The sequence below is a fragment of the Streptomyces sp. NPDC012835 genome, assembly GCF_042900885.1.
Lineage (GTDB): Bacteria > Actinomycetota > Actinomycetes > Streptomycetales > Streptomycetaceae > Streptomyces.
Map to the genome: position 1 here is coordinate 1,063,964 of NZ_JBIBBW010000003.1, position 57,671 is coordinate 1,121,634.

Consider the following 57,671-nt stretch of genomic DNA (forward strand, 5'->3'; position numbering starts at 1 on the left):
CCAGGTTGAGCCGTGCCCGACGGAGGTCGACGGTCCATGTGGACAGGACACCCATCTGGGCCCGGGGGTCGAGGCTGCCGTCGTCCACCCAGCCGGGGAAGCCACTCATCACCGTCCGGTGCATGTCTTGGGCGTCGATGAGCGACTTGGCGGCGAACGGGTGCCGGGCATCCAGGGTCAGCAAGGTCTGGGTGGCCACGAATCTGGCCGGGCCCGGTGCGGGTGCCGGGGTCGAAAAAGAGGCAGCTGGAGTGGTGTTCACAGGATGATGTCCCATCCGGGGGCGCTCGGGGTGATCGTGATGCGGTGACGGGTTTCCCAGCGGAGGCTGTGGACGCCGCCGTCCGCGTCGAAGCGGACGGGCTGGTCCGGCAGACCGGCGCCGGTCAGTGGGCGAGGGCTCTCTATCCACGCCCAGGGACGCGTACCCGTGGCCCCCTGCGGGCTGGTCGCGTCGGGGAGCAGGGCAGACGACTCGAACGCGTCCCGCAGCGTCCCTGGCACGATGCCGAGGGCGAGGTCGCCGGTCGGCGGGCAAGCCTTGCGGCCCAGCCAGAGCAGGCGCTTCGGATGCTCCAAGGCGTAGGCGACCCGCTCCAGGAGGGCCGAGTCCTCATGTTCCAGGCCGACCAGGAACGCGGCGTCGGAGAGGTACCAGCGCTCGGTGATCAAAGCGTGGCGGCGGGCTTCCTTGGAGACGAGGGCGCCGGACGCCGGGTCGGCGGTGACGTACTTGGGGGAGCCGTACCAGGCCGCCAGGTCGACGCGGCCGAAGACGTCGGGTGGCTCAGCAACCGCTGCGGTGGCCTTCGCGGCACGCTGGTGGTCGGTCAGGAGATCACGCGGGCGTAGCGGAAAAGTGCCGCCGCCGACGGTGTGGTAGTCGCGGACACGGACTCCGGGACGGTCGGCGCGAACGCCGTAGCGGACCTCGGCGAGTTCTCCGAGCGGTTCCTCGCGATCCAGGCCGAGGGCCGCCGCGCAGAGGCCGATCACCCCCGATTTGGTGGGCCGGCTGTGGGTGTCGCGGTGGGCGAACCGGCCGGCCAGCCCCCAGGACTGGAGAGGGCCAGCCAGCCGGACGAGCAGAACATAGGGGTCGGTCACGAGGTGAGTTCCACGGCTCGCGTCACCGTGCCGAGGGATTCCGGAAGCCCCAACTCCATGAGTAGGCAGTCGATTTCGGGGTCGTAAGTGAGGAGCTTCGCCGCACGGAGATCGTCGCGACGGCCGCTGACGAAGACGTGGTGGCGCAGCAGCCTGCTCACGGCGACGGGGCCCGCCGGACCTTCGGCCACTTCGTCGACCGGCCGCTGGAACGCGGACGCGTAGTTGTACGGGCGTTCGCCCTCGAACGCGAGGACTAGTACGGGCAGGGAACCGGTGGAGGCGGTCGAGTTCTTCTTCGCTGCCGGGAATGCCTCCACGAACGAGTTCACAAACTCCTGTTCGGCCTCGGAAGCGGTCTGCTCAGCTTCCTCCTCCGTCATCCCGGCCACCCGCAAATTGATCCGGAGCTGGACGCGGTCGAGGACGGCGTGCCGGTAGAAAGTGCCGGAGATGAGGGATTGGTAGCCGGTCATGCCGGCGCCCGCGTCGTCGGCGGCGTCGAGGAAGCTGAGGGCGTTGCGTTTACGGTCGAGCTTGGCGTCGTCCGCCGCCGCGTAGAAGTCCTCGATCTGTTCGGATTCGTGCACGGTGAAGGCATGGCCGGTCTGAACCGCGCCGTCGACGTTCGGAGAGTCGGGGATCTCGGCGAGGAAACGGCCGTAGAGAGCGATGTCCACTGCGTCGCGGGGGGCCAGGGCGAGCAGAACAGCGTCGCGGGTGGCCTTCGGCAGGGGCGGCGGCGGAGCCACGGGCTCGGTCGCCACGCTCTCGGCCGGCGCTTCGGGTTCCGTGACGTCGGCCTTCTTCTTGGAAGCGGCACGGCGGGCCTTCTTCGCCGATTCGGCGCGGGCCAGCGCTTCGACGTACTCGGCGTACCACTCCTCGACCGCGGCCTCGTGGGCGGCAACGTGATCCGCGATCCGTGCCGCCGTGTCCGAAGGCGCGAAGACGAGCACCTTCGTCAGGTTGGCGACCGTCTTCTTCTGCGGGTCGCCGAACTTGAGGCCGCACCCCTCCATGACCGCACGAACGACGGCGACGGCGTGCTCGCGGTTCCATCCGTGCGCGGACTCCAGCTCACGGCCGGTCAACAGCGCCCATTCGCGGGTACGGACCCCCATGCTGCGTCCGCCGAGGGCCCCGCGGCCCGCGTTGGCGCGGTCGCGGGCGTGGACCCGCTCGGCACGCCGACGAGCCTGGCTGGTGATCATGTGCCGCTCCACGCCGCCGAAGACCAGCGTCTTCGGTTGGCCGTTCTCGTCGCGGACCGGCAGGACGGCGGCCAAGGTCTCGATGAGATGAAGGGAGAGGAACTGGCCCCTGCTGCGGGGTGGCTCGGTCACGAGGTGGAGTCCTTCCGGGTGTTCGGTTCCTTTTGGGAGTCGGCTTCGGGCCTGGGAGCCGATTCGTGTACCGCGCCCCGGGCTATCGACGCGGGCATGTGGAACTCGACCGACCAGCGGTACGTGACGCGCTCCCGGCGGTCGTTCCACTTGATCAAGTCCTCGGTCAAACCGGTCCAGGAAGGCGGCGGTTGTTCGCAGGACCGGAGGCGGACGACCGCGTGCTGGAGGTGCCGCCAGGGGATGCGGCGGCTGGCGACGACCCTGTCCAGCAGTCGCTGGGCGCCGGGATTGTCCGGCCCGCGCCCGGTCCCGTCCCCGATCCGGCGGGCCGCTGCACCCAGGCTGCCTCCGCCGTACGACGGAACGGAACGGCCCTGGTGGTAGACGGCGAAGAGGAACGCCATCCGCTCGAACAGCTCGCGATGATCGTCTCCTCCGTACCAGCCGGCCCGGATGTGGGCGCTGGTCCCGCCCCGAGCCCGGCGCAGTTCGGCCAGGGTGCCGTATTCGCGGTTGCGGACGAGAGCCGCCAGCCAGGCGGTAAGACCCGCGCTGTCGTGCGGGAACGGGGGCCGCACGTGCTCGGGCCCGGTCGGGACCGGAAGTTCAGTCACAGGCGGTCTCTCCTCGGAGTTCGGCGGGCGCCTTTCCGGCAGTGACGAGATTCTCGAAGCGCCGCACGGCGAGGGCCCGCGCGAGGTTGTTGCGGTCGCTGAGAGGCAGCCCGTCCAGGCGCCTGAGCAATTGGGCGCGAGCGGTGGCCAGGAGGAAGGCCGCGTAGGCGATGCACGGCTCGGAGACCGGGTCGTCGTCCTCCGGTCCCCGGTCGATCACCTCGTCCAGCATTTCGTGAAAGGGGTCTTCGGCGGCGGGCCAGAACATGTGGCGGGCATCGAGCCTTGCCACTTGGCTCGCCTCGTCCGCCACCCGCATGGCCGGGAATGCCGTCTCGGCCGCCACGAGGGCCGCTTCTTTGAGCGACCACGCCAGGTACTCGGCCAGCACGGACCCCCGGTAAGAGGCATGGTGGAGGTGCCTTTCCATGTGCGGGGCGTAGGGGTAGGAGCCGTGCGTCCAGATGACCGGGAGCGTCTTGTTCGCTAGCAGCCCTACGGCCCACAGCTGATACGGCGCTCCAGCGCCACCGCGTCGAGGCCGGAGGGACCGGAGCCGGGCGTACAGCCCCGTGCGGTCGTCCCGGACGGCGCTGTAGAGAGCGTGGGCCTCTTGCCAGAGCGCCCTGGTGGGCGACGGCCACAGCGGCTTGCGTACCCCGCTCATGGTGGTGCTGAAGACGGCGTCCTGGAGGTGGCTTTCCGGGTCGAGAGCGAGGACTTCACCGGCGCCGATCAGCACCCGGTCGACCATGGTCTGCCCGTGCGGTCCGGCTGCGGGACGCAGGAGGACCGAACGCCCCAGTGTGCTGTGCAGGTCCGCCGGGCCGTGCGGGGCGCGGGGTGTCACCGCGCCCTCGAAGCACCGTCGATGGAATCCGTCCGGCGTGGTCCAAGAGGTGTTGAGCGAGCCCGTCGGGCCGTTGGGTGGATAGAGGTTCAGGCGCAGGGTCTCGCCGAGCGTCCGGCCCAGGGCCACGACCCGGATACGGCCCGTGAGCCTGCCGGCGCCGAGGTTGGTCACCTTGGCGCCGAGCCGCTTCCCTGACATTCGGGCCCGCCCGTAGGGGCCGTAGGCGTGCTGGGTCAGCACGGCGCGGAAGGCTTCGGCGGCAGGGAGTGGATTGGGCCGTTCGAGGTGGTGGTGGTCGAAGTGCTGGTTGTAGTCGCCGGCGTGCTCGATGACCAACTGAGCTGTTCCGGTGCTGTTTTCGGCGAAGTCGTTGGCCAGCCTGCTGCTCTGGGCCAGGGGGGAACTGTGGTGGAACAAGTTCCAGGAGTCGTCGGGGCTGCCGTCCAGCCACTCGGCGGCGGACGAGAGATCCCGGCCGGTGTCGATCCAGTCGCGCCACTCCTCGTCGGAGGCCGGGCAAACGCCGGCGGCGAAGCAGATCGCCAGCAGGTACTCGATCACGGCCACCCCCTCGCCGGGGGACGAACAGTCGACCGCGGACAGTTCGTCGGCCTGCCGTAGGAGGGCGCAGAGGGAGTGATAAGCGGAATGGCCGTCGAGAGTGACGGTGGGAACGCAGGGAGAATACCGGGGGTCCCAGACGAAGGGACGGGGTGCTGGGCCGGAAGGGGGGAACGGGTCGTCGGGCATTCTTCTCCACCACCGTCCTTGGGCGCGTGAGCAGCGAACCCGGAGGCGGATCGGTTTCCGTCCGGGAGGTAACACCCCCACGCACGCGGGGAGAAAGGCGATTCCGGAATCGTGCCTGATCGAGTCGCCGGGACACTCCCACTTGCGCGGGACGATGGCATGCCCGGGCCTCGGCCGGGAATCGCCTGCCTACAGCTCATCCGCCTACCGGAAGCCGCATGTATGAACGCCATACACTCGGAAACTGCCGATCCATCGGTGGTCTCGGCCGCCGCCTCGCCGGCATGCCGGCGAGGCGGCGAGTGGTTCCCGTTCCGTGTCCGCGAAACGGGAACCGACCTGGCTGGGACCGGCCGTTCTTGGCGCACAGTCTGCGCCAAGAACGGCCACCTAGAAGAAGTGATTGATCACCCCTCCGACCACTGCGGCGATCAGGATGAGAACCAGATCGCCTCCCCGTCGTCGCAGCCATTCCCACACGAACCTGCCCATATCCACCTCCGCATCGACGCCTCGCGCCCTGCCCGTCAGAGCAGGGGGCGTCCACACGGCCGCAGGGGCGGGCCGTTCCAAGAACACTGACAGCCACCGGCACTCTGCCGCAGGCGTTCGGCAGAATCGGCTCCAGTCATTCCCGGATCGTGTCGGGTTGCCTCTAACCCGAAACGATCCGGCTCGGGTTGCCTCTAACCCGGACCGCGTCGCGTTGAGGGGGCTGATGCAAGGTTCCCCGCCTCGGAGTACGGGCCAATGCCGCGGCCCCGCCCGCTCCCCCTCACCGCGCTCGCCGTCGCACAAGGATGCCGAGGGTCGCGCGGGCGTCCTTGCGCCGTTCCGGGCTGGGCGCGAGGACGGAGACGAGGGCGATGAAAACCAGGCCGCACGCGTAGAGCAGGGCGGCGTAGCCGGTCAACAGGGCGCTTCTGAATAGCAGATGAGGGATCTCGGACACGTGCCATCCTTCACTGAGGGCCGGTTGTCGGCTGGTGCGGTCAGGGGCTCAGCATCGGAGAAACGGCCTCTGTGCGGCGAGCGGCGCCGGGGGCCGAAAGGCGATTTCCGCAGGTCCAGAGGCAGATACACGACGGTTCGGCCATCGGTCGGCAGAGTTGGGGGGACACGAGCGGTGACCGAGACGGAGAAACCTGCACGAGCCGAGCTGGGCAGGATGCTGACCTGCTTGCTCAAATGCTCCAGGCTTGGTCTCAGGCAGGCGTCACGGGCAACCGGAGTCCCTCTCGGCACCCTACGGACCTGGCGGGACGGGAAATCGGCACCGGACCCCGGCCGCGAGCACGACTTCTGGTTCGCCGTATGGGTGCTGCGACGGACAGCGAACGATCCGGGCCCTGCGGATACCCAGTGGGAGCAGGCCCTGCGCGCCGCTCAGCAGGAGGGCGCGGCCAACCAGGCGCACCGGCCGGATCTTGGTGTGCACCGGCCGGCTCACGACTTACCCGCCGCCCCTTCCCGGGACCGCGCCAACGAGCGTGCGGTCATGGACGCCTTCGTGCGGGACTCCGATGCCGGAGCGCCGACATATCTGTGCTGGTACGCGGATGCCCCTGTGGGGAAGACATCGCTGCTCGCGGACTACGTGCTGCGCCACCGGCCGGCAAACGTCGACATCCTGGCCTACTTCGTCGCCCCGACCCACCACACAGACACTCTGGCCGCGTTCAAGAAAGAAATGGCACAGCAAATAGGGAAATTTCTCGGTGGGCACCTGGGGGACGCTCCTCGTGAGGCTGCCGAGTGGGACCGTCTTTTCGGTCGGGCCGCCGCGAAGAGCAGGCAGAGCAAGCGGTCCCTCCTGCTCGTGGTCGACGCACTGGACGACGACAAGGCGTGGCCCGGCCGCGCCGCCGAAAGCATCGCCGGGTTGCTCCCGGCTTCCCTGCCCCGGGGCATGCGCGTCGTCGTATCGCTACGGAGCGGGTTGCGCCCTCCCGACGACCTGCCGCTCGGCCATCCGCTGCGAGAAGTCGCGTACCGGCACCTCCTCGGCCCCGTTGCGGAGGCTGTCCATATCAGGCAACCTGTCCCTGATCCAGCCGAGTTAGGGATGCCGGTGGCCGGGCTGCTGGCGGTCTCGGGCGGTGGTCTGCGTACGGCGGACCTGGCGGAGCTGGCCGTAGTGTCCGCCGACCGGCTGGACCGACTGATCCAGGGGCCGGCGGGGCGTGCCCTGGTGCTGGACGACCCGGTCGCCGGGACGTACCGGCTGGCCGATCCCCAGCTCGAACGCGCCACGCGGGAGAGTCTGGGGGACACCGGTACCGCCCAGTACCTCCGCTCACTGCTTACCTGGGCCCGGAGTTGGCGGGACGCCGGCTGGCCGGCAGCAACACCGTCGTTCCCGTTGGCGATTCCGCGGGGGCTGTTCTCGGACGACACGGCGCGCACGGAGTACGTCCTCGATCCCGCCCGGCTGCACAGGCTCTGCATGACGGCCGGGGCGGGTGCCGCCCTGGATCAACTCAGCTCGTTCGAGGATTCGTTCGGAGTCACCCTCGGCGATCCGGCGACGCTGGTGGCCCTGGCGGCGGCACGGGACCTGGTGCGCCGGGAATCCGGTGAGGTTCCCGACGGCGCGCCCGCGCTCATGGCTCGCCTGGGGGACACCGCACGGGCTCGCGGGCTGGCCCTTTCCGCCCCCACGCCCACCGCTCGCGCGGTGCATCTTGCCGAACTGGCAGTCGAGTTGGCCCATGCGAGACATCCGAGCGTGGATGCCGTGGTCCGGGAGGCGGTCGCCTGTTTGTCCTGGAACCGAGCCGATCACGACTCCCCCGCGGCCTACCCGCAGTCCAACGTCTTCACCAGACTCTTGTCCGCCGCGCGCGAGATCGGCAAAGTCACCGGTCCAGGCACCGCGCGGCCGCTACTCCTGGCCGTGGTCCGCAACCCCGGTGCGGGGACCAGTGAACTCGACGGAGCCATCAGGCTGCTGGACGAGTTCCGCGACTTCGACTTCGCGTCACTACTGGTCGAGCGTGCGGAGAGGCTGAGCGCCGGCGACACGCGCGCACGGGCGGCTTCGGTGGATCTCTGGGGCGCACTGGCACGGGCGATGCCCGTGTTCGGCCAGTTCGCGGGCGACCGGATCCAGGACATCTACGCCGGACTGGATCCGGACGACGGGCTGGGGGCGGTGGACGTACTGGCAGCGGCAGCTTCGGCGCTCGCGCTGCTTCCCGCCGCGAGGCCGAAGAAGGCAGCCGCCCCGGCACGAGAGGCCCTGGCTCGGACAGCCCGCACCGTCGAGCCTCGAGCCGGCACGGAGACCGAGTCGGTGTCGGAGGAGGACCAGGCTCACCTGCACCGTGAACTGAAGGGAGTCCTGGCCCACCTCGCGCAAGCCTTGAATGACACCAAGGCAACGAGAGCGGACCTTCGCGGCTTCGGGCGACAACTGGATTCCCTGTCGGCGTCCCTGCGTGTCAGTGCACTCGGGGATCTCACGGAACGCGCCCGGTGGATCGTCGACGAGGCCGACAAGGTCCTGGTCCAGAAGGAGCGGGAGCAGGCGGCAAAGGAGGCGGAGCGGGACAAGAAGCAGCGTGCAGCGGAGCGGCGGAAGAGGGAAAACCGGAACAACCAATACAAGAATGCTCAGGCCGAACGGAAGGCCGGAAAACGAAGCGCGCAGTTGCCGGCCTCCGAGGCATCCCCGGAGCCGCGCGTCCAGCTTCCTCCGGCCCCTAGACGCGCTCGCGCTCACCGCAGGACCTGGGATCTGCCCGCCTCCGCCGACGATCGGCAGATCGCTCCCCCGTACCTTCTCCTGCTCCAGGAGGCGGAAGACCGCCTCGGCACGGAGAGCCTCCCCGACAGCCGGAAGGAGAGCTGGGAACTACTGGACGCGGCGCTGCGGAAGGCGCCACGCTCGCAGGTTCCGGCCGCTGCCGACGGTCCCTGCGACCCAGAGCTCTGGTCCGCAGATCTCTGCCAGGCCCTCGGTACGGTTGGCAGATTCGGCGACGCCACCGCACTGGTGGCGGAGTTGACCGAGCCGGCCGAGCAGGCAGGGCACTTTGCAGCTCTCTCGCTCGGCTGCTCCCTCGGCGGGCACGACAACGCGGGGGCTGAGTACGCCAACGCGGCGAAGGAACTGCTCCCGGACGAGGCCGGTCCCTTCCTGGCCGCCCGGGTGACGCAAGCCCTCGCGTACGCCGGCGCCGAAAGCGTGACTACTGCTCTGGACACCGGTGGTACCAGCGCGCAGAGGCGACAGGCAGAGGCGGCTGCCGCCGTCGGGCTCGCCCGGCACCGGCCCGAGGAGGCGTTATGGCTCACCGAAGGTCTCGCCGCGAAACTGGCCCGTCGGATCGCGGCGCCGAACCGGACCGGCCCGTTTCGAGTCCTTCCGGAGCTGGCGACCCTGCTCCTCGCAGCACCGGGCGTACGACAGTCCGGCCCGCGCCTGCGGGATGCCTTGCACCGAGCAGTACGGGAGGTGACCGGCTCGTCCGCTCCGCAGCATGCACCGTCGATGACCATCCTCGCCCTGCTCGGACGGCTCGGCTACCTCTCCGACGAGACCGCCGAAGCCGCCGTTGATCGATGGCGCTGTTCGCTCCGGCCTGGGCCCGATTCCAAAGCGGAAGTCGCCCTGCTCGCCGCCGTGGAGGGTGACACCGGCTTGGCATGGCGTCACGCCGAATCCCTTCGCACCCCGGCGGAACGGTCGCTGGCTCTCGGTGCCGTGGCGGCGCACCTGGCGGGGGTCGAGACCGCGCCCACCACCGACACGCTTGCAGACGACCGAATGGTCAGAATCTGCCTCGCGCTCGCCCGTGCCGTTACCAGGGATGGCCCGTCGAGAAGAGGGCCGGCCCGACACACGGTGCACCGACTGCTGAGGACGGGCGCCTGGACTTACGCCTTCCCCGCACTCCCCGGCACCGCTCCAGAAGCACTGCCACACCTGGCCGCGATCGCTCTGTTCGCCCGGCGACAGCGGGCCTTCGCGCCGAACACCGGCGCGGACGGCCCGCCATGCCGACCCGGACCCCTTGACCCGGTGGGCGCCCCGACCAAGCGGGCGGTGGCTTTGTTCACGAGATTGGACAGCAGATGTCGACCACTTTGGGAGGCACGAGAGTCTGGCGCTGTTCGATTGCCAGACGGCTAGAAGAGGTCGGCCGAGGTGCCCTGCGTGAGGTTCTCGAGGATTGTGCGCAGCCACGGGCTGCGCACGGTTGGTAGCCGGACCAAGGTGTCCTGGAACGTTCCCCGGTCGGCCCGGAAAAGGTAGTTGGGACGCGGCGGGAGCGGGTCGTCGCGGAGGACGTCTTGGGGTATGCGGCCTGACGCGGGAACCGGCATGTACGGCTGGGGAGAGACCAGCCACAGCCACACCCCCAGCGGTAGGGGCACCGGGTGTGCCGACGCAGTCGGGCTGGCGGGAGTCCAGGTCCGACCTGTCTGGGGATGGACCGGTACGAGAAGGATGTCGACGTCCGCGTCCGGGGAGGGCTGTCCCGGTCCGGACAGGACGGCGCGCCGCTTCGGGGGGCCTGCCGGCAGCAGCGCGTCGAGCGCGCGTTGGAACACGTCCGCGGTCAGACCGCCCGGGACCTTCACCGTCTGCCCTTGGGAGGCAACCAACAGGTGGGCGAGCGCCTGGCCGGCTGCCGCCTCCCACTGCGGGCTCCACGACCAGTAGTGGTTCGCCCCCAACCGTCCTCCCCACGTGGCAATCGGCTCGAACGGGGGCGTCTTCCCCCCCTTCTCTGCCAGCTCCGCCCAGGAGAGGAGCGCGACGTGGATACCGTCAACGGGGACGCGGTGGACGGCGTCCGAGCTGAGCCGCACCGCCTGCCAGAGCGAGCAGTCGTCGACCCTGGTCGCCACTGGCAGGTCGCATGCCTCGCAGGCCATGTTGGGTCCGTCGGCTCCGTCGAGGCCGCAGCAGGCACCGCCGCGCTTCTCGGGGATCAGCCGGGTTCCGCGGATATCGCCGGGCGCGATGACACTCGCCCCGGGTGTGCTGTCGGACAGGGCGTGGACCGGCGCGTAGATGCCGCGTGCCTCCGCCTCGCCCGGATCGATCTCGTCCCACATCCGCCACGGCCCTCCCCAGGGGGCTGGGTCCACGGCAAACGTCCCGGACTCCATGAGCACCGGAAGCTGGGCCCCGTTCCCGTACTTCTGACGGGCGTGGACTGGCAGGGAGACCTGGGACAGCGGGGTGGTCAACTCGGCGCCGCATCCCGCACACACGAAAACGAACAAATGTCCTCCACCTGGGAAACAGCGCATCGTCGCAGTTCGGCGGCAGCCAGCCAACGTGTTTTCTCGTCCGCCGTGGGAACGGCACCTGTCACCGTCGTGGAGCATCAACGCAGCGCGGGCAAGTGCCAGCCGCCGTCTCTGACGGCGGCAAGCGACTCCCCGGTGTGCTGTGGCGCCTCCCGAAGTGGTGAACATCTGCTGCCCATTCTCGTGAACGAAGCCACTCGCGGACATCGAGAGCGCGCTGAACGACGTGGAGACCCGCGCGGCCAACGTGCGCACCGGGTACGTCTACGTGATCTCGAACGTGGGGGCCTTCGGGGACCGCATCGTGAAGATCGGCATGACCCGACGGCTCGAACCTCTGGAACGCGTCTACGAACTGAGCGGGGCCGCGGTCCCGTTCCGCTTCGACGTGCACGCCCTCATCTTCAGCAAGGACGCGGTCGGCCTGGAGACGCGCCTGCACCAGGAATTCGCGTCGCGCCGCGTCAACCGGGTCAACAGCAGGAAGGAGTTCTTCTACGTGACGCCCAGCCAGGTGCGGGACGCTCTGACCCGCTACGCGGGCGAGCACGTCGTCGAGTTCAACGAAGTGCCGCAGGCGCTGGAATGGCGAGCCAGCAGCGCCGGTCGGAATACCTGAGTCGGCCGCTGCCAGGAGGGCGGGGACGGCGTCTCGAACCGCCTGGACTCACCACGGGCAATACGTCGAAGGCCGCCGCTGCCCGCAGCGGCGGCCTTCGACGTTCCATCGGTACCGGCAGTCGAGACAGCGTGGTGACCGCGCTGACGTTCATACGAACGCTCCGGAACAACGTGAACCGGGGCGAATCCGCGCATTTTCCCTTCGGCGAAGAAGAGAGTGGAGCGCCGTCAGGTGCCCGTACCGGCACGTGTCACGGTGTCGGCCTCTCCGACGGCAGCGCAACCAGGCCGGCGGCGACCGCGACGCTGTTCGGGGACGGGAGCGACGCGTTTCGCACTGACGGCCGACGTTGCCGTTTCGAAGGCTCGGTGAGGAAGGGACCGCGGGCGAAATCCTCCCAGCTTAGGGGGCAGTCGAGAGCCCGTACGGCACCTCTGTCGCGGTCTGCACGTCGTGCCACGGCGGAAACCCGACTTCACGCCAAGTCCTCAGCCCTGCCCGATTCGCCGTCCGCGCAGGCCCGCTTCGGCCGGTGAAACGGGCTGACCTCGGCGTCGTTCGGGAGCAGGGGACCAGAGACAGGGAGACCGGACAGTCGGAGCGGCGTGACGGGTGTGGCGGGTGTTGTGGGTGTGCATCGGGCCCGGCGGGCTCAGGGCGTCCACCTGGCAGTTCGGTAAATACCGGCCGGTAGCGTCAACATGGCGTAATCGGGACTCTGTGACATGTCGCTCTGTCACCATCAACGCCAACGAAAAGACGCCAACGCAATTCAGCCGTCCGAACTGCCACGGGGGGAGTGGACATGGGGCTGCTTGGCGACGAGGTGGCGTTCGCACGCGCTCTGTCCGCTCAGGAGAACGAGAGCGTCACGGCACTCGGACATCGCAAGCACTATCCGGCCGACGCCCATTTGCTGACCGAGGGCGACCGGTCGAGTCATATCGTGATCATGTTGCGGGGCTGGGTGACGGTCTCCGTGGCGACGGACCGTGGTGCGACGCGGCTGATACTCGGCCTGCGCGGTCCCGGTGAACTGCTCGGCGAGATGGCCGCGCTGGACAGCCATCCGCGCAGCGCCACCGTACGGGCCCTCGGCCCGGTGGAGGCCCTGGTCATCCCCGGGGACGCGTTCCGCCGGTTCCTCGCCCAGCATCCCCGGGTCAGCGGTCTGGTCATACGGCAGCTCACCTTCCGGCTCCGCAGCGCCGACCAGGAGCGCTACTCGCTCGCCTCTCTCACCGTTCTCCAGCGCCTGGCCCGCCGGCTCACCGAACTGTCCCGCGCCGAACCCTCGGGCCCGTACACCCCCGCCGCCGTGAGCGCCCCGCACACGGGTACCGCCGTGCATCTTGCCCAGGACGAGCTGGCCGCCACCGTCGGAGCCACCAGGGAGGCCGTGGCCAAGGCCCTCCGGCTGCTGCGCACCCAGCGGATCGTGCGTACGGGCAACCGCGTGGTGGAGATCCTCGACCCGGAGCTGCTCGCGCTGCTCGCCGACGGCCACGACAGTCCGGACGGCCACGGCCGGCCTGACCGCCGCACCGGTCATCAGGAGACACCGGAGCAGCGGAGGTAGGAGAAACCCCCACTCCGGCATGTGTAAACGGCTACAGACACCCTCCGCCCCGCGCCCGACGCTGAGTGAGGACGGTGCGGCACAGCAACGGAACAAGCAGAAGGAGTACGGGGTGGACGACACGAGGGATGTCACCGAAGCGCACTACGAGTTGGTGATCAACGTCGACGCGCGGCGGTCCGGGGGGTACGAGGATGTCGAGCGACCGCAGCTGCGCGCCCGCATCTACCGGGTGCTGGACACGGCGTTCGCCCACGCCAAGGTCGCACGGACCGCCTACCACATGGAGGACCGCGGCGACGGGGTGCTGCTGTCGGTGCCCTCACGTGTTCCGGTGACCCGGCTGCTCGGTCTGTGGCTGGTCGAGGCGCACGAGAAGCTGCGGGACGAGAACCGCGCGCTGCGGGTGCCGCTGGGGCTGCGGATCGGCATGCACGTCGGGCCGGTGCGCCACGACGACAAGGGCATCAGCGGGCGCGCGGTCGACCTCGCCTGCCGGCTCGCCGACTCCGGACCGGCCCGGTGGCTGCTGGAGGCCGAGCGGGCCGATCTCGTCCTGGTGGTGTCGGAGTCGTTGTACGCCGACGTGGTCAGCGGCGGCGGCAAGTTCATCGAGCCCTCGCGCTACGCGTCGGCCCGGCTCCCGCTCAAGCCCGGCGAGGGTGAGGTCACCGCGTGGTTCCACCTCCCCGGGCGGCCCGCTCCGGAGATTCCGGACGGCCCGGTGGAGCAGGCCGTCCCGGCCGGACCTAGCGGTACGGCCGGGAACGGCAGCACGGCCGGGCCCGGCGGTACGGCAGCTCCGGCCGGCTTCGCGACTCCGTACCGGGAGACTTCGCAGGACCCCTATGACGGCGTGGACGACGACGTGGAAGACGACGTGGACGACGACCACGAAGGCGCGCGCTACTCCGTACGGGGCGACATGTCCCAGCACCGGGACAACGTCTACCACCAGCCCGTGCACATCGGCCGGACCATCGGCGACGCCGGCCGCCGGAAGGGCTGAGCCTCATGATCGACAACGAGCCGGCCGTCCCTGCCCCCGCCCCCGCCCCCGGTGTCGCGGACGGCCGGGCGGGCGGTGACCACGGCGAGGCGCGCCCCACCGACAGGGAGAGGGAGGCGGCCGAAGCCGCCGAGGCCGCCGAGCAGGAGCGGGCACACGCCGCCGGCCGGTTCAGGGAGCACACCCGGGACCCACTGGCCGAGGAGCAGAGCGACGACGGGACCACCGATCTCGCCGCCGCCTCACGGGCCCGCCGCTCCACCCGGAACATGTACACCACCGGCCGGGACCTCGCCACCTTCGACCGTTCGATCATCGCGAGCGCCCATATCGGCGACGTCCACTTGCGGTTGGACGGCCAGCGCCCCCGTACGGAGATGCGCACCGGTCCCGTACCCGAGGACGAGCTGCGCCGCATCCGCCGCATCCACATGGAGCCGAAGGGATACGTCCAGCTGCGCCAGGCGCTCGTGGCGCACCGGCTGCTGGTGCTGGTCGCCGCGCCCGGCACCGGGCGCACCAGCACCGCGCTCTCCCTCCTCGACGAGGTCACCCGCCGCGAGTCGCCCGGCCCCGTGGACGGCGGGGCGGAGCCGGGGTCGGGAACGGGTGCCCGGCACCGCGTGTCGCGGGTCGATCCGGTCGGCGGGGTGCGGAAGTTGCGGGCCGAGCTGACCGGGCCGGACGCGCCGGGCGGCGCCGAGGCGCGGACGCGGCGCGGCACCGGATATCTGCTGAAGCTGTCGCCCGACCAGCGCGACACGCCACCGCCCGACGCGCTGGACCTGGACGGGCTGGCCGCCGAGCTGGACGCCCGCGGGGCCTTCGCGGTGATCGTCGTGACGGCCGGTGCGGCGGCGAACGCGCTGCTCGCCGGGCGGTACGGGATGTTCTGCCCGCCCGTCCCGACGGCTGAACTGCTCGCCACCCGGCTGCGCGAGCGGCTGGAGGACCACATCGCCTCGACGCCGGGCGACGCCTCCGCGGCGGCCGACGGTTCCGGCGTCGCCGACCTGATGCGCCGCGCCGAGGAACTGGCGGCCCGCCCGGATGTCCGGGACGCCGTCGGCCTCACGGATCTGCGCCCCGTGGAGGCCGAGTTGTTCGCCTCCCTGCTGGCCGGTCGTCTGCGGGCGACCGTCACCGACGACGAACTCCTCGCCGGCTGCCGCAGCCTCGCCTCCGGGCAGGCCAGGGAGTGGTTCGCCGGAGTGGACCGCGCGCTCGCCGCGCCTTCCGCCGCCGGGCCTGACGGCGGCGACGACGACCGCGGCGGCACCACGCGCCCGCGGGCCGCCGCGCTCTTCCACCCGGTGGCGTTCCGTATCGCGCTGGCCGTACTCAGCGGGGCCACGCACAGCGCAGTCGCCGCCGCCGCACATCTGCTGACCTGGGAGCTTTCCGTACAGAGCGATCCGGACCGCACCCCGGCGCGCCCGCTGTTCTGCGACGACCCCGACTCCGACGCCCTGCTCTCACGGGCCGAGCTGGTCGAAGGACGGATCGAGGTGGCCGGCGCCGAGGTGCCCGCCCGGCTGATCCGCTACCGGGGCTCCGCCCTCCCCTCCGTCGTCCTGGCCGAGGTCTGGGATCAGCACTTTCCCGTACGGGCGCCGCTCGTGCGCTGGCTGCGTCTGCTGGCCGACGATCCCCGCCCCCAGGTGTGGATGCGCGCGGCGGTGGCGGCCGGGGAGCTGTGCGTACGGGACTTCGACCACGGATACGCGGAGCTGATCCGGCCGCTCGCCGAGGGCGCCGTCCCGCGCCGCCGGATCTCGGCCGCCACCACGCTCGACCAGGCGGCCGGCCACGCCTCGCACCGGAAGGCGGTGCGGAAGCTGATCGACGACTGGAGCCGGTACGGGACGAAGTCGCTGCGCTGGACGGCGGCGATGACGCTGGGGTACGGCAACGCCGCCGCCTCGACGGACGACACCCTGGCCGCGCTGGCCCGGATCGGGGTCCGCGACAAGGGGGATCAGCTGGCGATCGTCTCGCTCAACGTCGTACGGCTGCTGACCCTCCCCGACAGCGCGGCGGTGCTGCGGGCCATGGCCGGCTGGGCGCACCACCGGGACGAGACCCACCAGGACCTCGGTCTGGTGACCACGGTCCGGTTCGCGACGACCGTGGTGGCCGAGGTGCTGGACGACGAGCCCGGCTCCGCGCTGGGCGACCACGCGGACTGGCCGCTGCCGCTCGCCCTGGCGGTCACCCGCCCCGACCTCGTCCCCGCCATGGCCGATCTGCTCTGGACCGCGCTCAACACCGCGCGGTCGAAGGACGTGGCCATGGAGGCGCTGGCGGGGCTGCTGCGCTCCGCCGTGCGCGGGAACGGCACGGAGTGGACGCGGCCGGGACTGGCCGCGCTGCTGCCCGCGCTGATGAGCGAGGACCACGACAGGCGGCGGCTGGACTGGCTGCTGCGCCGCATGATGAACGATCCGGACAATCCGCTCCCCGACGCGCAGGCGCGCTCCCTCTGGTGGCTCGCCGCCCCGCCCCGGGACCGGACGGGCGAGGAGGACAGGCATGGCTGAGGACCGGTACCGGGCGAACGGAACGGCCGGGGAGGACAGCGCGGCGGGCGACGACGCCGCCGGCGGACCCGCGCCCGCGGGCCCCTATCTGCGGGACTACGGGCCCGCGGGCCCGGTCCGGCCGACGAGCGCCCGTACGGCCCTGGTGCTGTTCTACCGGAACGGCGGTCACAGCGTGGCCACCGTCTCCGGCGTCCAGCACTACGACAAGCGGGCCCTGGCCAGGCCGTTCACCATCTGCGAGATCGCGCTCGGCACCTTCGAGACCACGCTCCAGATGGAGCTTCCGGCGGCCGGCGGCGCCACGTTCTTCAAGGCGGAGGTGGACATCCACTGGTCCGTGACCGATCCCCATCTGGCCGCCGTCGCCGTCGTGACCGATGTCGCCAAACGGCTCACCGCGCCGACGCTGGAGCGGCTGCGCGAGGTGTCGGCGGACTTCCCGGTGAACCGGGCGGAGGAGGCCAACCGCGCCATCACCGGGCACTGCGCCGGTGGACGCTGGGACGACCTGGGCGGCGAACTCGGGCTCCGGGTCAGGCTCTACGTACGTCTCCGGGTGGACGACAGAACGATTCACCACGTGGAAGGCATCCGGGACGCGAACGCGTCGGCGGAGCTGACCCAGGTGCGTCAGAACAGGATCCTGACCATGTTGCAGGGCGGGGAGCTGTTCCAGCTCAGCTACATGATGGCGACCGACCCGGAGACCAGGAACTTCCTGGAGAAGATCCGCCAGGAGGGCCGGCAGGACGAGAAGGACCGGGTCGAACGGATCTTCGCGATGGTCGCCGGCGGCCAACTCCACTCCAACGAAGTGGAGTCGCAGGCGCTGGACCTCCTCAACCACGGTCAGCGCTCGGTCCACGGCCGTCCCGCGATCCAGGGGCCCATCGGCTCGCTGCCCGCCCGGCGCGACACCCCGCGCCTCGAACCGTCCCGCGAAGCGCCGTTCACCCCGGACTGGGTGGCGGACGAACCGCCGGCCGGGGCGGACCGGCGGACCCGCCCGGCAGACGACTCCGGCGACACCGACCACGTCGAGGACATCGGCGACACCGACCGCTTCGACGGCATCCAGGACGCGGCACCGCGACCGCCGCGCCGCCGGAGCCGGGACGACGGCTGGTCCTGGGCCGAGGAGGACCAGTGAACGACGACGCGGCCACCCGTACCTCCCCCGCCCCGATCGTGCCGGTGCCGGACGGGGGTCTGCACGGCCACGACCGGGCGGGGGAGCGCATAGCCGAACGATTACTGACCACGGTCAGGGAGGACCTCGGCCGCGCCGACACGAAGGCCGGCATCCTGCTCTCCGGGACGCTGGCGCTGCCCGCGTTCCTGATCACCCGGCACGGCGCACCCGACTGGCACGGCCCCGCCGACCTCACGCTGGCACTCGCGGTGCTGCTGTGGGCGGTCGCGGTGATCGCTCTCGTACGGGCGCTCATGCCCCGTACGGGGACGGTCCGCGACCGGGACGGGGTGACGTTCTTCGCCGATCTGGTGCCGCCCCTCGACCACGAGCGGCTGTACGCCGAGATCGCCGACGCGGCCCGGGACCCGGCCCGCTGGCTGCTCATACAGGCCGTCGACGCCAGCACCATCCTGTCCGCCAAGTACCGCGCCATCCGGTGGGGAACGGCCACGCTGGCCCCCGCGGTGGCACTGGCGCTGGTCTGGGCCATGACCGCGCGCTGACCGGGCCCGGCACACACCGCTCGTACGCGCCACTCGCACGCGTACCCATCCGCACGCACAACCCACTCGTATCGAAGCGAAGTTGAGGGGAAGACCGTGGAATCAGTCGGCAGCAGACGGAAGACGGAAGGAGGCCGGGGGCGCCGCCGCGCGCTCCGCGTGTCGCGGCTGCTGGGCGTGCTGGGCGCCGGGGCTCTGCTCCTCTCCGCGCCGGCTCCGGACGGCCATCGGACGGTGCCCGCGGCCGGTTCCCAGCCGGCCTTCCCCGCCGTCAACTACGTCGTCGCCGTGGACGAGTCCGCCAGCCTCGCGGCCGAGGACATGAAGGCCGAGAAGGCCGCCGCGGCGCGGATCGCGCTGGGCGACGTCTCCGCGACGTCCAACGTCACGGTCTTCGGGTTCGCCGCCGCCGAGTCCGACGGCCAGAGCGCGGTGGACCCGGTCTGCCCGCGCACCGCCCTGGACGCCGCCGGACGCGAGTCGATCGGCGCGTGCGTCGGCAGACTGCGCGGACGCGGAAAGAGCGAGGGCACCGGCACCGACTTCCCGGCCGCGATCCGGCAGGGGGTGCACGAACTGAGCAACGACACCGACGAGTCGGTGCCCCGCGTGCTGTTCCTCCTGACCGACGGGGTGCTGGACGTCACCGACAGCCCCAAGTACGGAGCCGCGTCGCACCGCGAGGAGGAGGGCGAGCGGCAGCTGAAGCAGGCGCTGAAGGACGCCGCCGACCAGCGGGTCCAGATCTGGCCGCTGGGCTTCGGCCCGGCCCCGGACAAGGCGCAGCTCGACCGGATGGCCGCCGGCGGTTACCAGAAGGGCTGCGTCGAGCTGCCCTCCGCCCGCCCCAAGGCCCGCAAGGTCTCCGGCGCGAAGGACGTCGGCCCGATGCTGGAGCAGGCGTTCGCCGCCGCCCACTGCCTGCGCTATCAGCGCGGCGACAGCAAGCGGCCGCCCGCCACCCTCGAAGTCGCCATCTCACCGCTGGCGACCGTGGGCAGCATCGTCGTCGACAAGGGCGACCCCAAGGTGACCATCAGCTACATCGACCCGCTCGGGCACCGGGTGCCCGCCTCGGGAACGTACGAGAAGTCGCGGTTCGAGCTGGCCGGTGCCGGTGACAACGTGGAAGCCCTGAAGATCGTCGACCCGGTGCCCGGCATCTGGAAGGTGAAGGCCGAGGCCCCCGACGGACACCGCTCGCTGCCGGTCGGGGTGAGCGTGCTGTGGCAGGGCGAGCTGCGCGGCTCGATCACCATGGACCCGCCGTCGCCGGAGCCCGGCCGCCGGACCACGGTCACCATGCGGTTGCAGACCCGCGAGGGGTACGAGATCGCCGACCCGAAGGACTACGCGGGGCTCCGGGTCAGCGGTGAGCTGACCGGGGAGGGCTTCGCGGCGGTGCCGCTGCGCCTCACCGACGACGGCGACGGCGCCGACCGTACGGCGGGCGACGGGGCGTTCACCGGTTCCGCGCGTATCCCGCGGAGCGCCGCCGGGGCGCTGAAGGTGAGCGGCACGCTGACCGCGTCGGGGCTGCGCGCCGACACCCGCAGCGAGAGCGGCCGGGTCGCGCCCGGCGTGCCGGCCGTCACCGCCGCGCTCTCCCTGCCCGAAGCGGACGTGCACCCCGGCGACCGGATCACCGGTTCCCTCGCCGTCCACAACAACACCGACACCCCGCACACCCTGCGGCTGTCCGTCACCGACCTCGCGCCCGGCCTGCTCTCCCTCACCCCGGCCGAGATCGTGGTGAAGCCGGGCGAGTCCGCGCGTCCCCGGGTCACGGTCGAGGTCGCCGAGGCGGACGCCTTCGGGGGCCGGCTCGACAACGGCGGACTGCGGCTCGGCGGGGTCGCCACCGTGGTCGACACCACGGACGGCGACCGCCCGCTGGTGCGCTCCTCGCTCCCGGTGCGGGTCACACCGGAACCCGGCCTCTGGACGCTGTACTGGTGGGCCTTCCTGCTCGCCGCCGGGCTCGCCGTGCTGGCCGGCGTGGCGGTCATGACCTGGCTGCGGCAGCGCCGTACGCGCCGGGATCCGTTCGGTCTCGTACTCCAGCTGGTCTCCGACCAGGGGGAGGTCCTGAGCCGGCACCCGGCGGGGCACGGGACGAAGCAGTGGTACGAGTTCGCCGTGGTCGAGCCGCACCGCAGCCCGCGCATCGAGCGGCGCGCCAACGGGCCGTTCGCCGTGCGGCGCAGCCCCGAGGGCGGGGCCGTTCTGCGGACCCGGGGCAGCGGGCTGACCCGGCTGCCCGCTCGCGGGCAGGTGCCCCTGATGGACTCGCTGAGCCTGTCCCTGGGCGAGGACACCAGGCCCGGCCGCAGGACGGGCGGCAAGCCGGGCGGCGGGCCGGGCGGGAAGCGGGGCTTCAGGACGCGGTCCGGGCCCGTCCCCGGCCGGACCGCCCCGGCCGGCACCGACTCCGGCTCCGACGGAACCCCCACCACCCCCACCGGCGGCCAGGGCGGCGACAGCGCCTACGACATGTACCGGTGACCGGCCGGGCGGGCCGGCGCGTCACCGGCCCGCCCCGCCCACCGCCCCCCGTACAGCGCCTCCGGGCGGACACACCGCACGGGGGCTCCCCAGACGCATCGAGGACAAGTCGGCCGCCGATACGGCCGAAGCAGGAGGAAACACACCATGAAACTCTTCCAGCCGATGCTCTTCGTCGGCCTGGGCGGCACCGGGGGTCTGGTCGGCGCGGAGCTGGAACGCCGACTGCGCGCCGAGCTGTGCGGCCCGGACGGCACCGCCCTGAGCCAGCTGAGCGGCCACGCCCCCTACCAACTGCCCGACTGCCTCCAGTTCGTGTACGCGGACTACAGCGAGACCGACCTCCAGCGGCTGCCGCTGTACAACGTGCACGCCTCGCAGCGCGCCGCGTACGCCCGTACCTCCCGCGCCACCCACAACCTGCTGCCGAACTTCGACAGTTCACCGGAAGTCACCAAGATGCTCCGGGCGAGCCTGCGCGACGAGGTGGCCGGATGGCTGCCGCCGCGCGTCGACGAGCCGGAGGTCACCCCGCTGCGCGACGGCGCCGGCCAACTGCCCACCGTCGGGCGCGCCGCCCTGTTCGCCACCCTGCGGCACGGCCTCGGGCCGGTCCTGGAACCCCTGCTCCAGGCCATCGACGCGATGGCCAAGGCGGGCGGCGAGCTGAGCCAGTTGGGCGGCGGAAAGGTCAACGGCTGCGACGTGTTCGTCGCCTTCTCGGTGGCGGGCGGCACCGGCGCCGGGATCTTCCTGGACTATCTGCACCTGATCAACGAAGCCTTCCGCATTCGCCGCTTCAAGGGCGTGAAGATCTATCCGCTCGTCGTGATGCCGTCCTCGTTCTCCTCCGCCACCGGCGGCGGTCAGGAGGCGGACCTCAACGCGGCCCGCGCCCTCGTCGATCTCTTCCGGCTGGTGGACGGGCAGAACGCGCCGACCGAGGGCGCCGACCTGGACTCCGACGACCAGCACGGCATCCGCTACCCGGGCGGCACCCCGCCGATCCGGCTGGGCACCGGCATCCTGCCCACCGCCTTCCTGTTCAGCCCGACCGCCGGCATCCGCCAGGACGACCTGCGCCGCTCCATCGTCTCCCTGGTGCTGTCACTGATCGGCACCGAGCTGGGCGACGGACGGGGCCCGGGCGGCACCCGGGGCCGCACGATGGCGTCCGACGACTTCCAGACCTTCGCGGCGAGCTTCATCAACCGGGGCGTCCACCGCAGCGCCCCCTCCCCCACCGGCATCGGCCGCCAGGGCGTCTCCACCAGTCTTGTCGCCTCCATGACCGCCCCGATGGAACAGCTCGCCGACCTGGTGGCCGGCCGGCTGCTGCGCGAGGCGGTCTCCGCTCTGGTGGAGCGGCCCCGTACCCCGGCGCGCGGGGCGGTGCCGCTGATCCGGCAGCTCTTCGCCGACTCCCACCTCGAAGACCTCTGGGAACGCGAGCAGTTGCCCGTACCGGAGCCCGAGCCGCTGCCGCGCGGCGGCCGGGCGATCGAGCTGGCACTCGGCGAGCGCGTCGGTGACATGCAGCGGCAGCTGTCCGCGCTCCAGGCCGTCGCCGAGCAGAAGACCGCCTCGATGGCCGAGCGGTTCTCCCCGCGCCCCGCCGTCGAAAAGCTCCTCCAGAGCGTCGACCCCTTCCTCGCCGAACGCGTCGTCAGGGGCATCCCGCACAGCGACGACTCGATCGTCCGGGACGGCTTCCTCGGCATGCTCAACAGCCGGGCCCGTACCCCGCAGCGCCCGCCGGGGGTGAACGGACAGCCGCCCAAGGTCCCGAGGATCAAGGGCCGGCTGGCCGGCATGTCTCCGGCCCGGTGGGGCGACGACGACGTCCAGGCGGCCCTCCAGGAGCAGGACGCCTGGTACCAGTGGCGCAGCCGGGCCGTGTGGCACGACGCCTGGCGGGAGCAGCAGCGGCGCTGGCAGCCGCAGGCCGACGCCGCCGGGGCCGACCTCGCCCGCCTGCTGAGCGCCTTCCACAAGCACTCGGAGACGGAGAAGAAGGTGTCCGCGCAGAAGGGCCTCGAACTCTACGAGGACCGCACCGGCATCTCGTATCTGCTGCCGCCCCAGCGCACCCTGAACTACTTCTACGAGGACCTGGTCGCCCGGCTGATCCGCCGCGAGAACCTCGCCGAGAGCGACGACGAGGCCGCCCTGCTGCTCAAGCTGGTCGACGGGGACACCTGGCGCACGGTCCACGGGCTCAGCCGCCGCAACCCGGACAGCGCGGTCTCGACCGTCAAGGCCCAGCTGGAGACCCGCGTCACCCGGCTGTTCACCGAGCGCGGTGAGCAGTTGGAGGAGCGTCCGCTGCTGCCGTCCATGGGCACGCTGCTGGCCGCCGCCGCCGGCGACGCGGAAGCCACCGACCAGGTCAGCAGGGACGCACTCGACCTGTTCAGCCGCAAACTGGCCGGGCTGCTGCCGGTCGGCTTCACCCCGGAGGGCACCGGGCTGCTGCGCATCCTCGTCACCTACCCGCGCGTCCAGGGCGTCGACGAGGTGGAGGAGTTCCTCGGCAAGACGCTGGGGCTCCCCTCCGACGGCAAGAACTCCGTGGAGTACCGGTCGGTGGAGAGCGACTCGATCACCGTGGTCCTCTTCCGCAGCGAGATGAGCCTGACCCAGGTGCCCGAAGCCCGCAAGGTGCTGCGCCAGTGGGCCAGGGCGAAGGACTCCGAGCAGGCCCAGGACGTCCTGCGGTGGCGGCAGCGGCTGGGGTACAAGGACGACTGGATGGTCAGCTCCGAGGACGACCGCCGCGCCATCCTGCACCGGCTGCTGTGCTGCCTGTGGAACGGCCAGGTGGAGGTGGCCGACGGCGACCCCGCGTCACCGGCGCGGGTGCGGCTGCGGCTCTTCCCCGAGGAGGGCAGCCATGTGCCCGGGGTCCGGCTGAGGTTGGGCGACTCGCGGGACGCGGCGCCGGGCGGCGGACTGTCGAGCTGGGCCGAGCTGCTGCGCGCGTACGAGCGCTGGACCGTTCTCGACGACGAACGGACCGTCGAGGACTACTGCCGCGGGCTGATGGCCGCCCAGCCGCTCGACCTCGCCAGGGACGGCAGGAAACCGCATCCGCTCTTCGTCGAGCTGGTCGAGAGGATCGCGCCGCGCCAGCTGGAGCTGCTCGCGGCCCGCCGGCAGAGCGGCGGTGAGCGCGCCGAGGGATGGGTGCGGCCGCGGTGGGAGTTCTGGGCGGTGACCCTGCCCGCCGCGCTCGACACCGAGTTCGGCGACAAGGGGGCGATCCAGCCGACCCTGCGCACCCTGCTGGAGCACGTGCGCGGCGGAACGCCGAAGCCCCGGCCGCGCAAGGAGCTGCCCGAGCCCCGGCGTTCCGCGGCCGATGACGACGACTGGGGTACGGCGCCCCTGGTGCCGGCGGCCACCGGGGACGGGGACGGCTACGGGGGCGACGGCGACCGGGCCGGTGGCACGGACCGGGCCGCCGGGGAGCGGTACGGCGGGGAGGCGCGGTACGGCGGAGACCGCGACGCCGAGGACCGGTACGGCGGGGAAGCGCGGTACGACGGAGACCGCGACGCCGAGGACCGGTACGGCGAGGACCGCGACGCCAAGAACCGCGCCGCCGAGGACCGGTACACCAAGGACCGGTACGGCGAGGACCGATACGGCGCGCGGCAACACGGCGCGGAGCGTCCGGCGGTGCCGTGGGACGACGATCCGGGCGCCGGGCGCCCCTACGGCTCCGCCGATGCCTCCGGCGGGGACCGTACGCGCCCCCCTGCTCGCGACCGCGCCGCCGACCGTCACAACCCCTGGGACGGAGACGCGGAGTGAGCACCCCCGAGGAGACCGACACGGTCGTCCACCTGGACCTGCGCTTCGGGGCGGCGGAACTCGCCACCGCCACCGCCCTGCGCGACCGGATCGCCCGGCAGCTCGGCCAGGCCGGCCTGCCGGAGCCCGACGACCCGCTGTTCCTGGTGGTCGACACCCCGGCCGGACTGACCGACCACCAGCGTCAGTACGAACTCCTCACCGCCTACCGGGCCGTGGGCGAGATCAGGACGCTGGTCCTGCTGGTGGGCAGCTCGCCCGGCTCGTACGCGGGTCAGGACGAGGCGTTCCGGCCGGACCGGCGGCTGGTGCGCCCGGCGACGCTGCGCACCTCCGGCACCGCCCTGCTGTGGGCGGGCGATCTGCGCTCGGCCCGTACCGCGCTGGAGCGGCCCGAGCCCGACGACCCGGCGGCGCTGGCGGTCCTGGTGGACCTGCTGTCGGTCCCCGACGTGTTCCGCGAGGTGCTCGACGTGCTCGGGTCGCTGCCCGATTCGGCCGCCGCGCCCGGGGTGCGGCTGCTGGAGCAGGACCTGCCGCCGGAGGTACGCGACCGGGCCTGGCGTGACGCGCTCACCCGCTTCTCCGGTGTGGACGCCGAACCGCCGCCGGAGCTGCCGGAGGCCCTGTGGTCCGGTGCCGAACTGCCGTCCGCGCTCCGGGCGCTGGTGGCGGCCCGGGCCGGTCACGGACAGCCGCACCGGGAGCCGGGCGGGGTGGCGGACGGGGCGTACCACGCGAGCGCGCGAGCCCTCGTGGACGCCGAGTACGCGCTGGCCGGGCTGCGGGCCCTGCCCGGACTGCTGAGCACGGGCCGCGCCGCCGCGTTCGAGGCGGACCTCGCCGAGGCCCGGCGGGCGCTCGACGAGTACCGGGAGCTGGTCGGTACGGCGCTGCGCGGCGGTGCCGGTTCCGGTGCGCCCCCGTCCGCCGCTGAGACGGCGGCCCGGCTCGCCGCGCTCGGGCTGCGGGTGCCGTCGGCGGAGGGCGTGGGCGAGCGGATCGGCGAAGGACTGCGGGACTTCGCCAAGCGGCTGCTCGAACAGGGGCTGCCCCTGCGGGCGGTGGCCCAGCGCTTCACCGGGCTCGCCGGACGGGTGGAGCCGGTGCCGGGCTCGGCGCTGGTGCCGAAGCTGGACGCGCACACGGCCGAGGTGACCGGCTCGGTGGACGAGGGGTACGGAGGGTACGGCCCGTTCTCCGACCCGCCGGCGAGGGCGACGGCGGCAGTGGCCGTCTCGGCGCTGCTCGGCGCGGTGTGGCAGGGCGCGTTCCTGCCGCTGGCCTCGGTCGTCCCGCTCGTCTTCATCGGACTGCTGACGCTCGGCGCGGCCCGGCTGCCGGGCGCGGGACGCCGCGGCGGGCGGGCCTGGGGCGACGCGCCGAGCGGGCTCCTGGCGGGACACGCCCGCGTGCTGTGGGTCGCCGCGGCCGGCGGAGCGGTGGCCGGAGCCGTTGTGGCGTATCTGACCGGGCCCCCGGTCTGGGTGGGCGCCACCGGGCTGCTGCTGGGCGTCGGCCTCGCGGTGGAGACGGCACGCCGGCTGTGGCGGGAGGCGGCCGGCGCGTGGGCGGCGGGCCGGGGGACGGCCGCGCTGCGCCGGGCGCTGGGCGGGCTGGACGATCTGCTGGCCGAGGCGGTACGGGAGCACTGGGCCGCCGAGGAGCGGCTGTACTGCGCGGACGCGGCGCGCTCCGTCGCCGGCATGCTGCGCGCGACGGCGTCGGCCGCCGACGCCGAGGCGGTGCCCGTGGCCGCGGCGGCGCCGATGGCCGCGCCCACCGGCCCGGCCGCCGACGCGCCGGACCTCCGGCCCTTCGACGCGGACGACTGGCTGGCCGGGGCGTCGGCCCTGGAGCCGGACGCCTTCGCCCCGTACGGCTCCGGGGCCGACGCCGACGACTGGGCGAGCGCCTACGGGCGGCAGGACGCCCCCGAGGCCCCGCCCGCTCCGGCGGCGTGGGCGGACACCCCCTCCGCCTCTTCCACCGGCGCCCCGCGCTGGCTGGAGCGCGAGAGCGGCGAGGGCGGACCGGAGCTGGTCGTCACCCTGGCCCGTGATCTGGCGGACGCCGCCATGGTCGCGATGACGCCCTACTGGGGCGCCGTCGAGCGCGGCCAGGCCGGCGCGCACGCCCTGCGGCGCACCGAGGAGCGGGTCCGCGACCTGCTGTCGACGGCCCGCCGGCACCTCCAGCGCAACGGAGTCCTCGCCCCGCCGCCGTTCACCGCCGCCGACCGCCCCCGCGCCTCCTCGGCGAACCTGCTGGGCACCGACCCGCACCGGCCGGCCGAACTGGTCGGCGCCGAGGCCGACCGGCAGGCCGTGGTGCAGCTCTCCTCGCCCGAACAGGGCTCTCTGCTCAGCCGCGACCCGGCGGCGGCGGTGTGGATCCGCTTCGCCCCGGAGGCCGTGCGCGCCGAGGTCGAGACCGCGTGGCAGGCGAGCGGCACGGTCCCGCCAGGGGAACCGCTGTGGACGTCGTCGGGACGGTACGCCGGGCTGATCCGGCTCACGCCGCTGCGGATGGGCGTGGTGGACACCGTGCGCTCGCACCGCGGTGCCGAACCGGACCTGACGGGCGCGGACGAGCCTTACGACACGTACTACCCGCCCGGCACGCACGACGCTTCCCGGCGGAGCGTGCCCGAACAGGACGCGCACCGGCCCGACGGGTCCCGCGCGCGAAAGGACAGTGACCGGTGGTGAGCGACACCTCGCGTTCCGGGCCGCCGACGCCGCCGCCCCAGCACACCACGCTCGCCTTCACCACGCCCTCGGGAGGCCGCCGCACCGCCCCCGTCCGCCTCGGCCGCGAGTCGCGCCGCGACCCGCTGCTGCCCCAGCGGGCCCGGAACGCTCTGCTCGACGACGAGGGGCAGCAGTGCGTCCAGGTGCGCCTGACCGCCTCGGACGCGGCCAACCCCGCCGCGCGCTCCCTGCTCGACACCGAGGCCGGCACCGCCCTGCGGCTCCACCGGGCCCTCGACGCCACCGAGTACGCGCCGCTCTTCCCCCGGGTCATCGGCCACGACCTGGACTGCGCCGAGCCGTTCCTGCTGTACGAGGCGCCGCGCGGAACAGCGGCTGCCCGTACGCATGTGATGGGCGCGGCCGACCAGCGCGTCCTCGCCCGCGATCTGCTGCTGGCCCTGTGCCTGCTGGCCGGGCAGGGCCTGGTGCCGCGCGGCATCTCCCCCGCCTCCGTCCGGTGGGACGGCACGTCCCTCCAGCTCTGGGGGCTGGAGGGGGTCGCGCACACCGGCCGGCCGCGGACCCCGTGGGGCCGGGCGCCGTACTGCTCGCCCGAACAGCGCAGGGGCGAGGGGCTCGTGGACGCCCGGGACGCCGTGTGGAGCGCGGCCCAGGTGCTCTACCAGCTGGCCACCGGACGGCCGGGCGCCACCGACCGGGCCCCCGCCGATCTCGGCCAGCACCGGATGCTCGCCGAGACGCTGCGCGGGGCCTTCGCCCCGCTGGCCGCGGACCGGCCGGCGCCCGACCGGCTGCTGGACCTGCTGGCCCCGGGCGCGGCCCGGCGCGTCGCGCTGACCGTGCCCGCCGACGAGACGCACCCGCACCGGGAGGCGTTCGCCCAGGCGCTGTGGCAGAAGGCACAGGACCGGGAGACGCGTGGCGGCGAGGCGTACGTAGGGACGGCCCGGCGGGCGCCCGGGACACCCGCCGCCGACGACAGCGGCCAGGTGCTCTGCCCGTACTGCCTGGAGACCATCCAGCTCGACCTGAAGGCCCTGTTCGTCACCGACAGCAGAATGCAGTACCAGCCGCTGGATCTCGCGGGCATCGGCAACCCGCTGCGCCGCCAGGACGTCATGCGCGGCGCCGTCCAGAAGTGCGCGGCCGATCCGGGGTTCCCCGAGCACTTCATCCCGGTGCCGTACCTGATGTACGGCAAGCCGCTGACGGTGGCGATGGTCGGCCAGTCCTCCACCGGCAAGAGCCACCTCCTGACCCAGATGATCGCGGAGATCACGGACGGCGGCCTGGAACCGTTCGGTCTGACCTGGCAGTCCGTCAACCCCGAGCAGCACGCGCGGTTCGTGCGGGAACGGGTGCAGCCACTGCGCAGCGGACGGGTTCTCGACCACACCGGCGCGCTCGGCCTGGACGGCTTCGCCCGCTTCGTGGAGTCCCTGCTGCTCACCGACGCCCACGGGCGGGTGCGGCCGGTCGCCTTCTTCGATCTCGGCGGCGAGGACCTCGTACGGACGGACGCGGCGCTCCGCTTCCTGCTGGGCGTCGACGCCATGGTCTTCGTCGTCGACCCGGCGCTCGCGCTCCCGCTGCCGGAGCTGGACCCGGCCAGGGAACGCTGGGGTCTCGACGTGAACCGGGACGGCGACCTGGCGTTCGGCACCGTACTCGACCGGCTGCCGAAGAACGGCCCCTACCTGGATGTCGCGGCGGCCGTGGTGCTCGCCAAGGCGGACCTGCTGCGCTTCCGGCCGCCGGTCGACCGGTGGCTGAGCGAGCCGCCGCCCCCGGCGGGCGCGATCGACCCGGCGCTGCTGCGCGAGGAGAGCCAGGACGTGTACGGGCTGCTGCGCCACCACGCCGGCCAGGCGTGGCTGCGCCCGTTCGACGCGATCCGCCAGTGCACCCTGCATGTCGCGTCGGCCACCGGCGGCCAGGAGGACCGGGGGCGCTATCCGGCGGGGGTGCGGCCCCGCCGGGTGCTCGGACCCCTGCTGTCGCTGCTGGCGATGCGCGGGGTGATCGAGGTGCGGGGCGGGCCGGGGTGGTTCGCCGCGGCGCCGGACGCCGGGCCGGGGCCGGCGTTCGAGACGGTGCCGACGACGGCGGCCGGCGGATTCGGTGGTTACGCGGACTACGCGGAAGGAGAGGCAGGATGACCGACTTCCAGGGCGGCACGGTGGGCGACCGCCCGTACGGCCGGCCGGACCAGGGCGCCGCGGTCGGCACGAGCGCCGGGGGCGTGGTGCACCAGGTGGTCTTCCGGTGGGACGGCAACCACGGCCGCCAGAGCACGGGAATGAAGGCCGTCTCCCACTCCTGCTCGGCCGAGCGGGCCGAGGAACTGGGGCGGGAGCTGGGCCCGTTGCTGTGGGTGTCCGGTACGCAGGGCCTGCGCAGGCCGAGTTTCGTACGGACCTTCTCCCGCGACGGGAACGTCATGCTCGCCCAGCGCTGGCCCACCACCGACCGGGGCGGCCGGCCCAGTACGGTCAGCAACGTCCTGATCGGTGACGCGGCGATCCTGAAGACCCGGCTGTGTCTGGGGCTGGCGTCCGGCGGCTGGGCATACCAGGAGAAGACCGAGAAGGCGGAGGGTGAGCAACGGCCGCTGACCGCCGAGGACTTGGAGACGACGGCTCGTAAGAGACTGCCCGGGATGCGGGAGCTGCTGCCGGCCGTCAGGAACACACTGATCCTGGTCACGGCCGAATGGCTGCGCGACCCGGCGCAGCGCATCTCGCTGCTGACCGACGAGGTGCGGCTGCCCGACGGAGTGCGGCTGCCCGACCGAACGCACCAGGACGCGGCGCCGCTCGTCTACCTCGGCCTGTTCCTGCTTTTCGGCCCATGGCTGGGCCGGGAGTGGACCTTCGCCACCTACGACACCGTCGACACGCATCCGCTGCGGCTGACGTGCGTGCCGCGCTGGGAGCCGGACGCGGGCGAGTCGGGGCCGCTGGCCCGGGTCATCGGGCGCATGTCGGACACGCCGCGGCGCGAGCACGAGTGGGCGGTCCGGTTGGTCGATCACGTCCTCGCGTATCCGACGGCCGGGCCCGGTGTGCCGCAGCTGGTCCAGGAGCTGCCGGACGGCGCGGCGCTGGACTGGGCGCGGCGGCGCGAGGCACTGGGACGGATCCTGTCGACCGCGCGCCGGCCGGTGGCCCCGGCACAGCGCCCGGCGTCGGACCCCCCGCCGCCCCCGCCGCCCCCGGCGCCGGAGCCGTACCCGGAGCCGCGGCGGGCGGCACCGCCACCGGTGTCGCCGCCGCCCGCCGCCGCCCCGGCCGCGTACGACGAACCGACGCTCCGGGAGGACCTGCGCGCCTACCGGCGTGCGGACGCGGCGCGGGGCGACCGGCCGGCGGACCGGCTCCCGGAGCGGCTGCGCGGCCTGTCCGACGAGCGGCTCGTGGCCGAGCTGTGCCGCGCTGCGGTGGAGTCGGACGCCGTCGAGCTGCTGCTGCGTGAGCTGAGCGACCCCGATCGCCGCCGGGTTCGCGAGGACGACGTACGGCACAGGATCTGCGCCGAGGTGCTCCGCAACGACCTGTATCTCACCCGGAACGGCCCGAGCACCGGGCTGCTCTCCCGCCCGGAGGCGACCCGGCGCGCCGCCGACCTCTTCAACTGGGCCGTCGCCCCGCTGGCCAGGGACGGACGCTATCTGGCGGATCTGCGTGAGCTGCTGCACCGTATGAGCCGGGACCGCCGGCCCGCGGCGGCCGACTGGCTCCAGTGGACCATCGTCCAGCCCGTCGACGGCGTGGCCCCGGATCTCCCACCGGCGTTGTGGCAGCAGATTCTGCGCGATGTGATGAGCCGGAACACCACGCAGCCCAGCGCCGTGCCGCCCACCACCGCACCGCCGTCCGTCGCTTCACCCGTCCCCCCGCCGGTCGCCGCACCTCCCGCGACGCCGACGGTGAGGCGCCCCCCGGTCAACGTGCGCCCGGCGCCGCCTCCCACCCGTACGCCCCCGCCCACCCTCGCGAAGCGCCTCTCCGACCTCGCCAACAGTCCGGGGTGTGTGATCGGGGTGGCGGCGGCCCTCATCGCCGGTTTCATCACGGCGGTGTTCCTGCTCCTCTGAATGCGAACATCCGGCCGGGGCGCAGGGCGGCGGGCAGCGGGCGTCGGGCGTCGGGCGTCTTCGGCGGCGCTGTTCGTGGACGCGCTGCCGTCCGGCCGTACACCGGTCAGCGGGCCCGCGGGCCGAGCGGGGACTGACCAGCCCGCGGGCCCCTCAACGGCCCGCCGGGCCCGGGTCCGCCGGGCCCGGTGGACGTGGTGACGGTGACGGGGACGGGGCCGGGGAAAGGTGGGCCACCACCTCCGCCAGGTCCAGGCACGCCTGCTCGATCTTGCGCCGGATGTCGCGCTGCTCGGTGACGATCGCCGCGAGGAGCAGGGCCGTCAGGGCGGTGGCGCCGTTGAGGGCCTGGAGGCTGATCATGATCTCGACGAGGCTGTGGTCGGCGAACGGGCCGACGCGGTCGATCGCCGCCGAGACGGCCAGTACGGAGACGAGCAGCGCGTACGGCGCGGCGCCGGCCAGCTGGAAGCGCAGGGCGGCCCAGATGAGCAGCGGGAAGACGAGAAAGAGCAGGCAGAGCGGGGTTCTGGTGGCCCAGGGCGTGAGGGCGACGGCGGCGACCGCCAGCACCGTCGCCTCCGCCCAGCGGCGCGGTTCGCGGGGCAGCGGAAGCCGGGCCCTGCGCAGGACGAGGATCAGCGGGGTGACGATCAGTACGCCCATCGCGTCGCCCGTCCACCACGCCGACCAGGTCGACCAGAACCCGTCCGGCGGCAGCCTGCCGCTGAGCACCATCACGCCCGTACCGGTCGTCGCGCTGATCAGCATCCCGGCCAGCGCCCCCAGGAACACCAGGGCCACGCCGTCCCGTAGCCGGTCGAGGGCGGTACGGAAACCGACCGTACGGAGCAGGAGGAAGGCGCAGACGGGCGCGAGGGTGTTCCCCGCGATGACGCCGAGGTCGGTGAGGCGGACCGGGCCGATCGTCGCGATGGAGAGCAGCACCCCGATCGCGATCCCCGGCCAGACCCGGATGCCCAGCAGGAGCAGACTGCTCAGCGCGATGCCCGTGGGCGGCCAGAGCGGTGTGATGACCGTCCCCTCGATGACCACCTGTCTCAGCAGCCCCAGCTGTCCGACCGCCCAGTAGGCGGCGGCGACGGCGAGAATCCGTACCGCGTCCGCGCCGAACCGGCGGATGCCTCGGACGTGCCGGTCACGGCCATGGCGGTCACCGCCGCCGGCCCCACGAGCGGCACCGCCACCGTCACCACGGCCGGCGCCGCCGGCGTGCGGCGGACGGGACGACGGATTTCGGGGTTCCTCGGTGCGCTCCACACCGGCCATGAGACAACGCGGGCCGCCCGACTCGGCCGAGACACGCTGCCCGCCGGCCGCCGGCCCCCGGCTACCCGGCCGCCTCCGGCCGCGCCTCGTCGTGCCACAGGACCAGCACCGCCGCGTCGTCCGAGTGGCCCGTCAGCCCGGCCACCCGCATCACCTGGGTGGCCAGCTCGCCGGGCCCCGCCGCCGCTCCGGGGACGCCGGCGACCGCCGCCGTGGCGAGGGCGGCCACCCGGGCCAGCCCCTCGTCGATGGCGAACGACGGCCCCTCGATCACCCCGTCCGTGAGCAGGACGACCACCCCCGCACCGGCCAGCCTGCGCCGCGTCACCGGATACACCTCCCCCGGCTGCACCCCCAGCGGCGGACCGCCCGGGTCCTCGGCGACGCCCCACTGCCCGTCGGACTGGGCCCAGACGGCCGGAACATGCCCGGCCCGCGCGCTCTCCAGCTCGCGGGTGGCCGGGTCGAAACGGAGAAAACTACAGGTCGCGAAGAGGCTGGAGTTCACCGAGAGCAGCAGATCGTTGGCCCGGCCGAGCACCTCGCCCGGGTCGGTGGCGGTCGCGGCCACGGCCCGCAGCCCGATCCGCACCTGTCCCATGATCGCGGCGGCCTCCACATCGTGGCCCTGCACGTCGCCGACGCAGAACGCGAGCGCCCCGTCCGGCAGCCGGAAGCCGTCGTACCAGTCGCCGCCGATGTCGAGACCGTCCCTGGCGGGTACGTAACGCGCGGCAGCGCGCAGTCCCGGCAGCGCGGGCAGCACGGCCGGGAGCATCTCCCGCTGCAACGCCTCGGCCAGCTCCACCCTGGCGTGCTGCCGTTCGGCCCCCTGCCGTGCCTGGGCGGTGAGCTGCCCGAGCGTGGTCAGCAGGTCGTCGGCGCTCGCGGACGGGTTGGGGCGACGCCGGGTCATGCACCGCTCTCCGGGATACGTGGTCATGGACCGCCGCGCGGTGTGCCTCTCGGCGTGCCTCACGACGGCGTGCGGAAGGGACCCCTGGGACAGATCCCCGCATTCATCATATTTCCATCGCCCGATTTCCGCTGAACGAGGCCGGGGCAGGGAGCGGACCGCCCCTTCACCGGCCCGCCCCTTCACCGACCCGCCCCCTCACCGACCCGCCCCCTCACCGGCCGCCCCTCACCGACCGCGCCCCACCCCCGCCGCGAACGGCACCGCGTCCGTCTCCGTCCCCTCGCGTGCGTCCGGGCCCGCCGGATGGGTCCACAGGCCGGCCTTCGCGAGTACGGGCAGGACGCCCTCGCCGAACCAGTACGCCTCCTCCACATGCGGGTGGCCCGACATGACGAACTCGTCGATTCCCAGGCGGTGGTACTCCACGATCCGGTCCGCCACCTCCGTGTGCGAGCCCACCAGCGCCGTCCCCGCGCCGCCGCGCACCAGGCCGATGCCGGCCCACAGGTTCGGGGAGATCTCCAGGCCGTCCGTGGAACCGCCGTGCAGGGCCAGCATGCGGCGCTGGCCCTCGGACTCGCTGCGGGAGAGTCCGGCCTGTACGGCGGTGATCGCGTCCTGGGAGAAGCCGTCCAGCTGGCGGCGGGCCTCGGCCCACGCCTCTTCGGACGTGTCGCGGGCGATGACGTGGAGCCGGATGCCGAACCGTACGGTGCGGCCCTCCCGCGCCGCGAGCCGGCGCACCCAGTCGATCTTCCCGGCGACCTGGTCCGGCGGTTCGCCCCAGGTCAGATAGGTGTCGCTGTGCCGGGCCGCGACCTCGCCCGCCGCCTCGGAGGAGCCGCCGAAGTAGACCGGGGGCACCGGATCGGGCAGCCGGGTCAGCCGGGCATCCTCCACCCGCAGGTGTGTGCCGTGCCGGGTCACCGTCTCGCCGCGCCACAACGACCGTACGATGTCGAGGAATTCGCCGGTGCGCGCGTAACGCTCCTCCTTGCTGAGGAAGTCGCCGTACGCGCGCTGCTCGTGGCTCTCCCCGCCCGTGACCACATTGAGCAGCAGCCGGCCCGGAGCGTGCCGCTGGAAGGTGGCGGCCATCTGGGCGGCGAGCGTCGGTGCCACGAAGCCGGGCCGGAAGGCGACCAGGAACTTCAGCCGGTCCGTCTCGCGCGCCAGCATCGCGGTGGTCAGCCAGGCGTCCTCGCACCAGGCGCCGGTGGGGGTGAGGGCGCCCTCGAAGCCGAGCTGTTCGGCCGCCCGGGCGATCTGGGCCAGATAGCCGAGGTCGGCGGGGCGCCGGCCCCCGGCCGCGCCCGGCACCCCGGTGGGCACACCGTGGCCGCCGCCGACGACATGGCGGCTGTCGCCGTAGGTGGGCAGGAACCAGTGGAAGGTGAGGCTCATGAACTCTCCAGTGGGCGTGGAACGGCGTGGATACGCGGCGGATACGCGGAAGTGCCGGGTCAGAGCAGCCCGTGGCGCGGCGGTGGCGTCCCGGTCAGCACGTACCGGCCGATGTGCCACACCTTCCAGCGCACCGGGTCGTGCAGGGTGTGGGTACGGGCGTCGCGCCAGTAGCGGTGCAGATTGAGCCCGTCGTCCGCCGCCCGCGTCCCCGCCACTTCGAACAGCGCGCTGCCCGTCTCCACCGCCGCCCCGGCCGCGTGGACCTTGGCCGCCGCCACGGCGATCGACGCCTCGGCGGCCGTCGCGTCCGTCAGGTCGGCGCCGGCGGCGTCCACGGCGTCCGCCGCCGCCGCGAGGAGAGCGGCCGACGCCCGCACCCGCAGGCCGAGTTCGCCGAAGCGCTGGACGAGCAGCGGGTCATCGGGCGCGGTGCCGTAGCCCTCGCCCACCGCCTCGAACCACGGCCGGCTCCTGGTACGGACGAACGCGGCGGCCTCCTCCAGCGCGCCCGAGGCGATCCCCACGTCGATGGCCATGTGCAGCAACTGCGCGAAGGCGCCGTGCAGTTGCGGCCCTTCGAAGGTCAGATGATGCGGTACGACCCGATCGGCGGCCACCGCCACCCGCGCCAGGCGCACCGTCCCGCCGGCCGTGGTGCGCTGGCCCATGCCGGCCCAGTCGTCCAGGACGGTCACACCGGGCGCGTCGCTCCGTACGTACGCGACATGGAGCGGACCGTCCTGCGCCGCGTCCGCCGCCACACCCCCCGCCCCCGCGCCCGCCGCCGTTCCCAAGCGCGCCAGCACCGGAATCCAGTCGGCGAACAGCGCGCCCGTCGCGTAGTGCTTCTCACCGGTCAGTACGTACGAGCCGTCCGGCTCGGGGGTCAGCCGGGTTCGGATGTCCTGGACGTGCTCGGTGCCCTTCTCCGACTGCGCGTTGCCGAACCGCCGCCCGGCCAGCACCTCTCCGAGGAAGAACTCCCGCTGCGCCGACGATCCCTGACGGAGCAGCACGTTCACGTAGACGAAGTGGCTCTGCGGAATCTGCGCGAGGCTCGGGTCCGCCGCCGCCAGCAGCCGGAAGACCTCAGCGAGCGTGCGGGCGGACACCTCGGCGCCACCGTACGCGCGCGGCACGGTGACCGCGAGCAGCCCGGAGGCCGAGAGCCGGTCGACCTCGGCACGCGGCAGCGCCCGCTCCGCGTCCCGCGCCGCGGCGCCGGCCCGGAACTCCTCGGCCAGCCCGGCGGCGACCGCGAGGGCCTCGGCGTCGTCACCGATGACGTGCGCCGGCGCGCCCGAAGCCCCCCGGCCGACCGCGCCGGACCGCTGGTCGGCCACCGCACCGGCCACCGCGCCGGTCACCGCGCCGGCCATCGTCAGGCCGCCACGGCGGAGACACCGGCCGCGGACGGCGAGGCGGACCCCACCCCGGAACCCGACCCCGACCCCGACCCCGGCCCCGATGCCTGCCCCTGCGCCTGCCCTTGCGCTTGCGCCTGCGTCTGCGTCTGCGTCTGCGTCTGGGCCGACGGGGCGGGCCGCGGCGGCGCGAGCGCCAGCGAGAACTGGTCGACCACCCGGTCCAGCGCCTCCCGCGCGTCCGGATCGACCGCGACCGAACCGTCCTGCTGTACGGAGATGTGCCGGTCGAGCACGAACCAGCCCTGGACCACATGCGCCGCGCCCATCGAGGAGAGCACCGGCCGCAGCGCGTAGTCGATGGCCAGGACGTGCGCGACGGACCCGCCGGTGGCGAGCGGAAGCACGGTCTTGTCCGCCAGCGCGTACTGCGGCAACAGGTCCAGCAGGGACTTCAACAGCCCCGAATACGCGGCCTTGTAGACGGGCGTACCGATGACGACCCCGTCCGCCTCCTCGAACAGCCGCCGCGCCGCGACGATCGCGGGATGCCCGAAGTCGGCCCCCAGCAGCGCCTCGGCAGGCAGCGTACGGACGTCGAGCGGGGTCACCCGGTGGCCCTGGGCGGCGAGCCGGCCGTCCAGATGGCGCAGCAGCCGGGCCGTGCGGGAGGTGGGGGACGGACTGCCGGAGACGGACAGGACAGTGGCCATACGGAGATCACCTCGGGTTGAGGGAAGAAAGGCTGGTGGGGCGAGTCCGGGGCGGGGAGCCCCGGAAAGCGGACCCGATCGGAAGGGAAGGGAAAAGCGAAAGGGGGCGGAGAGAAAAACAGACCCGTCACCCGGCGATCGGGAATTGTGAACAATTCATTAAATCGGTGGCGCACACAGGCCGCGGCACGGCGGACCGATTACCGGGACGGATGCCCCGAAACGCGAAAGGCGGGTTGAAGGAACCGCGTCGCGGACCGGGCCGGGACGCCCGGGCGTCCCGGCGTGCGCGCCGCGCTCACCGCGCCCCAGCCCGTACGCCGCCGTACGCGGACAGCCCTTAGGGCCGACACAGGGCGCTGGAGACCCGGACCAGGTCGACATGGCGCCGCCGGGTGAGTTCCCGAAGATCGTTCACCCGATCCCGCATCGCCGCGCCACCGCCTTTCCGGCTATTCGACAGGCCCATGAACCATGAGCGTACCTCCGGGCCCGCTCCCGGGTCGATTCGGTATATTCGACCCGGTGATAGGGTTTCCCTTTCACCGGGAAAAGGCACAGCCGAAGACCACAGGCAAAGAGCACGACCGAAGATCACGGCCAGAGAGCACCGCCGAAAGAGCACCGCCACGACACCGCCGATGGAACACGACCGGAAGGCGATCACGCGCATGCGAATAGAGCAGCTCGAATACATCGCGGCCGTGACCAGGCTCGGGTCCCTGCGCCGCGCGGCCGAGGCGCTGCATGTGTCCCAGCCCGCCCTGAGCGAGACCGTGCGCAATCTGGAGCGCGAACTCGGCGTGGACATCCTGGACCGGCGCCGCTCCGGGGCCAGGATCAGCGCGGCGGGGCGCGAACTGCTGCCGCACATCATCGGCGTACTCGACGCCGTCGACACCCTGCGCAAGGCGGCCGACGACCAGCACCGCACCACCCGCACGATCCGGCTGGGTACGGTCAACGCGGCGACGGTGCCGCTGCTCGTACCGACCATCCGGGCGTTCCGCTCCGCCCACCCGGCGACCCAGGTCGAGGTCACGGGCGCCCAACAGGCCGACATACACCGGGCGTTGCTGGAAGGCGGGCTCGATCTGGGGCTGGTCAACTACCTCCAGGGCGACGACAAACCGCCCGGTTTCCACACCACCGAACTCCTGCGGGGCCACCCGGTGGTGTGCGTACGCTCCGACAGCCGCCTCGCGGCCCTCCGTACGGTCTCGGTCACGGATCTCCTGGGCGAGCCGCTCATCGTGATGCGCTCCGGATACGTGATGCACCGCTATGTGCACCGGCTGCTGGAGGGCCGGGGCCCGGCCTTCTCGTACTCCACGGACGGCGCGGAGATGGGCAAGCTGATGGTCGCCGAGGGCCTGGGCGCCACGGTCCTGCCCGACTTCAGTGTCAACGGCGACCCCTTGGAGCGCTCCGGCCTGATCACCCACCGGCCGCTCGCGGGCGACACCCCGGCCGTCCTGATGGTGATCCAGCGCCCGCTCTCCACCACGATGACCCGGGCCGCCCAGGACCTCCACGCGATGTTCGTCCACAGCGCGGAGGCGTACGCGCGGGAGGCGGCCACGCGTACGGGATCACGTACGGCGCCCGATCCGCCGAGTCCCCTCGCGCGCCGGCGGTGCTCACCTACGGTGTGAAGCCGCGAACGCACGCGGGCAACACCTTCGGCAACGCAGCAGGCACCCAGCGGACCCCGACCGCTGGATCAGCAGCTCCATGCCCTGCCTGCCCCGCGGACCACCGGCCATCCCGACGCCCGGGCCGATCGACTCGCCGCGCGGGGGCGGCGCGGCGGGCAGCGGATCGGCGGCGCCGGAGAGGTCGCGGCGCCCGGCTCCCCACGCCCGAGGAGCGCGAGGTCCTGTGCACGGCCCCGGACGAACCGGTGTTCCGCCTGACACGGGTCACCCTGGACAGCGGGGACCGTCCCCTCCAGGCCGACACCATGACCATGCCCGCACACCGCCGGAAGCTCCGCTACGAGATCAGGGTCGGATGACGGCCGCTTCCCGCCACGACCGGAGCGCCGGCGCGGGCCATCTGTACGAGCCGCGCTACGAGTTCACACCCACCTGAGCCGCCCCCGTGCGGGTCGTCACGGGCTCCGGGCATACGGACGGATGGTGGGCGGCGCGCGCCGCCGCGTCCGCCTCACCGCCCGCGCCGACCAGGGGCGTCGTCGAGATCGTGGGCGGCGGGGCCAGGCACTCCAGGGCCGGCATGTAGTGGGGCGCGTTGCGGGCCGCCGCCGCCGGGAGTGCGCCGCGTACGAACTGGGCAGCGCGCAGCCAGCGTTGGGCGTAGACATGCCGGGCCCGGCGTTCGATGCCGTCCGCGATCCGGTCGACCGCCGGGGCCAGCGGGTACGTACGGGCGGCCGGCCAGGGCATCCGGGAGCGCAGCTCGCGCAGCATGGGCTCGCGCTCCGCGCCGCGCGCCATGTCCGTATCGGTCCAGCTCAGATAGCCGACGCCGACCCGCACCCCGTGGTGCGCGACCTCCGCCTGGAGGGCGTGCGCGAACGCCTCGACGCCTGCCTTCGAGGCGCAGTACGCCGTCATCATCGGGGTCGGCGCGAGCGCCGCCAGGGAGGCGATCTGGAGGTAGTAGCCACGGGAGTTGAGCAGGGCGGGCAGGAAGGCGCGGGCGGTGTTGGCCCCGCCGACGAGGTTGACCTCGACGACCCGCCGCCACGCCGCCGGGTCCGAGCCGAGGAAGGGACCGCCCGCCGCCACGCCCGCGTTGGCGACGACCGCGTCGACCCGGCCGAAGCGCCGCGCGATGGCACGCGCCGTACGGGACATCGCGTCCGCGTCCGTGACATCCGCGTACCAGTAGTCGGCGTCACCAGCCAACGAGAGAGTCACATCCGCGAGTTCGGACCGTTCCAGGCCGACGAGCGCCAGCCGGGCACCGCGTGCGGAGAGGGTACGGGCCAGCTGTTCGCCGACACCTCGGGCGGCGCCGGTGATGACGACGGTACGTCCTCGGAGCGAGAGACGCCTGTGCATGGGTGGATCTCCAAGAGAAAGTGCGGATCGGAGGGTTGAGGGAGGGTGGACAGGGATGAAGGGTGAGGCGGGGCGGGTGGGCGGCCACCGGGGGTGTGGTGCGCCCGCGCGCCGAAGGGCCGTCCCCCCGCACGAGTTGTGGTCGTGAGCGGGGGACGGCGGTGCGTCCGTGAGCGCCGGCCGGTGGGCATGGGCGTCAGGCGCGCTCCAGGGCGAGGACCGCGTTGTGCCCGCCGAAGCCGAACGAGTGGGTGACCGCCCGGTCGGTGCGCATGCGCAGCGGCTGCTTGGTGACGCAGTCGATGTCGAACTCGATGGCCGGCGCGTCCAGATTGGCGATGGGCGGTACGACCCCGTGCTGAAGGGTGAGCACGGTCAGCCCCGCCTCGATCGCGCCCGCCGCCCCCATGCAGTGCCCCAGCACGCCCTTGGGCGCCGTGACCGTGGGGCGGTGCGGGAAGACGCGGCTGATCAGCGCGGCCTCGGTCGCGTCGTTGAGCTGGGTGGAGGTGCCGTGGGCGTTGACGTGATCGACGTCGTACGGGCTCCAGCCCGCGTCCCGCAGGGCCGCCTCCACCGCGCGCTGGGCCACGGCGCCCGAGGGGTGCGGGCTCGTGGGGTGGTAAGCGTCGGTGGTGGCACCGGCGCCCGCGAGCAGTGCCCGTGGCGCTGCTCCCCGCGCCCGCGCGTCGCTCTCCCGCTCCAGCACCATGATCGCGGCGCCCTCCCCGACGACCATGCCCGAGCGGTCCTGCGCGAACGGCCGGGACAGCAGTGAGGGATCCTCTCCCGGACCCGCCAGCGCCGCCGCGCCCGACCGGGCGAACCCGGCCATCGCGACCGGGTAGACCACCGATTCCGTCGCCCCCGCCACGGCGATGTCGCACTGCCCGGTGGCGAGCAGGTCGCGCGCGGCGTGCAGCGCGGTGACCCCGGAGGAGCAGGCCGTGCAGGGCGCCAGGCTGGGCCCGGTGGCCCGCATGCCGATGGCGATCTCGGCCGCCGGCATGTTGGGAATCGTCAGCAGGATCGCCGAGGGCGAGGTCGCCTCGTGGCCGCGCCGGTCGAGCAGCACGGCCTGTTCCGTCAGGCCCGCCGTGCCGCCGCTGCTGGTCCCGACCACGACGGCGACCCGGGTGCCGTCCCAGGTCCCGGGGTCGAGCCCGGCGTCGGCGACCGCCTCGCGCGCCGCGAGGAGCGCGAGCTTCACGTACCGGCCCATCCGGAAGGAGGTACGCCCGCCGATCGCGGTGTCGAGGTCGAGGCCGTCGACCATACAGGCGAAGTCGACCGGACAGCCGTCCAGTTCGGGAACGGTACGGGCGTACGAGACCCCCGCGCACACCCCGTCCCAGGTGGATTCGGTGTCATGGCCGGCCGGTGTGATCATGCCGAGGCCGGTGATGGCGACCGCGGGGCCGTTCATCGTCCGACCCCCAAAGCCGCCTCGTCGAGGTATGCGGTGATCTCGGCCAGCGAGGCGCCCTTGAGGAGGGTGCCGGAGTCGGTGTGAACGCCCAGCGTCTCCCTGATGATGACCGCGAGTTCCGCGATCGCGAGGGAGTCCATCTCCAGGCTGTCCATCGTCGCCTCGGGCACGATCTCGGCCGCCGGGACCTTGAAGGTCTCGGTGAGCACCTCGGTGATCTTCGGGTGGATACGGTTCATGACATGTTCCTTTCGCAGGGGGGTGGTTGGCTGCGGGCCCGGGCACCGGGCACGCGCCGAAGCGCGCCCCGGTGGGACGCGCGGGCGATGCGTGGGCGGCGAGTGACTGGTACGTGGTCGTACGCGGTGTGTGCGCGGGGTGCGCGCGAGGGGGTACGGGGACCGGCGCGCCGGAAGGTGGCCCGGTGGACGCGCGTCGTGTCCCGCGCCGTCCCGAGCCGTGTTCCGCGTCGTGCCCCCGCGTCCACCCGTCAGCCGGTGCCCGGTGCCCCGTGCCCGGAGCCGGCCCCGCGGTGCCACGCGCCGTCCGGGTCGTCGTAGGCCCCGGCGTACCCGGGCCCGGCGATCGGCCGGTCCGCGAGCACCTCCTCGGGCAGCGCGAACGCGCTGACCAGGGTGGGGGCATGGGCGGCGAGCCGCTCGATCAGGGTCTCGACCGCCTCGGCCAGTTCACCGACGTGTCTCGGCGCCAGCCGCCCGGCCGCCAGTAGTTCGCCGCTGTTCCGGTCGATCCAGCGGAGTGCGAACAGGTTGCGCAGGGCCTGGAGCAGGTCGGCGGCGGACGCGACGGAAAGGACGGGGGCGGTGGAGGCTGCGGGCGAGGAGAGCGCGATGAGCGCGGCGGGCGGCACGCTCTCGTCGCCCCCGAAGGTCTCGGAGGTCCCGAAGGTCCGGGTGGTCCGGGCGATCCCCGTGGTCCGGGCGATCCCCGTGGTCCGGGTGGTCCCGGTGGTCCGGGCGATCCCGGTGGTCCGGGCGATCCCCGTGGTCCCGGTGGGCCCGGTGAGGCCGTCCACCGCCACCGCGTACGCCTGTGCCGCACGCCCGTACGCGTGCGCCTCCACGGCCCGCAGCGCGGCGCCCGACGCGGCGTTCCAGCGGGCGAGGGCGTCGCCCCTGGGCGCCCGGCTCATCCGGTGGCGGGCGCGGGCCAGCCACAGCTCCTCGATCGCGGCGATCAGCCCGTCGAGGAAGGCCGGGTCGGACAGCTCGCGCTCCTCGGGAGAACCGGCCGGAACGGGCGGGGGCGCGGCCTCGGAGGCATGGACGGAGGGCGACGCGCCCTCCGCAGCGGGCACGGCCTCGAAGATCATCTCGGCCGCCGCCTTCGTGTGGATCGCGACGTTGTCGCCCTCCGCCGTGATGGCGCCCTCGATACCGGCCAGCAGTTCGGCCATGCCGTTGTTCTCCAGCAGCCCCTGCGCCCCGCACCGCTCCCGGCACTCCACGATGACCTCGCGCGCCCGCCAGGTGATCCAGCCCTTGGCGACGGCGACGAGCCGTTCGGCCTCTTCCGTCTCGCCGTCCGCGCGCGACTCCCAGGCGTCGAGCGCCGTACGGTGCAGCAGGCTCATCGCGAAGACCGTGGCCAACGCCGCGACCAGCGGGCCGTGGTGGCTGCGGTGGGCGAAGACCGGCACCTGCCCGGTGCCCCGGGGGCCGGAGATCAGCCGGTGGCCCCCGTACCGTACGGCGAGCGCCAGCGCGACCCGCGCCGAGCCGACGGCGCTCGCGCTCATCGCGAGCTTGCCCGGGGTGACCCGGCCGATGGAGAGCAGCAGGCGCCGCCGGCGGTTGGCGGTCACGCTGCGGAAGACCCCGTCCGCGCCGAGCAGGCCCTGCGCGCCCGCCAACAGCGCGTCCCGGCCGACGAAGACACCGTCGAACGACGTCAGGCAGTGGTCCACCGGGCTGCCGAACCGCGCGGGCAGCCGTCGCACCCGTACTCCGGGCAGCGGTCGCACGGCGTCGGTGAGCGGGGTCAGGAACAGGAAGACGCCGTGGTCCTCGCCGTCCGCCAGCAGCCGGGCCGCGACCACTCCGCTCTTGGGGCCGCCCGCAGGGCTGGTGTTGGGCATGAACTTCTGCGCCCCGGCGTGCGGCGTGCGCAGGACGAAGCCGTCCCGGTCGCGGTCGTAGGTCGCGGTCGTCTCCACGGCGACGGCGTCGTTGCCGTGCGCCACCTCCGTGCAGAGGAAGGTGCCGACGCGGCGCGCCGCCAGGAAGTCCGTCAGGTCACGCCCGCGCGGCAGGTCCCGCGCCACCGGCAGGTCCCGCCCGCTCCCCGGACCCGCGTCGGCGTCAACTACCGCGTCGGCGCCGGGTGCGGAGTCGGCGCCGGGTGCGGAGTCGTGGTCGAGCAGGCTGCCGAGGAACAGGTTGTAGTGGATACCGGCGACCGTGACGAAAGCCGGATCGATCGGGCCGAGCCACTCGTGCAGCGCCGCCAGCGCACGCGGATCGCCCGCCAGGGCCGCCGGGTCGGCGAGCGAGTCGTTGACAGCGCGCAACCGCTCATACGCCCACGCGAGCCGCTCCCCGTCCGTACCGCCCTGCCTGCGCCGGAACGGACGCGACGCGGCGGTCGCCCGCCATGGCCCGTGCTCCCGGTCGAAGTCCGTACCGAACAGCACGCACATCAGCCGTTCCACGGCCGGATCCGCCGACGCGGCCCCCTCCGTCGGAACGGTGAGGGACACGGCAGTGCTGTTGATCATTACGGTCACGGAAGTAGAACGATCAAGCGATCACGAAGAAACGACTCTCTGACCCGTCAGGACGCAAAACATCCATTCGACGGGCGCACAATGACGCCACTCACGCGCCTCCCCGAACGCGCCCCCCACACGCCCCCAGGCCCCCCAGCGCCTTCGCCCCGCTCGGACCGCCGCCGCCACGCCCGAGCGGACGAAACCCGGTCACGCCCTCGGCCACTCCCCCGGTCACGCCCTCCTGAACGCCAGCGCGACATTGTGTCCACCGAAGCCGAACGAGTGGCTGACCGCCGTCTCCACCGGCTGCGGCCGCGCCGCCTTCGTCACACAGTCCATGTCGAACTCGACCGGGGGCGCGTCCAGGTTGGCGATCGGCGGAATGACCCCCTGCTCCAGCGTCAGCACCGTCGCCACCGCCTCGATCGCCCCGGCCGCCGCGAGCGTATGCCCCAGCACCCCCTTCGGCGCCGTGACCGGCGGGCGGTGCGGGAAGATCCGCTCGATCAGCCGGGCCTCCATGGCGTCGTTGAGCGGCGTGGAGGTGCCGTGCGCGTTGACGTGCTCGACATCGCACGGGGTCCAGCCCGCCTGGCGCAGCGCCGTCTCCACCGCCGCCTGCGCCACCCGTCCGTGCGGCTCGGGCGCCGTCGGGTGGTACGCGTCCGTGCTGGCGCCGGCGCCGGTCAGCAGCGCGCGCGGTACCCGGCCCCGGGAGCGCGCGTCCGTCTCCCGCTCCAGCACGACCATCGCGGCGCCCTCCCCGATGACGAACCCGTCCCGGTCCGCCGCGAACGGCCGCGACGCCTCCGCCGGGTCGCCGCCACGGGTCGACAGCGCGCCCATCCGCGCGAACGCCGTCACCACCAGCGGCGTCAGCACCGACTCGGCGCCGCCCGCCACCACGACGTCGCACTGTCCGCTGATCAGCAGATCCCGCGCCAGGGAGATCGCGGTGGCCCCCGAAGCGCAGGCCGTCGCAGGGGAGAGGCTCGGTCCCTGGGCCCGCAGCGCGATCGCGACCTCGCCGGCCGCCGCGTTCGGGATCATCATCGGCACCAGCAGCGGCGAGACGACCTCCGGGCCCTGGTCCCGCAGCCGCAGCACATTGTCGGAGAGTACGGAGACCCCGCCGACCCCCACCCCGAGCACCACGCCCACCCGGCCCGACTCCCAGGTCACCGGGTCGAGTCCGGCGTCGGCCACCGCCTGCCGCGCGGCGATCAGCGCCAGCTTCACGAAACGCGCCATCCGCCACACCGAACGCCCGCCCACGGCGGCGTCGATGTCGATCCCCGGCCGGGGCGGCACATCCTCGCCCGAGCCGCAGGCCGTACCCGGTCCGACACCCGGTCCCGCACCCGTGGCCGGGCCCGGCCCCGTACCGCCGGCCGGGCCCGGCCCCGTGTCCGAGGCCGAACCCCGGTCCGTACCGCCGTTCGTACACCGTCGCGTACCCGTACCCGGCCCCGTATCTGTACGCGTACCCGGCCCCGTACCCGAGGCGGAACCCGAACCCGATCCCGTACCGTCGGCCGACCCCCCGCCCGCGCCCCCGTGCGCGCCCCGGTCCGGTGCCGGGCCGTCGACCGAGCAGGCGAAGTCGACCGGCATACCCGCCAGTTCCGGTTGCCGCCTGGCCACCGAGCGCCCGGCGCACAGCCCCGCCCAGAACGTCCGCTCGTCGGCCCCGGCGGGCGTGACCACCCCGAGGCCGGTCACCGCGACCTCCACCGCTCCACCGCGGCACCCGCGCTGACCGCGCCCCCGTTCAGCCGTCCGCGTCATGAATCCTCATCCCTTCCGTTCCCATCCGTCGAGTCCACCCGAGCCCCCGGGGCCGCCCTCACGCCTCCGGCCACGTCTCCGGCCAGCGCAGCGCCGCCGTACCCCAGGTCAGGCCGCCGCCGAAGGCGGTCAGCAGCATCCGGTCGCCCGCGCGGAACCGCTCGCGCGCCGCTCCGTCCGCCAGCGCCAGCGGGAGAGAGGCCGCGCCCGTGTTGCCCACGCGGTCGAGATGGATGACGCAGCGCTCCTCGCCGATCCCCAGCCGGTCGGCGACGGAGCGCAGAATCCGGCCGTTGGCCTGGTGCGGGACGAAGTGATCGACTTGGTCGGCGTGCCAGCCGACCGTGCGCAGCAGGGAGCGGCATGAACCGGTCATTCGCTCAACGGCGTGCTGATAAACGGTCTGGCCGCTCATCCGGAAGTACTGGTCGCCCTCGGCCGCCGGTCCCGGCAGCGACCGCGCCCGCGATCCGCCGCCCTCCACGGTCACCAGGCCGTAGCCCGTACCGTCGCTGCCCAGGTCGAAGGCGAGCAGCTCGCCCGGATCGCCGGGGCCGCCCGCGCCGATGAGCGCGGCCCCCGCGCCGTCGCCGAACACCACGCCGGTGGAGCGGTCCCCCGGGTCCAGCCAGGTCGAGTACGCGTCGGCGCCGACCAGCAGCACCCGGTCGTACAGCCCGGAGACGATCAGGCCCTGGCAGACCGCCAGGCCGTAGACGAACCCGCTGCACACCGCGCCGATGTCGAAAGCGGGCACCTGCCCGAGGCCCAGGCGCGCGGCCAGCGCGGGCGCCGTGGCGGGGCAGGGGTGATCGGGCGTGGCCGTGGCCAGCACGACGGCGTCGACCACCGAACGCGTGCCGGCGCGCGCGGCCGGCTCCGTGCGGCGGTCCCGGCCGGGTCCGCCCAGGACCGTGGGGACCCCGCCGGGCGCGCCGCCCCCGCCCCCCGCGTCGAGGCCGGCGCGCCCGTCGGCTCCACCGCCCCCGCCGTTAGCACCACCGGCTCCAGCTGCCCCGGTCCGCCCGGCCCCGGCCGCCCCGCCGCGGGCCGCAGCGCCGCCTCCGGCCGTACGGCTGTCGTCCGCCGGTCCGATCAGCCGGCGCGCCGCCTCGTACGCCAGATCCCCCGTCGACACCCCGGCGCCCGCCCGGTGCCGGCTCCCGATGCCGGTGCGGGAGCGCACCCACGCGTCGTCCACCCCCCAGCCGGTGGGCAGCGCGTCGTTGCGCACCGGCTCTCCCGGCACCCAGCCCGCGACCGCCTTCAGGACGGCCGACCGGGCGGGCGGTACCGCCCCCGCCCGCCCGTACAGCGCCTCTCCGCTCTCCAACCCACGGCCCCCCGTCCGGTGAACATCACATCGACCGGATGCCAAACGCCGTGACCCGTCCGCGGGTTACGACGCCATATGAGGTACCGCCCGCTCCTGAGTACGGGTCGGCCGCCACCCGGGCAGTCGCGGCCGGGCCGCCGAGGTGCCGAGGCCGGTGGGGACCGGCGGCAGCCAGCGGGTGATCCCGGCGCGGTCCTCCAGCAGCTCGGCCTCCTTGTAACGCTTGCAGCCGTGGTGCCAGTTGAGGATGCCGGAGAGCCAGTTCTCCAGCTCCCCCACATAGCCGTCCAGCGCCGCGCGCGCGTCCGGGTCGAGGTCGAAGTCGTCGTACAGCACGGGCAGTTCATTGGCGGCGACATGCTGGAACTGGCGCATGCGCGACTTCATCAGGTCGTCGATGATCCGCAGGGCCGTCGGATAGTCGCAGTCGAAGAAGTTCTGCACGACGAGCAGCCCGTTGTGCACCTCGCCCTCGAACTCGATCTCCTTCTGGTACGAGAAGACGTCGTTGAGCAGACAGGCGTAGTCCTGCGCCGCGTTCTCCAGGGACCGCATCGGGCCGGCCCGGTAGATCTCGGGCGGCACCTGCCGGCCGTGGCTCAGCCGGGACAGACTCATCGTCATGTCGGAGCCGAAGGTCCGGCGGCGCATCTCGATGTAGTCGACCGGATCGGGGATACGATTCTGCGCCTGGTTGGCCAGCTCCCACAGCCAGCTGGCCGTCATGTCCTCGACGGACTTGCGGAATGTACGCCGGCCTTCCGGGTCCATCGGGCCCGCCGTACGTGCCCACAGGTCGGCCAGCCCGCGCTCCAGCCCGGTGGCCGGCGGGGGCGTCGCGGTGACGTCGTCCAGCGGCATGAACAGCGCGAGCCGCTCGTTGCACGCCGTCGCGCCCGCCAGGTCCCGGGCGTTTCCGTACACGACCGGGAAGTAGTCGTCCCCGTAGGTCCCCCAGGCCAGCCAGTCGGAGGTCAGGTCGAGCCCCTCGGCGGTGGCGTCCGGATGGATGCCGGCGGAGCAGAGCGGCAGATCGATCCGGCGCAGCCGCTCCTCGTCCCAGACGTCGGAGCCGGGCAGGCCCGGCTGGGCCTCCAGGATGCCCATGCGGTGGGCCCACTCGGCGACGTGTTCCCGCGAGTGGTCCAGATGGGGGCTGAGCTTCAGCGCGAACGGCATCTCGAAGTCGGGCAGCCGGGAGGGGCCGACCCGCTGGAACGGGATGTGGCTGTGGCTGCGCGCCCGCGCGGGCGCGCCCACGCCGATGGACCGCACCAGGTCGGAGGCCGAGGTGCCGAGCCCGACGGGCGTCATGGAGAACAGCGCGCCGCCTCCGCCCGGCCCGTCCCCGGCGCCGTTCATGTAGCGGCTGGAACGCATGTGCCACTCGTGGCCGCCGGACTGCCAGTCCTGGAGCCCCTTCACATAGGCGAGGGTGTCGGCGGCGCCCTGCGGGTCGGTGCCCTTCTCCGCGAAGAGGGGGCCCAGCTCGGTGAGGGCGGTGTTCTCGAACTGGTGGATACGGGAGGTGAGCAGGTCGTTGACGGCGTCGGCCGCCTGCTGGGTCGTACAGCCGAGGAAGGTCTCCAGGACGAGCACGCCGTTGCTCAGCTCGCCCTCCTCCTCGATCTCCCGCTGGTACGAGAACAGGTCGTTGCGCAGGTGGACGGCGTCCGAGAACGTCTCCTTCAGCACCCGCAGCGGCCTGGAGTCCGCGAGGGAAGCCGGGACCTCCGCGCCCGCCGCGTACTCGATGAGCCCGGCCGACCACGGCGCACCGCCGACCTTGCGGCGCATCTCGATGTACTCGACGGGGTTGGACACGCGCTCGGCGTTGATGTTGGCCAGTTCCCAGTCGGACTCGTTGAGCAGATTCTCCGTGGACTCCGCGAACCGCTTGCGCCAGCCCAGGGACATGCTCGGGACCGTACGCGCCCACAGGTCGGCGAGTCCGGCCTCGACCGGGTTGGTCGGCTCGGGGAAGCCGGCGGACAGGTCCATCGGCATGAAGGCGGCGAGCCGTTCGAGATACGCCTTGCCGCCCTCCCGGTCCTGCGGCTTCTTGTAGACCTCCAGGAAGTGGTCGTCGAAGAAGAACACCCACACGTACCAGTCGGTGACCAGCGACAGCGCGGGACCGTCGCAGTCGGGGTGGGTGTAGGCGCAGAGCAGCGCGTAGTCGTGGGCGTCGAGGTCGGACTCCTCCCAGACCCCCGATCCCTCCAGCATCCCCATGTCCCTGGCCCACCGCTTGGAGTGCTCCCTGGCCTCCTCCAGGTGTGGGTTGAGCCGAGCCGGATAGGCCAGGTAGAAATCCGGCAGTTCAAAGGGCTGTGTCACGGGCGAGCGGCCTTTCCCGAAGGTCCCGGGGTCGTTCCGGGAAGACGTCCTTTGGACTGCGCCCTACCCTTCCCCGACATCCCCCATCCGGACCACATAAAAGTCATATGAAAGGACAGATTGCGCGTGGCTTCGCGCCCGACGGCCGGGACCGGGTGATCATCGTGCGATGAGCGCCACCATCCATCTCGCCCAACAGCCCGAGGCCGACGCCCTGCTCGGCCGCAGTCCGCTGGCCGCACTCGTCGGCATGCTGCTGGATCAGCAGGTCCCGATGGAGTGGGCCTTCAGCGGGCCCTGGACGCTGGCCGAACGCATGGGCCGCGACGACCTGGACGCCCACGAGATCGCCGGCCACGACCCGGACGCGTTCGCGGAGCTGTTCACCCGCAAGCCCGCCGTACACCGCTACCCGGGCTCCATGGCCAAGCGCGTGCAACAGCTCTGCCAGTACCTGGTCGAGCACTACGACGGCGACCCCACCGCCATCTGGCGCGACGCGGCCACCGGCGCCGAGGTGCGCGACCGGCTGGGTGAGCTGCCCGGCTTCGGCCGGCAGAAGTCGCAGATCTTCCTGGCGTTGCTCGGCAAGCAGTTCGGGGTACGCCCGGAGGGCTGGCGCAAGGCGGCGGGCGCGTACGGGGACGAGGGGGCGTACCGCTCGGCGGCCGACATCACCGGACCCGAATCGCTGGCCAGGGTGCGGGCGTTCAAGCAGGAGACGAAGCGCGCGGCGAAGGCCGCGCGGGCGGAGAAGGCGGCGCGGGCGGAGAAGGACTGAGCGCCCGAACCCCGGGAGCCCCGAAGCCCCCGAGGCCCCGAGGCCCCCGAGGCCCCGAGATCCCCGAGGCCCCGAGATCCCCGAGGCCCTCGAACGCTCGTACCGAGGCACGACGGAGGACGAACGAGAGCCGACCGAGACCCGACCGAGACCCGACCGGGGCGCGCGCCCCGCCGAACACCCCTGTGCGGCGCGCCGGTAGCCGGCTTTCCGGAACTCCGCTCACATTCGTTCGCATCGAGAGGACCCTTGTGATCGCACCATCCCGCAGGATCGCGGCAGTTGCCGCCGCGACCGCGCTCGCCGCTCCCCTGCTGCTCTCCGCCACCGCCCCGGCCGCCGCCACCGCCCCGACCCTCACCCCCTCACCGGCCACCGCACGCTCGCACGACCCGGCACAGGAGGCGGCCGGGGACGCGGCCAAGGACGCGGCGAGGGACGCTGCGAGGCTCGCGAGGGAGCTGGTCCGCGACTCGTCCGCCGAGAGCGCCCACCGGCACCTCCGCCAGTTCCAGGCCATCGCCGAGGCGAGCGACGGCAACCGCGCCGCGGGCACACCGGGCCACGAGCGGAGCGCCTCGTACGTCCACGACCTCCTCGAAAAGGCCGGTTACCGGGTCTCGTACCGGACCTTCGACTTCACCCACATCGAGACGCTCGCCGAGAAGCTCGCGGTGACCTCCCCGACACCGCGCGACATCGCGATCTCCGCGATGTCGTACACCACGTCCACCCCGGAGGGCGGTGTCACGGCCGATATCGCCGCCGTCCCGGTGGACGCGACCACGGGGTGCGAGGCGGCCGACTACGCCTCCGGTGAGTACACCGGCCGGATCGCGCTCATCCTGCGCGGCGGCTGCGCCTTCGCCGAGAAACAGCGGGAGGCGGGCGCGGCGGGCGCGGTCGGCGCGCTCATCTACAACAACGTCCCCGGCCCGCTCGGCGGCACCCTCGGCGACCCCGCCGCCGGTGTCGTACCGACCGGCGCCCTGAGCCAGGAGGACGGCCGGGCGCTCGTCGCCGAGGCCGCGAAGGGACCGGTCACGGTCGGCTTCGAGATCCGCCAGTCACAGGAGCGGCGCCCGACGCGCAATGTGGTCGCGGAGACGAGGGGCGGCAGGTCCGACCGTACGGTCATGCTCGGCGCCCACCTCGACTCGGTCGGCGAGGGCCCCGGCATCAACGACAACGGCTCGGGCTCGGCCGGACTGCTCGAAGTCGCCCTCAAGCTCGCCAGGACGCACGAGCGGCCCGCGAACAAGGTGCGCTTCGCCTGGTGGTCGGCGGAGGAGCTGGGCCTGCTCGGCTCCGAGAACTACGTCAACGGGCTGACGGACGAGCAGCGTTCCGATATCGCGCTCTACCTGAACTTCGACATGATCGCCAGCCCCAACCCCGCCCAGCTCGTCTACGACGGCGACGGTTCGGACAGCGAGGGCGCGCGGCCGGGCCCGGCGGGCTCCGCCCAACTGGAGCACCACATCAACGACTTCCTCGACGGCAGGGGAATCCCGCACGAGGGTGCCGCCTTCGACGGCCGTTCCGACTACGGCCCGTTCATCGCGGTCGGCATCCCGGCGGGCGGCACCTTCACCGGAGCCGAGGGCGTCAAGACCGAGGCCCAGGCCCAGCGGTACGGCGGCGAGCCGGGGGTGGCGTACGACCGGTGCTACCACGCGGCCTGTGACGACCTCTCCAACATCAGCATGGCGGCGTTCGACGTCAACATCGACGTCATCGCTCACGCCGTGGGCACCTACGCCCACGATCTCCACGCGCTGAAGCTCCCGGCCACCCGGACGGCGCCGCGGTCACCCGTGGGACCGGCCGTACCGGCGGGCCCTGCGGTCACCGCCGCGCCCGCCGAGGGCCACACGCCGGTGGCGTAGGAGCGCCCACGCCCGACGCCCAGGCCCCCGCGCCCACGCCCCCGCCCGCGCCCCGGCCCCGCCCCCGCTCGCTGTACCCGGCACCGGCACCGGCACCGCGCCCCCTCACCGCGAGCCGGGCGGCCGTGGTGACGGAACCGGTCGCCTCATCCGCACCCTTTATCCCGTAATGCACCTTCTACCCGCCGGTACTCTGCGGCACTCTCCGGCTCCACTGCTGCGCCCGTAGCCGCTCGCCCGGTAGGCTTTCCGTGTGATCTTCAAGCGCATCGGTAACGGGCGGCCGTATCCCGACCACGGCCGGGAATCCACCCGGCAGTGGGCGGATGTCGCGCCCCGCCCGGTCCGCCTCGATCAATTGGTGACGACGAAGGGTCAGCTGGACCTGGAGACACTGCTCGCCGAGGACTCCACCTTCTACGGCGACCTGTTCGCACACGTCGTGAAGTGGCAGGGCGACCTCTACCTGGAGGACGGCCTGCACCGCGCCGTCCGCGCCGCGCTCCAGCAGCGTCAGGTGCTGCACGCGCGCGTGCTGGAACTGGATCTGGGCTGATGGGCTGCCGGGCTGCCGACTGGCCGGCTGAACCCGGCCGGACAGACCCCGGACCGAGCGATCCCGGACCTGCGGCCTCGGGGCCATAGGGCCGGTCGTCGGCCCGCGCAACCGGGCGACGCGAACCGCTACGCCTTTCGGGCCCAATACGGTCAAGGACCACCCGACCGGTTGATCATTTAGTAGGAATCATCACCGGGGCGCACTACGCTCGGGCCATGAGCATGCTGACTCCCCCCGGCATGGGCGGAAAATACCGCGTCACGGGTTCCAAGTACCCGAGGATGCGCCGCCCCCGCAATCGCCGCAGGATCGTGCTCGCGGCTGCCACCGCCGTCGCCGCGCTCGGCCTGGCGGGCTGGGGAACGACGCAGCTCATCGACGTCTTCTCGGGCGACGGCGGAAAGAGCACGACGGCCACGAACCGCGAGCCCGGCTGCGAGCCGTCGTCCGCCTCGCCCTCCCCGGCGACCCCCGTGAAGGCGCTGCCCAGGCCCGGCCAGATCACCGTCAACGTCTACAACGCGACGACACGCAGCGGCCTGGCCAAGTCCACCGCCGACGAGCTGGAGAAACGCGGCTTCGTCATCGGCAAGGTGGGCAACGCGCCGGAGACCTACGACAAGAAGGTCCCCGGCTCCGGAATCCTGCTGGGCGCCCCGACCGCCTCGGACAGCTCGCTGACCGTCCTCGGCACCCAGCTGAAGGGGGCCACGCCGAAGACCGACACCCGTAAGTCCAAGGATGTCGATCTGATCATCGGTACGGCCTTCAAGGCGCTGAACGTGCAGAAGGAGGCCGATCAGGCGCTGGCCATCCTCAGCGCGCCCGCGAAGCCGTCGCCGGCGTGCGGGGACACCCGGCACCGGACGGCCCAGCGCTGACCGACCGGGCGCCGCTCGGTCCCGTACGCGGACGAACGCCGACAGCGCGCCGACCGGGGCGGCCCGGCGCCGGGCCGCCCGTCCCGCGTCGGCCTATTCGGCCGTTCCGTACATACGGTCGCCCGCGTCACCCAGCCCCGGAACGATGTAGCCGCTCTCGTTGAGCCGCTCGTCCACCGCCGCCGTGACGACGGTCACCGGGGTGCCCGCCAGCTCACGCTCCATCACCTCGACGCCCTCGGGCGCAGCGAGCAGCACGACGGCGGTCACATCGTCCGCGCCGCGCTTGATCAGCTCGCGGATCGCCGCGACCAGCGTGCCACCGGTCGCCAGCATGGGATCGACGACGTACACCTGACGCCCCGAGAGGTCCTCGGGCATCCGGGTCGCGTACGTGGACGCCTGGAGGGTCTCCTCGTTACGGATCATCCCCAGGAAGCCCACCTCGGCGGTGGGCAGCAGCCGCACCATGCCGTCCAGCATGCCCAGGCCGGCCCGGAGGATCGGGACCACCAGCGGGCGCGGGTGGGAGAGCTTCACCCCCGTCGTGCCCTGCACGGGGGTCTGGATGTCGACCTGTTCGGTCCGTACGTCCCGGGTGGCCTCGTACGCGAGCAGGGTGACCAGCTCGTCGGCGAGGCGCCGGAAGGTCGGAGAGTCGGTGCGCCGATCGCGCAGCGTGGTGAGTTTGTGCGCCACCAGCGGGTGGTCGACGACATGAATCCGCATGGCGTCCACAGTAACCGGGGGCCAAGGCTGCACGCGCTGCCACCAGCTGTTCATGCGGTGGCCGGCATCAGGAGCGGATGGCGGGGAAGGCGGAGGGGGAGTCTCCTGAGATGGTGAGGCGCCGATGAAGAACGTGGACGAGCAGAGGCGGGACCGAGGACGGGACCAAGGCCGAGGCCAGGGCCTGGACCGGGGCCGAGGTCAGGAGCCGGGCCGAGGTCAGGAGCGGGTACGGCCCCAGGAGCCGGGCCCCGGAGCGGAACCGGAGACCGGAGCCACCCCCGCGAGCGGGACGACGTACGCGAGCGGTCATAAGACGTGCGAGAGCGGGACGACGTACGAGAGCGACGCGGCCCCCGGGTGCGAGGTGGCGGCGTGCGAGAGCGAGGCGACCCGCGAGAGCGAGGCGGCGCGCCGGCGGCGGCGCGCGCAGTTCCTGCGGGAGCTGCACGAGGCTCGGGAGCTGCGCGAGCGGGTCAAGCCGCGCCGCGCCCGGGCCGCGCGGATGCGCCAGCAGATGCGGATGCGTACCTTCCGCTGGTGAGCGGCCCACCGGTAACCGGGGCCTCGTACCCCTCTCGCCACGAGGGCCGAACAGGGGCCTAATAAAATGCCCCGACGACGCAACGGCGGAAGACCTCTCGCGAAGCGCTCGTTTCTGCCACGATGCCGATTGGGCGGGGCGGAGCACCGTCCCGTACCCGCGGAATCGTCACATCACATCTCTACATCTCTGAATCGTCACACCTCGACCAGTGGGAGAGTCACGGTGTACTTCGCCGCACTGCTCGCGCGCACCGAAGACGGATGGGAAGCGAGCGATACAGATCTCGACGACGTGGAGACCTTGTCGGACCTGACCGACCTGGCCCGCGAAGCCTCGGTGGACGAGGAAACGGTTCTCGTCTTCATCGAGCAGGAGGACTCCTGGTTCGGCATCCTCCGCGTGGAGGGTGAGGAGGACCCCCGGATCTACGTCTCCGACGCGGCCTCGGCCGCCCGCTCCTCGTACGGGGAGATCCTCATTGACGAACTGCTCGGCGGGGACGACGACGACCCCGCCGACGACCTGGACGCCCTGGACCTCGACGGTACGGAGGACGGCGAACCGGACGAACGGGGCGACACCTACGACGACGACAGCGACGACGACGCCAGCGTGACGGACGGCGAGGCGGCGCCCGCGGGACCGGTCGGGGACCGTGGCATCCTCGCCGATCTCGGACTCTCCGAGGCAGACCTGCTGGCTCTGGAGTCCGACGCGATGGCCGAGATCGCGGAGGCCCTGGGCGCCTCCGAGGTGCTGGAGACCGTCCGTTAGGGTCGTGCGTCCGGATCGGGCAGGGCCTGTCCGCCGAGGCGCCGCGCCTCGCGGCGGGCGCTCCCTGATCCGGCCGGATCCGAACGAGAGGCCCCAGTGACGCCCCGGCCCGACCCCGCGCCCGAACCCGCGCCCGACCCGGTACGTGAACCATGGCGGGCGTCCATGCGCCTTGCCCTGGACCAGGCCGCGAAGGCGGGCGGAACAGGTGACGTACCGGTCGGCGCCGTCGTGCTGTCCCCGGACGGAACGGTCCTCGCCTCGGCCCACAACGAACGCGAGGCCACCGGCGACCCCACCGCCCACGCCGAGGTCCTCGCCATCCGCCGCGCTGCCGAGAAGCTCGGCGAGTGGCGCCTCACGGGCTGCACCCTGGTGGTCACCCTGGAACCGTGCACGATGTGCGCCGGCGCCCTCGTCCAGTCCCGCGTGGACCGCGTGGTCTTCGGCGCCCTGGACGAGAAGGCCGGCGCGGCCGGCTCCCTCTGGGACGTCATGCGCGACCGCCGCCTCAACCACCGCCCCGAAGTGATCCACGGAGTGCTCGCCGACGAGTGCTCCGCCCTGCTGACGACCTTCTTCCGCACCCGCTGACGCACCACCCCACTCCCCTTCCACCCCGCTTCTGCCCCGCTTCCACCCCACCACCGCCCCGCCCGCGCGACGGCCGTCGCCAACCGATTTCAAACCACGGCCCACCTTGGGCTAAGCTCTCTCTCGGTAGCGTGTCCGAGCGGCCGAAGGAGCTCGCCTCGAAAGCGAGTGTGGGGAAACTCACCGAGGGTTCAAATCCCTCCGCTACCGCTCTCACACCCTCCTGATCTGCGGAAACGCAGTCAGGGGGGTGTTTTGCGTGCGGCCCGTGCCGCACGGCTGTGCGGCTGTGCGGCACGGGAAGGCGCCAGGAGCACAACTGGCTCCCTCGGGACGGCACGTCGTGCCTTCCCACGGAGGGATCTGCCCCTTCGCTCCCTCCGACCCACCGCGAGCATCCCCACAGCCCGGCCACGTAGCCGGCGATCCCGTCCGCCACCACGACGAGCGCCCGCAGATCCAGCCGCACTGTCCGCATGGCCCCATCCCGGCCTCAGCCCAGCCAGGTAACCAAAGCCAACTCCCGGCAATTCAGTAAGGTGATGGGACGACTTGCATGCCAGCGCTGACAACGTGTGAGGGGGAACCAGATTGTTCCTTCCGGCCGCCTGTCGGCAGAGCCCCGACCAACGTCTCTTCCCGATCCCACTGAATGAAATCAAGGCTGACCGCAGATAAAAGCCCAGGTCAGCGAGTGTCGGCCCTGCGCCCGCGGGGATGTTCCTGTGACCGGTGGCGCGATGGCCTGCCGCAGCGGGTCGGCCCCGCGCCTGCGGGGGTGTTCCCCGCGGGGGCGTACTGGCCCCAATCGACGCCGCGTCGGCCCCGCGCCTGCGGGGGTGTTCCGACCATGATGGACGTCTACGCCTGGTCGCAGAAGTCGGCCCCGCGCTCGCGGGGGTGTTCCGCCTTCTTCGGGTTCTACCCGCTGCGCGAACGGGTCGGCCCCGCGCTCGCGGGGGTGTTCCCACGAGGGCCAGTGGGTCGGCCGCCTCCGCCGGGTCGGCCCCGCGCTCGCGGGGGTGTTCCCTGAATTCTCTGGGTGA

Annotated in this window: 40 protein-coding genes, 1 tRNA gene and 1 pseudogene (1 of these 42 cut by a window edge); 21 read left to right on the top strand and 21 right to left on the bottom strand. The window is 72.8% G+C overall.

Going from position 1 to position 57,671, the window contains the following annotated elements; all coding sequences use genetic code 11:
• From ACFY6S_RS17985 to ACFY6S_RS18010, 6 genes are all read right to left on the bottom strand, one after another.
• A protein-coding gene (locus ACFY6S_RS17985; protein ID WP_388817653.1) for a type I-E CRISPR-associated protein Cas6/Cse3/CasE crosses the window boundary here: on the bottom strand, positions 1-199 show its 5' end (the start). Its footprint begins 491 nt before the window's first position; only the first 199 of its 690 coding nucleotides appear in the window; the start codon lies at positions 197-199; its stop codon lies off the left edge, out of view.
• Between the two features lie 59 nt (positions 200-258).
• Positions 259-1,107, bottom strand: coding sequence for a type I-E CRISPR-associated protein Cas5/CasD (gene cas5e, locus ACFY6S_RS17990; RefSeq protein ID WP_388817656.1), 849 nt, complete (start codon positions 1,105-1,107; stop codon positions 259-261).
• Positions 1,104-2,453, bottom strand: a complete 1,350-nt coding sequence (locus ACFY6S_RS17995; protein WP_388817660.1) for a type I-E CRISPR-associated protein Cas7/Cse4/CasC — start codon at positions 2,451-2,453, stop codon at positions 1,104-1,106. The genes cas5e and ACFY6S_RS17995 overlap by 4 nt, the downstream gene beginning before the upstream one ends.
• Positions 2,450-3,070 carry a type I-E CRISPR-associated protein Cse2/CasB gene (gene casB / locus ACFY6S_RS18000; protein ID WP_388817663.1) on the bottom strand — a complete coding sequence of 207 codons (621 nt, stop codon included), beginning with the start codon at positions 3,068-3,070 and terminating at the stop codon, positions 2,450-2,452. The genes ACFY6S_RS17995 and casB overlap by 4 nt, the downstream gene beginning before the upstream one ends.
• Positions 3,063-4,673 (bottom strand): type I-E CRISPR-associated protein Cse1/CasA, encoded by a 1,611-nt coding sequence (locus tag ACFY6S_RS18005; protein ID WP_388817666.1) that lies wholly within the window; start codon positions 4,671-4,673, stop codon positions 3,063-3,065. The genes casB and ACFY6S_RS18005 overlap by 8 nt, the downstream gene beginning before the upstream one ends.
• Before the next feature lie 775 nt (positions 4,674-5,448).
• On the bottom strand, positions 5,449-5,625 hold the full coding sequence (locus ACFY6S_RS18010) for a hypothetical protein (RefSeq protein WP_388817669.1): 177 nt from the start codon (positions 5,623-5,625) through the stop codon (positions 5,449-5,451).
• Positions 5,626-6,171: 546 nt separating this feature from the next.
• Between ACFY6S_RS18010 and ACFY6S_RS18015 the strand changes: the two genes are divergently transcribed.
• A complete protein-coding gene (locus tag ACFY6S_RS18015; protein ID WP_388817672.1) occupies positions 6,172-9,810 on the top strand; it encodes a hypothetical protein in 3,639 nt (1,212 codons plus the stop codon).
• On the opposite strand, the gene ACFY6S_RS18020 is transcribed toward ACFY6S_RS18015, so the two are convergent.
• Entirely contained in the window at positions 9,807-10,913 is a 1,107-nt protein-coding gene (locus ACFY6S_RS18020) for a hypothetical protein (protein ID WP_388817675.1), read from the bottom strand. The two genes, ACFY6S_RS18015 and ACFY6S_RS18020, sit on opposite strands and share 4 nt — an antisense overlap.
• Positions 10,914-11,166: 253 nt before the next feature.
• Between ACFY6S_RS18020 and ACFY6S_RS18025 the strand changes: the two genes are divergently transcribed.
• The 11 genes from ACFY6S_RS18025 to ACFY6S_RS18075 all read left to right on the top strand — a co-directional run bounded on the left by ACFY6S_RS18025 (position 11,167) and on the right by ACFY6S_RS18075 (position 31,525).
• Positions 11,167-11,559, top strand: coding sequence for a GIY-YIG nuclease family protein (locus tag ACFY6S_RS18025; protein ID WP_388817678.1), 393 nt, complete (start codon positions 11,167-11,169; stop codon positions 11,557-11,559).
• An 808-nt stretch (positions 11,560-12,367) separates the two neighbouring features.
• Entirely contained in the window at positions 12,368-13,141 is a 774-nt protein-coding gene (locus ACFY6S_RS18030) for a Crp/Fnr family transcriptional regulator (RefSeq protein ID WP_388817681.1), read from the top strand.
• Between the two features lie 112 nt (positions 13,142-13,253).
• Entirely contained in the window at positions 13,254-14,150 is an 897-nt protein-coding gene (locus ACFY6S_RS18035) for a hypothetical protein (protein ID WP_388817684.1), read from the top strand.
• Positions 14,151-14,155: 5 nt separating this feature from the next.
• On the top strand, positions 14,156-16,690 hold the full coding sequence (locus tag ACFY6S_RS18040) for a hypothetical protein (protein ID WP_388817687.1): 2,535 nt from the start codon (positions 14,156-14,158) through the stop codon (positions 16,688-16,690).
• Positions 16,683-17,843 carry a hypothetical protein gene (locus ACFY6S_RS18045; protein WP_388817690.1) on the top strand — a complete coding sequence of 387 codons (1,161 nt, stop codon included), beginning with the start codon at positions 16,683-16,685 and terminating at the stop codon, positions 17,841-17,843. The genes ACFY6S_RS18040 and ACFY6S_RS18045 overlap by 8 nt, the downstream gene beginning before the upstream one ends.
• The gene (locus tag ACFY6S_RS18050; RefSeq protein WP_388817692.1) at positions 17,840-18,391 is read left to right on the top strand and encodes a Pycsar system effector family protein; all 552 of its coding nucleotides are present in this window, start codon (positions 17,840-17,842) and stop codon (positions 18,389-18,391) included. The genes ACFY6S_RS18045 and ACFY6S_RS18050 overlap by 4 nt, the downstream gene beginning before the upstream one ends.
• Positions 18,392-18,487: 96 nt before the next feature.
• Positions 18,488-20,896 carry a VWA domain-containing protein gene (locus ACFY6S_RS18055; protein WP_388817695.1) on the top strand — a complete coding sequence of 803 codons (2,409 nt, stop codon included), beginning with the start codon at positions 18,488-18,490 and terminating at the stop codon, positions 20,894-20,896.
• A gap of 147 nt (positions 20,897-21,043) precedes the next feature.
• The gene (locus ACFY6S_RS18060; RefSeq protein ID WP_388817698.1) at positions 21,044-24,712 is read left to right on the top strand and encodes a tubulin-like doman-containing protein; all 3,669 of its coding nucleotides are present in this window, start codon (positions 21,044-21,046) and stop codon (positions 24,710-24,712) included.
• Positions 24,709-27,423: a hypothetical protein gene (locus ACFY6S_RS18065; RefSeq protein ID WP_388817701.1), complete on the top strand. Its 2,715-nt coding sequence runs from the start codon at positions 24,709-24,711 to the stop codon at positions 27,421-27,423. Before ACFY6S_RS18060 ends, ACFY6S_RS18065 begins: the two co-directional genes overlap by 4 nt.
• The gene (locus ACFY6S_RS18070; RefSeq protein WP_388817704.1) at positions 27,420-29,588 is read left to right on the top strand and encodes a hypothetical protein; all 2,169 of its coding nucleotides are present in this window, start codon (positions 27,420-27,422) and stop codon (positions 29,586-29,588) included. Before ACFY6S_RS18065 ends, ACFY6S_RS18070 begins: the two co-directional genes overlap by 4 nt.
• The gene (locus ACFY6S_RS18075; RefSeq protein WP_388817707.1) at positions 29,585-31,525 is read left to right on the top strand and encodes a hypothetical protein; all 1,941 of its coding nucleotides are present in this window, start codon (positions 29,585-29,587) and stop codon (positions 31,523-31,525) included. The genes ACFY6S_RS18070 and ACFY6S_RS18075 overlap by 4 nt, the downstream gene beginning before the upstream one ends.
• 153 nt (positions 31,526-31,678) lie before the next feature.
• On the opposite strand, the gene ACFY6S_RS18080 is transcribed toward ACFY6S_RS18075, so the two are convergent.
• The 6 genes and pseudogenes from ACFY6S_RS18080 to ACFY6S_RS18105 all read right to left on the bottom strand — a co-directional run bounded on the left by ACFY6S_RS18080 (position 31,679) and on the right by ACFY6S_RS18105 (position 37,915).
• On the bottom strand, positions 31,679-32,668 hold the full coding sequence (locus ACFY6S_RS18080) for an MASE1 domain-containing protein (protein WP_388818082.1): 990 nt from the start codon (positions 32,666-32,668) through the stop codon (positions 31,679-31,681).
• Positions 32,669-32,876: 208 nt separating this feature from the next.
• Entirely contained in the window at positions 32,877-33,731 is an 855-nt protein-coding gene (locus tag ACFY6S_RS18085; protein ID WP_388817710.1) for a PP2C family protein-serine/threonine phosphatase, read from the bottom strand.
• Positions 33,732-33,959: 228 nt separating this feature from the next.
• On the bottom strand, positions 33,960-35,138 hold the full coding sequence (locus ACFY6S_RS18090) for an LLM class flavin-dependent oxidoreductase (protein WP_388817712.1): 1,179 nt from the start codon (positions 35,136-35,138) through the stop codon (positions 33,960-33,962).
• A gap of 59 nt (positions 35,139-35,197) precedes the next feature.
• Positions 35,198-36,520 carry an SfnB family sulfur acquisition oxidoreductase gene (locus ACFY6S_RS18095; protein WP_388817715.1) on the bottom strand — a complete coding sequence of 441 codons (1,323 nt, stop codon included), beginning with the start codon at positions 36,518-36,520 and terminating at the stop codon, positions 35,198-35,200.
• Positions 36,521-36,696: 176 nt separating this feature from the next.
• Positions 36,697-37,218 (bottom strand): annotated as a pseudogene (gene ssuE / locus ACFY6S_RS18100) (NADPH-dependent FMN reductase); the annotation flags it as partial.
• Positions 37,219-37,558: 340 nt separating this feature from the next.
• Complete coding sequence (locus ACFY6S_RS18105; protein ID WP_388817718.1) at positions 37,559-37,915, bottom strand: putative leader peptide; 357 nt, start codon at positions 37,913-37,915, stop codon at positions 37,559-37,561.
• Between ACFY6S_RS18105 and ACFY6S_RS18110 the strand changes: the two genes are divergently transcribed.
• Positions 37,890-38,873, top strand: a complete 984-nt coding sequence (locus tag ACFY6S_RS18110; protein WP_388817721.1) for a LysR family transcriptional regulator — start codon at positions 37,890-37,892, stop codon at positions 38,871-38,873. The genes ACFY6S_RS18105 and ACFY6S_RS18110 overlap by 26 nt on opposite strands.
• Positions 38,874-39,290: 417 nt before the next feature.
• Here ACFY6S_RS18110 and ACFY6S_RS18115 read toward each other — a convergent pair whose 3' ends face one another.
• The 7 genes from ACFY6S_RS18115 to ACFY6S_RS18145 form a co-directional block, all read right to left on the bottom strand.
• Positions 39,291-40,247: an SDR family oxidoreductase gene (locus tag ACFY6S_RS18115; RefSeq protein ID WP_388817724.1), complete on the bottom strand. Its 957-nt coding sequence runs from the start codon at positions 40,245-40,247 to the stop codon at positions 39,291-39,293.
• 196 nt (positions 40,248-40,443) lie between these two features.
• A complete protein-coding gene (locus ACFY6S_RS18120) occupies positions 40,444-41,673 on the bottom strand; it encodes a beta-ketoacyl-[acyl-carrier-protein] synthase family protein (protein ID WP_388817727.1) in 1,230 nt (409 codons plus the stop codon).
• Positions 41,670-41,915 carry an acyl carrier protein gene (locus tag ACFY6S_RS18125; protein WP_388817730.1) on the bottom strand — a complete coding sequence of 82 codons (246 nt, stop codon included), beginning with the start codon at positions 41,913-41,915 and terminating at the stop codon, positions 41,670-41,672. Before ACFY6S_RS18125 ends, ACFY6S_RS18120 begins: the two co-directional genes overlap by 4 nt.
• A gap of 251 nt (positions 41,916-42,166) precedes the next feature.
• On the bottom strand, positions 42,167-44,413 hold the full coding sequence (locus ACFY6S_RS18130) for an acyl-CoA dehydrogenase (RefSeq protein ID WP_388817733.1): 2,247 nt from the start codon (positions 44,411-44,413) through the stop codon (positions 42,167-42,169).
• Positions 44,414-44,638: 225 nt separating this feature from the next.
• The gene (locus tag ACFY6S_RS18135; RefSeq protein ID WP_388817736.1) at positions 44,639-46,129 is read right to left on the bottom strand and encodes a beta-ketoacyl-[acyl-carrier-protein] synthase family protein; all 1,491 of its coding nucleotides are present in this window, start codon (positions 46,127-46,129) and stop codon (positions 44,639-44,641) included.
• Positions 46,130-46,253: 124 nt separating this feature from the next.
• A complete protein-coding gene (locus ACFY6S_RS18140; RefSeq protein WP_388817739.1) occupies positions 46,254-47,528 on the bottom strand; it encodes a beta-ketoacyl-ACP synthase 3 in 1,275 nt (424 codons plus the stop codon).
• Between the two features lie 66 nt (positions 47,529-47,594).
• Entirely contained in the window at positions 47,595-49,871 is a 2,277-nt protein-coding gene (locus tag ACFY6S_RS18145; protein WP_388817742.1) for a family 2 encapsulin nanocompartment cargo protein terpene cyclase, read from the bottom strand.
• Between the two features lie 169 nt (positions 49,872-50,040).
• Here ACFY6S_RS18145 and ACFY6S_RS18150 point away from each other — a divergent pair, with 169 nt between their 5' ends.
• From ACFY6S_RS18150 to ACFY6S_RS18165, 4 genes are all read left to right on the top strand, one after another.
• On the top strand, positions 50,041-50,652 hold the full coding sequence (locus tag ACFY6S_RS18150; RefSeq protein ID WP_388817745.1) for an HhH-GPD-type base excision DNA repair protein: 612 nt from the start codon (positions 50,041-50,043) through the stop codon (positions 50,650-50,652).
• Between the two features lie 251 nt (positions 50,653-50,903).
• Positions 50,904-52,541, top strand: a complete 1,638-nt coding sequence (locus tag ACFY6S_RS18155) for a M28 family metallopeptidase (protein WP_388817747.1) — start codon at positions 50,904-50,906, stop codon at positions 52,539-52,541.
• A 253-nt stretch (positions 52,542-52,794) separates the two neighbouring features.
• Complete coding sequence (locus tag ACFY6S_RS18160; protein WP_023540426.1) at positions 52,795-53,097, top strand: type II toxin-antitoxin system VapB family antitoxin; 303 nt, start codon at positions 52,795-52,797, stop codon at positions 53,095-53,097.
• Positions 53,098-53,315: 218 nt separating this feature from the next.
• Complete coding sequence (locus ACFY6S_RS18165) at positions 53,316-53,981, top strand: LytR C-terminal domain-containing protein (RefSeq protein WP_388817750.1); 666 nt, start codon at positions 53,316-53,318, stop codon at positions 53,979-53,981.
• A gap of 93 nt (positions 53,982-54,074) precedes the next feature.
• Here ACFY6S_RS18165 and upp read toward each other — a convergent pair whose 3' ends face one another.
• Positions 54,075-54,710 (bottom strand): uracil phosphoribosyltransferase, encoded by a 636-nt coding sequence (gene upp / locus ACFY6S_RS18170; protein ID WP_388817753.1) that lies wholly within the window; start codon positions 54,708-54,710, stop codon positions 54,075-54,077.
• A gap of 124 nt (positions 54,711-54,834) precedes the next feature.
• Between upp and ACFY6S_RS18175 the strand changes: the two genes are divergently transcribed.
• From ACFY6S_RS18175 to ACFY6S_RS18190, 4 genes are all read left to right on the top strand, one after another.
• On the top strand, positions 54,835-55,254 hold the full coding sequence (locus ACFY6S_RS18175; protein ID WP_388818094.1) for a hypothetical protein: 420 nt from the start codon (positions 54,835-54,837) through the stop codon (positions 55,252-55,254).
• 225 nt (positions 55,255-55,479) lie between these two features.
• Positions 55,480-56,031: a hypothetical protein gene (locus ACFY6S_RS18180; protein ID WP_388817755.1), complete on the top strand. Its 552-nt coding sequence runs from the start codon at positions 55,480-55,482 to the stop codon at positions 56,029-56,031.
• 165 nt (positions 56,032-56,196) lie between these two features.
• Positions 56,197-56,625, top strand: a complete 429-nt coding sequence (gene tadA, locus ACFY6S_RS18185) for a tRNA adenosine(34) deaminase TadA (RefSeq protein ID WP_388817758.1) — start codon at positions 56,197-56,199, stop codon at positions 56,623-56,625.
• A gap of 125 nt (positions 56,626-56,750) precedes the next feature.
• Positions 56,751-56,835 (top strand) — tRNA-Ser (locus ACFY6S_RS18190).
• The last annotated feature ends 836 nt before the right edge of the window (positions 56,836-57,671 follow it).

What these genes read in the sequence shown, in the direction of transcription:
- ACFY6S_RS18060 (WP_388817698.1), top strand. Translation starts at nt 21,044, where the DNA reads ATGAAACTCTTCCAGCCGATGCTCTTCGTCGGCCTGGGCGGCACCGGG.
- ACFY6S_RS18150 (WP_388817745.1), top strand. Translation starts at nt 50,041, where the DNA reads ATGAGCGCCACCATCCATCTCGCCCAACAGCCCGAGGCCGACGCCCTG.
- ACFY6S_RS18115 (WP_388817724.1), bottom strand. Translation starts at nt 40,247, where the DNA reads ATGCACAGGCGTCTCTCGCTCCGAGGACGTACCGTCGTCATCACCGGC.
- ACFY6S_RS18005 (WP_388817666.1), bottom strand. Translation starts at nt 4,673, where the DNA reads ATGCCCGACGACCCGTTCCCCCCTTCCGGCCCAGCACCCCGTCCCTTC.
- ACFY6S_RS18075 (WP_388817707.1), top strand. Translation starts at nt 29,585, where the DNA reads ATGACCGACTTCCAGGGCGGCACGGTGGGCGACCGCCCGTACGGCCGG.
- ACFY6S_RS18015 (WP_388817672.1), top strand. Translation starts at nt 6,172, where the DNA reads ATGGACGCCTTCGTGCGGGACTCCGATGCCGGAGCGCCGACATATCTG.
- ACFY6S_RS18085 (WP_388817710.1), bottom strand. Translation starts at nt 33,731, where the DNA reads ATGACCCGGCGTCGCCCCAACCCGTCCGCGAGCGCCGACGACCTGCTG.
- ACFY6S_RS18130 (WP_388817733.1), bottom strand. Translation starts at nt 44,413, where the DNA reads ATGATCAACAGCACTGCCGTGTCCCTCACCGTTCCGACGGAGGGGGCC.
- ACFY6S_RS18165 (WP_388817750.1), top strand. Translation starts at nt 53,316, where the DNA reads ATGAGCATGCTGACTCCCCCCGGCATGGGCGGAAAATACCGCGTCACG.
- ACFY6S_RS18125 (WP_388817730.1), bottom strand. Translation starts at nt 41,915, where the DNA reads ATGAACCGTATCCACCCGAAGATCACCGAGGTGCTCACCGAGACCTTC.
- ACFY6S_RS18095 (WP_388817715.1), bottom strand. Translation starts at nt 36,520, where the DNA reads ATGGCCGGCGCGGTGACCGGCGCGGTGGCCGGTGCGGTGGCCGACCAG.
- ACFY6S_RS18120 (WP_388817727.1), bottom strand. Translation starts at nt 41,673, where the DNA reads ATGAACGGCCCCGCGGTCGCCATCACCGGCCTCGGCATGATCACACCG.
- ACFY6S_RS18090 (WP_388817712.1), bottom strand. Translation starts at nt 35,138, where the DNA reads ATGAGCCTCACCTTCCACTGGTTCCTGCCCACCTACGGCGACAGCCGC.
- upp (WP_388817753.1), bottom strand. Translation starts at nt 54,710, where the DNA reads ATGCGGATTCATGTCGTCGACCACCCGCTGGTGGCGCACAAACTCACC.
- ACFY6S_RS18175 (WP_388818094.1), top strand. Translation starts at nt 54,835, where the DNA reads ATGAAGAACGTGGACGAGCAGAGGCGGGACCGAGGACGGGACCAAGGC.
- ACFY6S_RS18030 (WP_388817681.1), top strand. Translation starts at nt 12,368, where the DNA reads ATGGGGCTGCTTGGCGACGAGGTGGCGTTCGCACGCGCTCTGTCCGCT.
- ACFY6S_RS18040 (WP_388817687.1), top strand. Translation starts at nt 14,156, where the DNA reads ATGATCGACAACGAGCCGGCCGTCCCTGCCCCCGCCCCCGCCCCCGGT.
- ACFY6S_RS18045 (WP_388817690.1), top strand. Translation starts at nt 16,683, where the DNA reads ATGGCTGAGGACCGGTACCGGGCGAACGGAACGGCCGGGGAGGACAGC.
- tadA (WP_388817758.1), top strand. Translation starts at nt 56,197, where the DNA reads ATGCGCCTTGCCCTGGACCAGGCCGCGAAGGCGGGCGGAACAGGTGAC.
- ACFY6S_RS18110 (WP_388817721.1), top strand. Translation starts at nt 37,890, where the DNA reads ATGCGAATAGAGCAGCTCGAATACATCGCGGCCGTGACCAGGCTCGGG.
- ACFY6S_RS18105 (WP_388817718.1), bottom strand. Translation starts at nt 37,915, where the DNA reads ATGTATTCGAGCTGCTCTATTCGCATGCGCGTGATCGCCTTCCGGTCG.